Source organism: Streptomyces sp. NPDC001493, from assembly GCF_053597235.1.
The window spans coordinates 113,438-171,108 of the sequence record NZ_JBSFHV010000014.1 but is presented as its reverse complement, the minus strand read 5'-3'; the positions used below and the strand labels follow the sequence as shown (position 1 = coordinate 171,108).

Below are 57,671 nucleotides of genomic sequence, written 5' to 3'. Positions count from 1 at the left end.
CTGCAACGCGCCCAGGACCAGCAGCCACCACTGGTTCAGCCGGGCCCCCAGCTCCCGCTCGCCCGCCACCTCGTCCGTCAGGGTGTAGAGCCCGAAGAAGGAGCACACAAGGGTGGTGGCCGTGCCCGACGGGTCGATTCCGCCGGCGAGTTCACCTCTCGCCCGTGCCTCGGCGAGCAGCCGCGTCACCGCGGCGGTCCAGCCGGCGAACGGCGCGGGCACGGCCGCGTCGATGCTGCGGCGCTCGTTCCACAGGCGGGCGCCGGCGCGGGCTATGACGTCCTCGCGCAGGGTCTGGGCGACATCGAAGCTGAGGGCGACCAGCTTCTCCAGCGGAGGGATGCCCGGAGCGGTGTACCGGGCGTTCAGCTGCGGCCAGCTGGCGAACTGCGCGCGGACGACCGCCAGCGCCAGCTTCTCCTTGCTGGAGTAGTGGAAGTAGATCGCTCCGCTGGTCCGGCCCGAACGGTCACCGACCTCATTGATGCTGGTCCCCGCGTATCCCTGTTCGACAAATAGGTGTGCTGCGGATTCCAGGAGTACTTTCCTGGTTGCTTGCGCTCGGTCTTGCACGGGTGTTCTGCCTTCGCTCACATGTCCGACCGCGTGGGACGCAGGGTTGTTCCCTGGGGCCCGGTGTCGGAGATTCGACACGCGGAGATTTTATTATTCTTCGACTGTGCCCGCGTGTGGGCGGCATTGATTAATTCGTAAACCGGTTCGCAGCCGGGCCGATGGCCGCGCCTGCGCGCACCACCCCGCCCGTGTGGTTCCTGATCGTTCAACTTGCCTTGCATTGGGCGTGGTTGATGGTCGAGACGCCGCTCTTTCGATGGCGCGGTGCGGTGTTCTTCCGGGGGGTCGCGCCGGCCCCGATCGGCCGCCAAACACTCGAAGTAGTGATTGCGGGACGCAAGATCCCGAAATTAACGTAGTCCCTACGATGTTTTCGGGCTCACCTCGGACAAGGCGGAAATCCGTCCGTCGCGGCGTGCCCGGGAGGCGACATCATTCGCCTTCGCGTGTGTTCACCGAGATCGTTTCGTCATCGCGATCTCAGCAGTCGAGTGCGCCTTTCCCGCAGCTTTATGTCACTGCGCCCGCCGACCGGGCGGGGGCGGCGCGCTCTCCGAGAACGGCAGAGAAATGACAGCTCGTAGCATTTTCTCCTGGTCCCCGTCGGCGATCGTCTTCGATTGCGACGGAACCCTCATGGACACCGAAAGTCACTGGCAGGACGCCCGTCAGCGGGTCTTCAGCGAGTTCGGCCTCCGCCCCCCGGCCGGGTTCGCCGAACGGGCCAAGGGCGTTCACTACACCGAGTGCGGCGCCCTCATGGCCGAGGAGTGCGGAAAACCCGACTTCGTCGACGACATGACGGACAGCCTGCTCAGACACTTCACGGCACTGGTCGCCGACGACCCGGTCACCATGCCGGGCGCGACGGCGCTCGTACGGCTGGCCGCCCGCCACCTTCCGCTGGCGGTGGCGAGCAACTGCCCCCTGGACATGGTGGAGTCGAGCCTCGAACGGGCCGGCCTGCTCACCCACTTCGACCATGTGGTCGTCGCGGGCGACGGCGTACGGCCCAAACCGCATCCGGACGTGTACACGGTCGCCGCCGGACTCTGCGGGGTCTCCCCGCAGCAGGCGCTCGCCGTGGAGGACTCCGTCACCGGCATCGTCTCCGCGCGGAAGGCCGGTCTCCGCGTCCTCGGTACCGGACCGTTCCCCGACGGGCCGGGTGCGGAGCACGCGGACTCCTGGGTCGCGAACCTCGCCGACCCCGACCTGGTGGCCTGGGCGCAGACGCGCATCGCCGGGGAGGACTGACAACCCCGCGGACGAACGGCCCACCACAAGGTCCACCGTGCGGGTGCCGCCCCGGCAGAACGGGGCGGCACCCGTGTCGTTGCACCCGTCCCTCGGCGGGCCCTCGCCGAGGGACGGGACACCCTTCAGGGACAGGGATAGGGGCAGGTGAGCGGCAGAATGCGCTCCGCCACCCGGCCGGTGATGCAGGTGTCGGTGAGGGCGGCTTCGGCCAGCCAGTTCGTCGCCGACAACTTCTCCACCAGTGCGGGAAGTTCATCCCGGTCCACCGGGCACCAGTCGATGACGTCCTCCAGATCGACGCCCTCACCGGTGGCGCCGAAATGCCCGTCGAAGCTGGTCCGGGCGGCCAGCGTCACGGCCAGCATCCGGGTGGCAGGGGAGGACTTCGACTTGCGGAGCTTCTTGTCCGAGACGACTCGCTGCGCCCACCCGCTGAGCTTGGGGCGCATCTTCCTGCCGAACGTGAGCGGGCCCGTACCGTCCTCACGCGGTACCAGGGACGGGACGGTGACGGGGACGGGGTTCTCCGGCCGGGCGGCGAGGATGTCGCCGGCGGCGCCGGGCAGGGACAGCCAGCCGCACTCGGCCAACTCCGTGAGCAGGCCCTCCGGATCGGTCAGGTTCAACGCGTTGAGGTCCTGCCCGACGACATTGCCGCTGCCGGTGTGCGCGGTGCGCAGGGTCAGCATCAGAGTCAGGAGACGTGCCTCCGCGCCGGGCAGTGGGGCGTTGTCGGCCAGGTGCGCGAGGACCGAGCGCGCGTTGGTCCACTGCGTCGGGCCGATCAGGAACCGCTCCACCGTCGGCCCTTCACCGTCCGTGCTTGCGCCGGTGCGCTGCTGATGCTGGAGACGGGCGGCGGTGGCGGCGTGCGCGGCGCGCTGGGCCTCCAGCCGCAGGGTGACGTCCCCGGTGACGTCGGACCAGGTCAGGAAGGCCTGCGCCTTGCGCGTGTGGAGGTCCGCGAGCCGCGCCAAATCGGGTTCGGCGCTCTTCTGGTAGGCGCGGAACATGCGCCCGAGGTCGACGAGCTCGTCGCGCAGGGCGACCGGGCGCAGGTCGTGGGGGATGACCCGTTGGGCGATCTTCTCGTACCCCTGGGGGCGGCGGGGCGTGGGACGGGGCTTCGGTACCTTCCGGGGTACGGGCCGGGTCGCGGGTGCGGACGCGGAGTCCGGCGCGGGAGAGGAGCCGGACGCGGGGGTGTGGGAGAACTGCGCTGCCATCGAAGGGCGTTCACCCACGACGGCCTGCGGGACCGCCGCTGTCGAAGTAGCCGCCGTCGGGGCGGAGGCGGCAGCAGCGGTGGCCACGATCTTCGTACCGGGTGTGGCGGCGGCGCAGCGGGAGCAGCACTCCATCGCCCGCCACCAGCGGCCCTCCCGGTCGGCGACCACGGCCAGGACGACCGCGCCGCCGCACCGCCAGGACTGCGCGTGCTCGTACCGGCCGGCGGCGGGACGGATGTGCGCGCCGCACTCCTCGGACTTGCAGGCGCAGTACGCGTGGGCCCGGGGTCCACCGGCTGCCTTGAGGTGGGCCTTCAGATGCGCGACCGCCGCCGCGCGTCCCTCGGTCGTCGTCGGCAGCCGCTGCTCGGCGCAGGACGGCCGGCTGCAGGTGACCCGCACCGTCGTACCGCTGCAGCCGGCCGCGTCCAGGCGCACCGTCCACCTGCGTCCCACCACGCGCTCGTCCAGCCCGCCGGCCGCCTTCGTCATCCCGCTCTTTCCTTCCCCGCCGTTCCGACTGCCCGCCGCCGTACCCGCCACGACGGACGGGCACGACAACGGACCCACCGTACGTGGCAGTACGGCCCCGTGACCCGGGAACTCCTCCAGGTGCACGCGATCTTGGGCGCGCGAGGCCGGGCCGTCCGTGCCAGGCGCCGGTGGAAGCCAGCGCACGCGCGATGCTCGCTCATTCTTTCGAACGCGTGCTTCGCCCCAGCCGCCTTGACGAACAACCGCGGGCAACCACCGCGAACAGCGACCACGGTCGACCACGAACGGCCACCGCTGCACCGGGCCGGCCCCGGCGCGCCCGTCGGAGCGGTGCCGCATATTCCGGCCAAGGAGATCGTTTTACTGCCATTCACCGTCAATTCGTCCGCGCCGACTCCGGGCTCCGACTACACAGGGCGCGGGGCGGGTCTGCCGTCCCCGGGCGTCGGTCGTGTTCAGTGGGAGGTTCGGCGGTTGCTGACGATCAATGTGGCTGTGCTGCTCGCGGTCATCGTCCTGTTCCGGCTGCGGCGGCGTACGGAGGCCCGGAGCCGGCTCGACGAGAGGTTCACCGTGGTCATCGTCCTGGCGCTCGGGGTGCTGATCGCTCCGACCCCGGTGGGCAGGGGAATCCTGGACTTCCTGGGCGAACTCGTCGGCGGCTTCGGGGAGGCCGACCGATGAGCCTCCGCGCACGGAAGAGCCGGTCGGCGACCGGGCGCCCGCCGACGTGGCGAACCCCCCGCAGGCCCGGTCCTCGGCGGTCGGGTCCTCGGCGGTCGGGTGTCCGGAGGCCGGGCAGCGGGCGCCGGCGCACCGACCGGCTGACCGGATCCCTCGGAGGCGCGGTCCTCTGCGTCGCGCTGGTGGTGGCCGTGGTGAACTGGCTGCTGGCGCACGGCTGGGTGCTGGTCGTCCTCGGCGCGCTCGCGGGGTCGGCCGGCGGCGCCCTGCTCCACCGCAGGCGGCGGCGCTCGCGGTGGGAGGCGGTCCGACGGCGGGGGCTGCGGTACGGGCTTCCCCACCTGGACGCCCTGCACCACTCCCAGTTCGAGGACGCGGTACGGGACCTGATGCGGCGCGACGGCTGCCGGGAAGCGGTCCGGGTGGGAGGCGGCGGTGACCTGGGCGCCGACGTGAAGGCCACCGACCCCTACGGGCGGCGCTGGGTGATCCAGTGCAAGCACCGGCGCAGTGGTCTCGCCGGCTCCGCGGTGGGCACGCCCGACCTGCAGGTACTCAACGGCACCGCCCGGCAGGTGCACGGCGCCGACGTCGCCGTGATCGTGACCAACGGCCGGGTCACCGCGCCCGCCGTGGCCTTTGCCGCGCAACAGCGGCTGCACGTGGTCGACCGCCACACCCTCGCCGTGTGGGCGTCCGGCTCCCGCCCCCTGTGGGAGCTGTTGCGGGCCGTGCCGCCACCCCGCAAGCCGACCGCGCTCTCCTGAAGGCCGTCCGGCCGCCTCAGCCGGTGATCCGCAGATGGGGTCCCAGGGAGCGTATGGTCTCGGACGCCGAGGCGAAGAGCAGGGCGACGCCCACGGCTCCCGGATCGGGTATGCCGGACGCGCGCTCGCCGACGTAGCTGGCGCGGCCCATCCGCGCCCGGAGCGCGGCCGTCTCCCGCACGCCCTCCCAGGCGGCATCGGCGGCGAGGGCGAGCGCACGGTCCGGCGGGGTGCCGTCCGGAGCGTCGCGCAAGGCTTCGGCGGCCGGCGTCAGCGCGTCCACCAGCGTCTTGTCGCCGGGCTTCGCGTCACCCACCCGGCGTATCGCGGCGAGGCCGTTCTCCGTACCCGCGGCGAGACCGGCCGTGGTGAGGACCGGGCCCTCCGCCGCGACGGCCGCGCCGAGCGCCTGGAACAGCAGCCCGAAGAGCGGACCGCTGGTGCCTCCGATCTCGTCCAGGAAGGCGCTGGCCGTGCTCCCCAGGGGAGCCGAGGGATCGCCCTCGTCGGCGTTGCCGCCCTCGCTCCGCAGTCGCTGCGCGGCCCGTACTCCGGCGCTGAGGTTCACGCCGAAGTCGCCGTCGCCCACCTGCTGGTCGAGCGTGGTCAGCTCGGTCTCGGTGGCATGGGCCGAAGCCGCGAACCGGTCCATCCAGCCGCTCGTGAACGTACTGTCGAAAGCTGTCGCCATGGCGTTCTCCTCCAGTTCCACGCGTCCCGATCAACGGTCGACGACGGCCCGGTCACCGCTCACCAGCTCAGTGCCGCGGTCCGTACCGGTGCGTCGTAGTAGCCCAGCGTCCGGGAATCGGCCACCAGCAGAGTCAGGGAGAACCCCCGCATGTCCAGGGCCGTGACGTAGTCGCCGACGAGATGGCGGGCGAGGTGGACCCCTCGGCCGTCCAGCACCCGGCCCAGCTCGCCGAAGATGCCGTACAGCTCCAGCGGAGTGACGGCGCCCAGGCCGTTGACCAGCGCCACGACCGGTTCCTCCGGGCCCGGACGGATCGCGGCCAGCAGGGAGTCCGTCATCTCCTCCACCAGCGCGGAGACGGGTCCCTCCTTCCGGGTGCGGTTGGCGCGCTCGCCGTGGATGCCGACGCCGTACTCCAGCTCTCCGGCGGCCAGTTCGAACGCGGGGCGGCCGGTGGTGGGTGCGGTGTGCGCGGTGGACGCGACGGAGAGCGTCCGGCAGCGTCCGGCCAGCGCCGTCCCGAGCGCGGCCAGTTCGGCCAGGCCGAGGCCCGTGTCGGCGGCGCCGCCGAGGATCTTCTCGACCAGCACCGTGCCGCCCGTGCCCCGGCGCCCTGCGGCGATGTCCTCGGAGTCGGACGCGAGGTCGTCGTCGACGAGGACGCGTGCGCAGGGGACGTCCCGGTGCGCGAGGCGCTCGGCGGCGATACCGAAGTTGATCCGGTCGCCGGTGTAGTTCTTCACGATGTGCAGGACGCCCTCCGCGCGGGCCACCGCCAGCGACGCCTGGTACACCTGCCGGTTGTGGGGCGACGCGAACACCCGCCCCGGACAGGCGGCGTCCAGCATGCCCGCGCCCACGAACCCGGCGTGCATCGGCTCGTGCCCCGAGCCGCCGCCGGAGAGGAGTCCGACACGGCGGGACGGTGCGGTGTGGCGGGCGGCGAGGTAGCCGTTCTCCACGTCGTGGACGACGAGATCCGCATGGGCCCGGGCGAAGCCGGCCAGCGCGTTCGGAACCAGGTCGTCAGTGCTGTTCTCGAAGTACGCGGCCATACGTGGCGCCCTTTCGTCCCGGGGCCATACGCGGCCGGGTAAGACGACCCTCCAGACAGGTCACTTCATGCTGAAGGGAGGTGCCCGATGTGGCAACTCGCAGAGACAAACTCAGCCCATTACGTGACGGCGCACAGCAGCACGATCGATCACCCCTGTGCGCCGTGCGCCGGATCACGCCCCGGCGGACAGCCCGATCGACTCGGCGGCGTGCTTGTCCAGCGCCGCACGTACCAGGGCCGCGGCGAGTACCGCCGGTTCGGTGCCGCGGGCGAGGCGCAGCAGGGCGTCGGCGGAGGTGGGCAGGCCCAGGCGCTCCGAGCCCTGCAACGCCTTGGCGTCGATGTACGGACGGGTCTCCGGCCAGATGGCCTGCACCTCGCGTACGAAGATGCCCGCCCCGGTCGGCCCCAGCCCGGGCAGGCGCCGCAGTCCGGCGCGCAGCGCCGACGTGTCGCCGTCCGCCTCCCGGCGCAGCCTCCGCAGGTCACCGCCCCAGTCGTCGAGGATCAGCAGCGCTCCGTCGCCGAGCTGCGTCGCGGTCCGCTCGTCGTACCGCCGGTAGCCGCCCTCGCCCAGCGCGTCGACACGCTGCTGCCAGGTGGCGTCCGCCATCCGCCCGGGGGTGCGCATGCCGTCCGCGAACAGCGCCTTCGCAGCCGCCACCCCGACGGAGGCCCGGATGCGCGCGCTGAGCAGCAGGCTGAGGACCAGGAGCTGGTACAGGGGCTGAGGCGTGTCCCGCAGGCGGATGCCGGCCTCGTCGGCGTACGTCCGCCCGTACGTGTCGAGGAGGAGGCGCAGGGTCTCCTTGTCGCCCATGCGTCCACCGTCCCCCTGTCCGCGCGGGCACGCACGCGCGGACAAGCGGGACGGAGCTCGGGCGGGCAGGCACGGAGCCCGTGCGGCAGGGGCCGGCCCACCGCGCGGCGGCAGGGGGCCTGCCCGCGCGCGGTGCGACGGGCAGGCCCCCTGCCCTGCTCAGCCCCGCCGCTGCTTCAGGTACTCGGCACGCAGGGCGTCGAGTATCCGCGCGGCCTCGGCCAGCCCCGCCTTGCGGCAGCGCGCCGCCGCCGCCGTCAGCCGGCTGATCGCCTCCTCGTGCCGGTCGAGCCCCTTCCCCTCGATGAGCGCCGCGATGCGGACCGCCTCGGCGCGCGGCACCTCGCCGTCCTCCCCGCCCCGGTCGTAGGCGGTGATGGCGGCCTCGACGGCGGCGAGCGCCTCGGGGAAGCGCTCGGCGTCCGCGAGGACCCGGCCGCGGCGGTAGTGCACCGCGCCGTCCTCGTACCAGAGGGCGAAGGAGTCGGCGGCCTCGGGCCCGACGGGCAGGACGGTCTCGGCCCGTGCCAGGTGGCCCAGCGCCGTGTCCACTCCCTCGGGGCCCCGGAAGATCATGGCCAGCCGGGCGAACTCGCACATCATGTGCCGGACGAGGGACGGGTTGGGCGCCTCGGCGTGCGCGGCGAGCGCGCGCTCGTACGCCGTGTCCGCCGCCTCCCAGCGGTCGGCCATGGCCAGCGTGATCGCGGCCTCGGCGGCCACCAGGGTGTGGGTCTCCCGGTCGTCCTCCCAGGCCGCCACGGTGTCCGCGAGGCGCAGGAACTCCTCCGCGGCGGGCAGGAACTCCTCCAGCTCCCGCATACCGCGAGCCAGCAGCAACCGGGCCTGGGCGACCATGCGTTCGTCGAGCGAGGACAGCGCTTCCTGCGAGAGCACCGATTCCAGCACGGCGACGGCGTCCGCCTGCTGCCCGGAACGCGCCAGGACGTCGGCGAGCTGGAGACGTACCCCGGTGGCCTGCTCGAACTCCTCCTCCTGGTCGTACCGGGCGGCGGCCTCCGAGAGGTGGCGCACCGCGTCGGCGGTGTTCCCGAGATGCGTGGCGGCGTGACCGAGCAGGGCGTACGCGCCGGCCAGCTGGAAGTCGGTGTCGTCGTATCGGGCCACGTCGGAGATCACCCGGTGCAGGAGCTCCGAGGCCTCCGCCGGCTGCTCCCGTGCGAGGAGGAGCTGGGCGAGCAGGGCACGGGGACGGGAACCGCGCCACGGCCGCCCGGACGCCTCCACGTCCCGGAGCGCCTCGCGCAACTCCGCCTCGGCGAGGGCGTTGTCGCCCCGACGGCCGGCCAGGTCGGCGGTGAACTGCCGTACGTTGGCCACCTGATGGGGAACGGAGAGGCGCTCCGCCTCGGACCGCAGCCGGTGCGCGGCCTCCTCGAACCGCTTCAGGGCATCGCCCGACCCGTCGGTCCCCAGCCGCGCTTCCTGATAGGCGGCGAAGGCGACGGAGAACAGGACGGAGAGGTACGAGAGCGCGCGCTCCGACTCCAGGCCCTCGCCCGACGCGGCTTCGGCGGCACCGAGGGGCTCCGACGCGAACGGGACCTCGGCCAGGAGGCGTTCCGCTTCGCGCAGGGCCTCGTCGAGCCCGGCCCGGACGGCGTCGTCGTCCGGCCGGCCGGTGCCGGTCCCGGAGCCGTCCTGAGCCGTGTGGCCCAGGTCCTCCTCGGCGGCGGTCGCCCACGCGAACACCCGGCAGCGGGCGGAGAGCGCGTGCCAGGGCATGTCCAGCTCCGCGAAGAGCTCCGCGGCCTCCCGGAGTCCGGCGTAGCTCTCCGGGTCGTGCGTCTTGTACGAGAACCGGTCGACGGCGAGGTGCTCGGTGACCTCCGCCCTCAGCAGCGCCTGGGGACCGAGGGTGTCGTCGTGGGGGGCGCCGTCCGCCAGACGCTCCGCCACCCGGGTCCAGAGCCGGTCGGCCCCGGGATGCCCCAGGGACTCCAGACGCCGGGCCTCCCGCACCAGGGCGGCGAAGTCCTCGGGCACCTCCAGCGCCGGCGCGGGCTCGGCGACCGCGGGCGCGGCGGACCGGGCGGAGGGCGTCCGCAGGCCCAGGGGGAGCGGCGCGTCGAGCAGCGGGCGCCGGGAGAGGCGCTCGCGGCGGTGGTCGCCCACCGCCGAGGTGCCGTTGCGCGCGTCGAAGGCGGCGGCGAGCAGGTCCGCGTCCGAGCGGACCCGGGCGAGGAGCTCGCCCGCCGTCCAGTTCCGTCCGGGCGGCCCGGCTACGGCCGTGTCCGGGTGGCCGGCCTCGGCCAGGGCGGCGAGCAGCACCTCGACACCGGTGAGGAAGTCCAGACGGGACGACGGGGCGCCCGTGGCCTCGAAGAACGGACGGTTCTCGGCGAGGATCTCCAGCCCGCGGCCCTCGTTGCGCGAGAGGGCGCAGAACTCCAGGTGGAGACCGACCTCCGTCAGCATGCCGGTGTTGCCGCGGACCTTTCGGTACCCCGTCAGGTGATGGGAGCGGGCCTCGTCGGTCCGGCCGAGGCGCAGCAGCGGCAGCAGCGCCTGGGCCTGGCTCATCTGCGGCTCGTCCGTGCAGCTGGTGCTTCCCCGGAGGACCGGGCTCCAGGTCTCCAGCGCCGCGTCGTCGTCGCCCGCCGCCACGTGGTGGAGGGCGAGGTGCCGGACCTCGCAGGCCTCGCAGTCGCTCAGCTCGCTGCGGGGCCGGGTGGCCCACAGGTCGTACGCGTCGGCGACGCCCACGCCGGTGTGGGACGCGATGTGGTGGCGCATCGCCGCCACCGGCTGGAGGGAGTGGCCGGCCGCCTCGTACCGGCGGCGCATCTCGTCGGTCCAGCGGTGGACGGAGGCCAGGGGCACCTCGGGCACCTGCAGCAAGGAGGTCGTCACCCACTTGAACCGCCAGAAGACCTGGTGGGCCTCCCACTCGCTGAAGGACTCGGGGACCGTGTCCCAGAGCTTGAGCAGCCGCGCGAAGGCGACCGGCGACTTGGCGTGCTCGCCGATGTGTTCGTACGACGACATCAGCTCCAGCAGCGCCGTCACCAGGACGTCGGGCTTCTCGAAGACCTCCGCCGCCTCGACGAGTTCCTCGGCGACCACCGTGCGCGCCAGTCCGTGGGGGCGGTCGAAGTTCTCGCGGAGCGCCTCGACCACGGCTTCGGGAGTGTCCAGCATCTACAGTTCCTTCCCTTGGCCGGAGCCGGGTTCCGCCGTGCCGGTCTGGTGCATGGCATGGGTGAGCAGGCCGATGAAGGCCCGGTTGAGCAGCGCGCTCTCGCTCGCCCGCAGCGGGCGGCGGCTGAGCAGCAGGGCCTGACCGTAGAGCGCCTCGGCCGCCGTGACCGCGAGGCCCCGTTCGGTGATCGTGATGGCCTGGCGGACCAGCGGGTTGAGGTGGTTCAGGACGAGCTGGGCGCGCGGGGCCTCCTGGCGCAGCGACCCGAGGATGTCCGCCCAGAGGCCGTCGCTGTCGGCGGCCAGGCTCGACCTGGTCCGTTCGTGCCGCGCCTCCCGGTTGTCGAGGAGCAGCGCCGGGGCGGTGACGGGCTGGAAGTCGCGCAGGACGACGTCGCAGTCGTGGACGCCGATCGTCTCCCGCGCGATGGCGAGGAAGGCCGCCGCGCGCAGTTCCGCGGAGGGGTCCACGGCGTCGAGGTGGGCGGTGACGGTGGCCGGGTCCAGGTCCGCGACGGCCGTGCCGGGCCGGATCTCCGGCAGCCGGTGCACGAGGTCGCGGTCGTAGGTGTAGCCGCCGTTGACGACGCCGAGTCCGGCGGCCGAGGCGATCGGGGCGACCTGGCGGAACTCCTCGACGCTGCGGGTGACCAGCAGCGTCGGGTGCGTACGCGCGAACTCCTCCAGCGTCACGTTGCCGTCGGAGGTCTCGAACGGCAGCCACGGCAGCACGATGCGCAGCAGCTCGTCGTCGTACCGGGCGAGCGCCTTGACCGCGAGGTGGTGGGTGTCGATGAAGCGGTGCAGCAGGGAGGGATCGCTCGCGGCGAGGCCGGTGAGCCAGTCGCGGATCCGCTCGCCCAGGGCGTCCCGTACGGCGGAGAGCGTGCCGTCCTCGTACAGTGCCTCCCGGGACGCGGTCGGCCGCAGGCTGGTGGTGTCGACGACACACCGCACGAAGAACGCCCACTCGGGGAGCAGCTCCGGTGCCTGGTCGGTGAGGAGCATCCCCTTGAGGTGGACGCGGTGGCCCGCCTTCTGGGCCGGGCTGAGCGCGGTGGGAAGGACGTACGCGACCCCGCGCAGCCCGGCGGCCGGCAGGTCGAGCTCGATGGTGTCGAGCGGGGTGAAGTCGAAGAGGGTGCGGCAGTACGCCGTGAACGCCTCGCGCCTGGCGAGCGGCGAGCGGTGCGTCCGCTCCCACGGGGGCGTCTCGTTGACGCGGTGGCTCTCGCCCCGGGGACCGGCCACGACGACCTCGTGACGCAGCAGGCCACCGTAGTGCCGTGCCAGGGCGACGACCTGCTCCGGCTCGGTCCACTCGGCGCTGTCGGCACGAGGGGTGAGGCGCACGGTGGTGCCCGGCTCGGGAACGGCGGAGGCGGGCAGCGTACGGATGGTGTACCGGCCGTCGGAGTGGCCGCGCCATTCGACGGCGGGCGCCGCCGGATCGGCCGCGGTGCGGCTGGTCACGATGATCTCGTCGGCCACGACGAAGCAGGCGAGCAGCCCGATTCCGAACTGGCCGATGAACTCGCCGCGGGCCGCGTCGAGCCCGGCCCCGTCCAGGGCGCCGTCCAAGGTCCGCTTGGAGCTGCGGCCGATGGTGGCGAGGAACCGGTGGACGTCGGCCTCGGTCAGACCGACACCGGTGTCCGTGACGGTGAGGGTGTCGCCGGTGCGCACCGTGATACGGCCCGGCGCGCCGGGGTCCAGGGCCTGACGGGCCGTGATGGCGTCCACCGCGTTCTGCAGCAGCTCACGCAAATAGACACGGGGGGACGAGTAGAGGTGGTGGGAGAGCAGGTCGACCAGGCCGCGCAGGTCGACCTGGAAGGTGTGGGTCTCGGAAGGAGGCACCTTGCGCTGACTTTCGTGGTGGGCGCGTGCTCGTCGCGCGGAGCGCTGGACGAGGACGCGGACGGGTTGGTCCGGTGGGGTGGTGCGGGAGGACGAACGGCGGATCAGCGTCCGGCGGCCGCGCGGTGCTTCCGGTAGGCGGCAGCGGGGTCGCGGTGGTTCACGTACGTCCAGGGGGACTCGGTGACGCGGCCCTCCGTGGCCCGGAAGCATTCCCGCGCCGCGTCGCGGTCGCCCACCAACGAGAAGGCCAGGGCAAAGGAGTTGAGGAGCTGGATCCAGGAGCCCCGGCGGACGAAGTCCGGGTGCCGGTAGGAGTGTTCGGCGGCCTTCCGCAGGGACTGGGCCACTTCCGGGCGGTGCATGTACGCGGCGTCGTCGCCCCGGTCGAGGGCGAGCCACTGCTCGATGTGCGCGTCGGCGACGAGCCGGCCCAGCGGCGTGCCGCCGGGAGCGCCGAAGGCGGACGACCGGGCGAAGGCGTGCATCTCCTCGTGCGAGCCGCCCCACTTGTCGCAGAGCTGCTGCAACTGCTGGGCGTGGGCGCCGACATGGAACGGGTCGCGCCGGACCGTGGCCTCGAACCGGCGCCGGGCGACGGCCGGGCCGACCTGGAGGCCGCGGCCGGTGGTCTGCAGGCCGTACCAGGGGGAGGTCCACCCCGGCTCGCGCTCCGCCGCTTCGTACAGCCACCGCTCGGCCGTGCGCAGCCGGTCGTGGAACACCTCGAACTGCTCGCGCGAGACGTGGGTCGCCCGCGCCTCCGTACGGGCTTCCCAGCCCCAGCTGAGGTAACGCATACCGGCCACGACCCGGGGCAGAGCCGCTTCCGGCTCGGCCTCGGCCACCTCGGTGATCCACCGCTCCACCTTCGGCGTGTCACCGACGGTCCAGAGCAGCTCCGTGCGGTCTTCGCTCTCGGGCCGCGCCTCGAGTATTCCGCGCACGGTGTCCCAGTCCGCGGCGGCCGCGGCCGACCTGATACGCGCGACCTCCGGGTCTCCGGAGTCCTTCTGCAGCTGCGTGCCGGGCCTCCCCACCAGTCTCCCCAGCGCGAGCGTCCCCTCGCGGAGCAACGCCATGTCCCCACCCCTTGGCCTGTGTCGAACGGGGAGGTCCATGATCCTTCCTCCCCACCGCCTAGTGAGTATCACGACCCACTGACAATCGCACACGGTTTCGGGTGGACCTCGGGTGCGTACGCGAAAGCCCGGCGCGCAGGGGTGAACCCTCCGCACCGGGCAACAGGCCCGTCCGGGCGCCTTTCAGGACGCGGTGGTCGCGGGCAGCGCGGCGACGGACCGCTCGTCGCGCCGGGCGCGGTGCGACATCCAGGCCGCCACCAGAGCGCCCGAGATGTTGTGCCACACGGAGAAGACGGCCGCGGGGAGCGCGGCCAGCGGGCTGAAGTGGGCCGTCGCCAGCGACGCGGCGAGACCGGAGTTCTGCATGCCGACCTCGAAGGCCATGGCACGGCTGGCGGGCGGGCCGAGGCGGGTGAGCTTGCCCGCGCCGTAACCCAGGGCCAGGCCGAGGCCGTTGTGCAGGACGACGGCGATCAGCACGGTGGCGGCCGCCGACTTGATCGCACCCGCGCTTCCCGAGACCACCGCGCAGACGATCGCGGCGATGGCGAGCGAGGACAGCCAGGGCATGGCGCCCAGCACCCGGTCGACGAGCTTGCCCGCGACGAGCCGTACCACCAGTCCGCCGATCACCGGGAGCAGCACGGTCTTGAGGATGTCGGTCACCATGGAGCCGGCGTCCACGGGCAGGTAGGCGCCGGCCAGCAGCAGGGTCAGCGGGGGCGTCACCAGCGGGGCGAGCACGGTGGAGACGGTGGCCACGGAGACCGAGAGCGCCACGTCGCCGCGGGCCAGGAAGGTCACCACGTTCGAAGCGGTGCCGCTGGGCGCGCAGCCCACCAGGATGACGCCCGCGGCCAGTTGCGGGGGGAGCCCCAGCAGATGGGCGATGATCCAGCCGAGGCCCGGCATGATCACGTAGTGCGCGACCAGCCCGATGGCCACCGCCCAGGGGCGCTTCGCCACGCCCTTGAAGTCGTGGGGCGTCATCGTCAGGCCCATGCAGAACATGACGACGCCGAGCAGGTACGGCACCGCCTTCGTCCAGCCCTCGAAGGTCCCGGGCGTGAGGAGGCCGGCCGCGCCCGCCAGGAGGACGAGGACGGGGAAGACCGTGACGGCGCGCCTCGCCGCCTTGCTGTCGGAGCCCGTGCCGTCGATGCCCGTGCCGTCGGTGCCTGTGCCGTCGGTGCCTGTGTGATCCGGTGTCGTCTGTTCGCTTCGCACAGCCGCGATAAGACTCTTTTTCCGTGTGCTGCCGCAAACCTGTCTCGATATGTGGGCACTGCATCCATCATGTGTCGCACCGGGGGCCGGGACCCGGCGCGGGCGGGGGCCGTCGGCCGGTGCGCCCGGAAGGCGTACCGGCCGACGGCCGCAGAGGGCCGGTGTCGCTACCGGCCGGACGCCGCGGCGGTGTTGGCTGCGCCGTTGATGACGAACTGCGATCCGGGTTCGATCAGCACGTCGCCCTGGGCCGAGCCGCTGATCGTCACGTTCGTCAGGGTGGCGCTGCCCCTGGCCCCTCCGTGCGCGAGGATGCCCGAGCCGTTGCGCGAGTCGGTGATCCGGACGTTCGAGATCTGCGCTCCGGGAACGGAGCCCCCGCCCGTCTTGAACTGGATGCCGTCGTAGGTCGAGTCCTGGATGTCGGTGTCCCTGATCGTGACGCCGGGAATGTCGGGACCGGCCGCGAAGAGGGTGATGGCGCCGAACTCCTGCGCCTCGCCCCAGAAGGCTCCGCCCGTGCGGTACAGGGCGTTGTTGGCGATCAGGGTCTGCCCGGAGAAGGGCAGCGGGTCGTGGTCGGTCGCCAGCATGATGCCGGGGTAGTTCATCGTGTCGGAGACGATGTTGTTCTCGATGGTGTTGCCGTAACCGCCGTAGACCGCGATGCCGTTGGCCCGCCAGGGCAGGGCGATCGTGTTGTTGCGGAAGTGGTTGTCGTGGCCGATGTCCACCGACTGGTTCTTCACGTACTTGTTCGACCAGACGGCGAGCGAGTCGTCGCCGGTGTTCCGGAAGGAGGAGTTGAAGACCGTCGAATTGCGGGTTCCGTTGGAGAGGTTGATGCCATCCGCATATGTGTTGCGAATGCGCATTCCGGTGAATTCGACACCGTCTCCGGGGCCCCAGAGCTCAGGGATGTTGTCGTAGTCGCGACCCACCCACACCCCGACGTTGGAGTGCTCCAGCCAGACATTCGTGATCTTGGTGTTGGTGCCGAAGCGCCCGTTGAGGCCGACGCCGCCCTCGGCGTTGCCGTCACCGCCCCGGATGGTGCCGGAGCCGAAGATCGCGATGTCGGAGATGGTGGTGTTGTCGTCGATGTCGAAGCCGAAGTTCCCCTCGTGCGGGTGGTTGATGCCGCCCGCGTTCTGCGGCTGGATGAGGGAGTACAGCTGGGAGTGCCACATGCCCGCGCCGCGGATCGTGACATTCCTGATGCCCACCTGGTTGTACTGACCCCGGTTGAGCGGGTCGTCGGTCAGGATCTTCTGCTCCTGCCGCCACTGCCCGGCCGGAATCCACACGCAGCCGATCTCGCCGTTCTGGTCGGCCGTCACCGCCCGCTGGATGGCGTCGGTGTCGTCGATGCCGTCGTTGGGCACGGCCCCGTAGGTGGTGATCGAGACGCAGCCGGCGGGCTGCGCCGTCGGTGCCGCCACCTGCTCCAGGTCCACCAGGTCGATGATGTAGAAGGACGCGGTGTCGCCCGCGTCGCGCTGGAGGCGGAACTTCGTGCCGACCGGGTAGGTCTGGCCGAGCAGGGCGTTCGACTCGTCGAAGAGCCTGCGGGCGTCCGCCTGCGGTGCGTTGGTCAGGCCCTCCGGGCTGTCCGTGTCGCCGTACAGCCAGCTGTGCTTGGAGGAGAGCGTCAGCTTCCGGGCGAAGGTGTTGTTGACGTAGAGGCTGATCGTGGCTTCCGTACCGCCGCCGCCGGGTGCGTCGGGGATGGAGTTGCGGACCACGAGGGAGTTGGTGGGCACGGTCGAGGTGATCTCGACGTACTGGCCGGTGGAGTTGAGCCGTACCGACTGCCGGCCCGAGGACTCGGTGGCGAAGTTGGTGTGCCCGAAGGTGCGCTTCTGGTCGGCGGTGAGCAAGGTGCCCTGGTAGGTGCCCTGTTCCGCCTCGTACTCGGTGTACGGCACCGCCGCCCCGCGTCCCACCACGATGGCGCGGGAGAAGACGTTGTTGTTCTCGTTGGTCTCGGTGAGGACACCGGTCGCGTCAGCGGTGGCGGTCAGATTGGCCCCACCGCTCTTCGCGGTCCAGGTACCGCTGATCGGCACGGTGACCGTGCCCCCGGCGGGAATGGCCCCGGTGGTTCCGTTCAGGGTGGTGCTCTCCACCTGGAGGCGGGTCACCGTGGAGGAACTCACCGCTGTGGTACCCCGGTTGTTCACCGATACGGTGAAGGTGACGGCGGCACCGACCGCAGGGCTGGACGGGCTGGACGAGATGCCGGTGACCTGGAGGTCGGGTCCGGGGCTCTGCGCGACCACCAGCTTGGAAGCGGCGGTGCGGCTGTTGTTGCTGTTGTCCAGCTCGACGACGGTGTCGGTCGGGTCGACCACCGCCGAGACGGAGTACGTACCCATCGGGCGCTTGCCGACGCTCACCTGCACGGTGGCGGAGGCACCGGCCGCGAGGGCGTTCACCGAGGCGCTGCCGACGACCTGGCCTTCCAGGCTGACGTCGACCGTCGTCGCGGGCGCGGCGGCCGAACCCGTGTTGCGCACCGTGGCGTTCACGGTCACCGCGTCGCTCTCGGACGGGGCGGAGGGGGACCAGGTCAGGTCGGAGAGGGTCAGGTCCGGGTTGGGCGCGGCCGTGCCGACCACCTGGACCTCGGCGACCTGGGCGCCGGGAGCACCGGTGTTGGAGAAGAACTTCAGCTGCACGTCGGCGTACCGCCCGCTGACCGGAACCGTCACCGTGTTTCCGTTGCCGGAAGGCGAGAACGCATAGTCGGCCTGGCTCTTCAGCGAGGTGAACCCGGTGGCGGACTGCGCCCGCCCCAGCACCTGGAGGCTCTGCGTCCGGGCTCCCCACGCCGCGTCCGGCGAGAGCTTGACGACGACGGCGGAGAGGTCGGCGTCGGAGCCGAGCTTCACCGTCAGCGTGGCGGGATAGCCGTTCGACTCCCAGTAGGTGTCGCGCCGGTCGTCATTGGCGTTGGTGCCGACGTAGGTCTGCGCGTACGAGGACGCCTCGATCGGCTTGTTCAGCGCCAGGTTGGTGCCGGTGGGCGGTGTGCCGGGGTCCGTGCCGCCCGCCGCCTCCCCGTAGACCTCCAGCTGGGAGAGTTGCGCGGCGTTCCAGCCGGTGTTGGCGGTCACCAGTACGCGTACGTACCGCACCTGGGTGGCGGTGAAATCGACGGTGACGGTGTTGTTCGCCGCCGGGGTGAACGACCGGGCGGCCGAGGCGGACAGGGTGCTGAAACCGGAGCCGTCCGTGCTGCCCTGGACGGCGAGTGTCTGGGTGCGCGCCTCCCAGGTGTTCGGGAGCTTCAGTACCACCTGGTCGACGCCGGACGTGGTGCCCAGATCGACCTGGACCCACTGCGGGAACGTTCCGGGGCTCTCCCAGTAAGTCTGCTGACTGCCGTCGGTGACGTTCGACGCCGGGTAGGCGCCGAGCGAACCGCCGGCCGACGCCGGCCTGCCGAGCGCCAGGTCGGTGGTCCGTCCGGCCGCCGAGGCGGTGGCGGCCGGCAGTAGTCCGACGGTCATCAGCGCGGCTGTCACCGCACCGATGACGAACCGCCGCCATCCGCGTTGCTTCCCTCTCATGCTGTCCTCAGTTCCGTGGGCCTGCGGCGCCGGCCGGACACGGGGAGCGCATGCGCCGGCCGTCCGACGCGCGGCGTCGTACGCCCGGCGACGGCCGCGTGCGGGCTGCCGGTACGCCGGTGGGGAGTCGATCGGGACATCGGCAGGAGCGAGGAGCAGGTCGCCTGCCGCGAACTCGCGTTCCTTGATTGGTAATTTGAGAGTTCTAGTTGATTTTTTGCGGTGCCGAGGTGACAGGTTTCTAGCAGGCGTCACTTTTGTCAACGGTTCTCGCACCGGTGCGACGGTCGGCGGTGTGTTCGCGCAGCTCGGCGGTGCAGGCGGGCGGACCGCGGGCTGATCCCGATCAGCGCGGAGGGCGCGCGGAGAGCGGTGCGGAAGTTGCGCGGGCGGCGCGGCGAAGGGGCCCCGGCGGTGTTCGATGCGCGCCCCCGGGAAACCCGGCGGGCCGCGCGTTCCCCGGCGTCGGCTCAGAGGGGGCGGCCGGGTGGGCGCACGCCCGTGTGCGCCGTCACCGAAGAGGCCCCCGGCGGTCCGGGGGCAGCTCTTCGGGTGGTCGCGGCCCCCGGCGGGACCGCCCGGCGCGGCAGCTCTCCGCTGCCGCGCTCCGTCCGCCGCCGCGGCCCAGGTGGATGGTGAGCCCTGGGCGAGGTCAGGTGGTGTCCGGCCATGATCCGCCGGACACCGCCGAGCGCCGGTATCCGTCTACCGGTCGCCCTCGCGCGCGGCAGGCCGCGCCCCGTGCCGGCGCGCCGTGCTGGCCCGCACGATGAGTTCGGGTGCGACGGTCAGGTGCTCGATGCCCGTGGCCGTCCCTTCGATGTGCTCCAGCAGCAGCGCGATGCTGTTGCGGCCGAGCGCGGCGAAGTCCTGGCGGACCGTGGTGAGCGGCGGAGGGAAGAACTCCGCCTCCGGGATGTCGTCGAACCCGGCCACCGCCACGTCCTCGGGAGTCTGGAATCCCGCCTCCCGCAGGGCGCGCAGCACCCCCAGCGCCATCTGGTCGTTGGCCACGAAGACCGCCGTGAGCCCGGGACCCTGGGGCGACGAGGCGACCCGCCCGGCGAGTTGTTGCCCGGCCCGGTACCCGGACATGGGGCTCCAGTCGCCGCGCAACGGCGTCGGGATCTCGGCCCCCGCCGCGCGGAGCGCGCCCTCCCACCCGGCGGTCCGGGCCTCGCTCTCCAGCCAGTCGCGGGGGCCGGCGACGTGCCAGACGGTGGAGTGGCCGGAGGCGAGCAGATGCTCGGTGATCATGCGCGCCCCGAGCTCCTGGTCGAGGGAGACTCCCGGCAGGTCGAGGTCGTGCCCGCCCTCCACGGTCACCACGGGACACGGAGCCTGGAGCGTGGTGAGCGCGCGCACCGCGTCGCGCTGCGGCGTGATGGCGATGATCCCCTCCACGCCCCACGCGCTGAGGTGCTCCATCGCCTCGGTCAGGGCTGCCCGGCTGGCCACCCGCAGGGTGACGGCCGAGACGAGGTACCCCCGGTCGCGCGCCGCCTCCTGGACCCCCGCGAGGGTGCTCGCCGGTCCGTGGAGCGTCGTGTTGACGGCGATGACGCCGAGCGTGTGGGTGCGCCGGGTCGCGAGCGCCCGGGCCGCCGAGTTGCGGCGGTAGCCGAGCCGCTCGATGGCTTCGGTCACCTGGGCGCGGGTCTTCACGCTCACGTTCGGGTGGTCGCTGAGGACCCGCGAGACGGTCTGGTGCGACACGCCTGCCACGCGTGCCACGTCCGCCATCGTGGGTGCCCTCGCGGCGTCTGCGGGCCGGGGCAAATCCGTTCCTCTCTGTGGAGTCCGGAGCGTCGGAAGTAGTTCGACCTCAAGGTACCTGTCCTGTGCAGGTGTACGAAGGTCGCTGCCGTAGAGCGCTCGTCCCGGGAGAGTGCACGCTCACATCGTGGCCTCGTCCACTCGCCTGGTTGCTCGTCAGTTACCGCGTGGGGCTTGAGTTCGTGTCATGTTAGCGCTCACAATCTAGCTGCGTCAGTACGTGTGACGTCGCGGCGTGCGGCCGACCCGTGCGTCCGGGGCGGCGCGCGGCGAGCCGCGGGACATGCGGGCCCTATGGGGTGTGCGTGGTGTGTGGGACGTACGTGACGCCTGGTCCGGGATCACCCGTCGGCGGTCCCGGGGAGCATCTGCTGTTGTCCTTGCCAGAGAGACGGTCCAGAGAGACGGTGAACGTGTCATGAGCGAGACCACACTCCGCGAACTGCGCAGTGAGGTGCTGGCCGCCAACCTGCGGATTCCGCAGGCCGGCCTGGCGACGCTGACCTGGGGAAACGTCAGCGCGGTGGACCGTGAATCGGGTGTCTTCGTCATCAAGCCGTCCGGCGTCTCCTACGCCGAACTCACCGAGAAGGACCTCGTGGTGGTCTCGCTCGCGGACGGCAGCGTGGTGGAGGGGCGGCTGCGGCCGTCCACCGACACCGAGACCCACCGCTGTCTCTACCGGGCGTTCCCGTCCGTCGGCGGGGTGACCCACACCCACTCCGAGCACGCCGTCGCCTTCGCCCAGGCCCGCGTGCCCATACCCGTACTCGGCACGACCCACGCCGACACCTTCAACGGCCCCGTCCCCGTCACCGCCGACCTCACCGCCGAACAGTGCGCCAGGGACTACGAGTACAACACCGGCCAGGTCATCGTCTCCCTGCTGGAGGGCGACGACCGCCGCGCCCGCGAGGTGCCGGGCGCGCTCGTCTCGCGCCACGGCCCGTTCACCTGGGGAGCCACCGCGACCGAGTCGCTGGAGAACGCGATCATCTGCGAGGCGGTGGCCAGGATGGCGCTGCACACCCAGGCCCTCCGGCCGGGCGGAACCGGTGCGACACCTCCGCCGCAGCATCTGCTGGACCGCCACTTCACCCGCAAGCACGGGCCGGACGCCTACTACGGCAACCCCTGATCCCGGGTCGGCGGGCACGGTGCCGGTCCGGCGGATGCCGCCGGCCCGGCACCGGCCCGTCACACGAAGCGCCACAGGTGGTCGTCCGTGCCGTTGTCGTCCCACTGCACGAGTTGCGCGCCCTGGGCGGTCGACGCGTCGAGCACCCCCAGAACCCGGCCGCCGTTGGCGTTCCTGATGCGGAAGTAGCCGGCCGAACCGTGCCGCAGCTGCCACAGGTGGTCGGTGGTCCCGTTGTCGTCCCACTGGAGCACCCGGGCCCCCGCCGCCTGGGAGGACCCCTCGACCCCCAGGACCTTGCCACTGTGCAGGTTGCGCAGCCGGAACCGCCCGGCGGTGTCCCGTACGGCCAGCCAGAGGTGGTCGTCGGTGCCGCTGTCGCCCCACTGGACCGCGAGGCCGCCGTTCGCGGTGGACATGTTGCTGATGCCCAGCAGGAGCCCGCTGCGCAGGTTCTGGATGCGGTGGTATCCGCTGGGGACGAACCACCAGGCGTTGTCCGCACCGCCGTTGTCGCTGTCCTGGACGGCCCGCGCCCCCGCGGCGGTGGAACTCGCCCTGATCCCCAGGACCTTGCCGCTGTTGGTGTTGCGGAGACGGTGCGTACCGTCCCCGGAGTCGAGCGGGGTCCAGAGGTGGTCGGCCGTGCCGGTGTCGCTCCACTGCAGCACGTCCGCGTCGTCGGCGGTGGACATGTCCCGTACGCCCAGCACCTTGCCGCTGTTGGCGTTGCGGAGCTTGAGCGCCCCGCCGTCCGCGACGAGCTGCCAGTCGTGGTCGGCGGTGCCGCTGTCGTCCCACTGGAGCGCCACGCCGCCGTCGGCCGTCGACATGTCCTGGATGCCCAGGACGAGGCCGCTCTGCGCGTTGACGAGCCGGAAACCGGAGACACCGGCCTTGCCGTCCGCGTCCCAGTAGACACTGGCGTTCTGATGGTGGTTGTCGTAGAAGGGGATGAGGCTCACCGGCGCGCCGTTCGCCTGCGCGGTGAACGTCAGGGGCGTCGCCGTCGCGGCGATCGACGAGGTCGTGAGCAGGGGGAGTACGCCGCCGAGCGCGGTGGAGCCGAACGCGCCGCTGAGGACCACCGGGCCGTAGGAGACCGCCTGCACCTGGGGCCGGTCGGGGGTGCCGTTCAGCGCGAGCCGCATCGGGAACCGCAGGGTGACGGTGTCCCCGGAGGCCCAGGTGCGGTCGAGCGTGACGTAACTGCCCGGCGTCAGCGTCAGGTTCTGGGCGGTGCCGTTGACGGCGACCGAGGCACCCGACGTCCAGCCCGGGACGCGCACCCGCAGCGACCACCGGCCCGCGGTGCCGGTCACCTTCAGCACGGTGGTGTCCGACGCGGGGAACGTGGTGGTCTGCGTGACCGTGACACCGCGTTCGGCCCAGGTCAGGACCGAGGGGACGAAGAGGTTCACCCAGAGCCCCGCGGAGTCGGAGAAGTACACCGAGTCCATCAGCTTGGTGTGGGTCTCCAGGCCCGTGCCCTGGCAGCAGGTGAAGGTGTCGTAATCCCTGCTGTACGTGCGCCGGCCACCCGGGTCGAGCGGCGTGAAGTAGCAGACGTGACCGTGCGGATCGGCGGGATCCTGCTGCCCTACGAGCTGGTTGGTCAGCGCCCGCTCGTAATAGTCGGCGTACGCGGCCCGGTTGGGATCGAGGGTGAACAACTCACGGGTGAGCTTCAGCATGTTGTACGTGTTGCAGCTCTCGCAGGTGTTGTCGGTGAGGTGCTGGCCGATGGCCCCGGGAGCCTTGAAGAACTCGCCCACGCTGTTGCCGCCGATCGCGTAGGTGTGGTTCGTCGTGACGATGTTCCAGAAGTTGACGGCGATGTCCCGGTAGCGGGTGGCCCCGGTCGCCTTGTACTCCCGCGCGCTGCCCACGATCTTGGGGATCTGCGTGTTGGCGTGCAGCCCGTCCAGGCTGTCGGTGCCCGCCGCCAGCGGGTCGATGACCGCCGCGTGGTCGAAGCGCTGCGCCACGGTCAGCCAGCGGCTGTCGCCCGTCTGCTGGTACAGGTCGGTGAGGACCGCGTTCATGCCGCCGAACTCGATCTTCATCGTGGTCTGCATCTGCGCGGTGGTGAGCCGCGCCGTGCGTACGTCCACCCAGCCGGCGAGCGCGAGCAGCACGTCCCGCGCCTGGGTGAGCCCGGCCAGCCGCCAGGCGTCCAGCAGACCCGCCAGCGTCTTGTGGACGCAGTAGTAGGGCACGCCCTTGCGCACGCCCGTCTCGACGGTGTCGAAGTCCGACTCCGGGAACCCGGAGAGATATCCGGTGCGGTAACCCTTGGGTGCCGCCTGGCACTTGGCGAGCTCGGCGACCATGTAGACGAGCCGGTCCAGGAAGACGCTCTCCTTGGTGACCGTGTACGCCTGCGCCCACGCGCTGAGGAAGTGCCCCTGGCTGTGGGTGCGGAACTCGAAGTCCGGGGCCTCCCAGCCGTAGCACTGCTCGGCGCCCTTGGTCGAAAGCCCGTGATTGGCACGGAAGTTGTACAGTAGCCGGTCGGGGTCGACGAAGCGCAGATAGGCGAGGGTGCGGTCCATGTTCTCCCGCCAGCGGCCCGCCGTGAGCTGGACGCTGCCCAGCGGGAAGGGCTGCACCAGGGCGCCGGTCTCGGCGCGCACCGGGGCGGCCGCGTCGGCGGTCGCGGCGGCCGCCACTGCCGGGGAAGCGGCGAGCGCCGGGGCGAGCGCGGCGAGGGCCGCCCCTCCCGAGGCGGAGAAGAAGAGTCGGCGGTTCAAGGCGGTCATGGGTGGTCGTCCTTCCGAGGGGGAGTGGGCGCAGCAGCAAGGGATCTGCCTTGCCCGCCCCGCGCGCGACGCGTCGCGCGCGGGGCGGACCGGGCGGGCTCAACTGGTGACCAGGAAGGTCGCGTTCCGCCGGTCGGTCGCCGGAGAGGACGCGGTCACTCCTCCGCGACGGAGAAGCGCAGCACGGTGCGGGAGCGGTACACCTCACCGGGCCCGAGCAGGGTGCTGGGGTCGTCGGCGCGGTTCGGGGAGTCCGGGAAGTGCTGGGTCTCCAGGGCCACCCCCGCGTGCGGACCGTAGGGGTGTCCGCCCTTGCCGGTGATCTCGCCGGCGAGGAGGTTGCCGGTGTACACCTGTATCCCCGGCTCGGTGGTGTGCACCTCCAGGCGGCGCCCCGAGGTGGGTGCGCAGAGCACGGCGGCGCTGCGCAGCGCCGCGTCCGGCGCGTCGCCGAGCACCCAGTTGTGGTCGAAACCGCCACCTCCCAGGCGCAGTTGTTCGTCGTCCCGGGCGAACACCGCGGAGAGGCGGCGGGGGAGGCGCAGATCGAACGGGGTCCCCTCGACCGGCCGGTGCGGGCCGTCCGGGATCAGCGCAGCGTCGACGGGGGTCCAGCGCGGTGCGTGGATCTGGAGCTCGTGGCCGAGCACGTCACCGCTGCCCTCTCCCTCCAGGTTCCAGTAGGCGTGGTTGGTGAGGTTGACGACCGTCGGCGCGTCGCTCACCGCGTGGTAGTCGAACGTCAGGGCGCCGTCCCGGTCCAGCGTGCAGGTGAGCCGGGCGTCCAGGGTGCCGGGAAAGCCCTGGTCACCGTCGGGGCTGCGCAGGAAGAGCCGTACGCCGGTGCGGTCGGAGGTGTGGACGGGTTCGGCGCGCCACACGCGGCGGTCGAAGCCGTCAGGTCCGCCGTGCAGGGTGTGGCCGGTGTCCTGGGTGTCCAGCTGCCGGACCGCGCCGTCCACCACGAGCCGGCCGCCGGCGATCCGGTTGGCGTAACGGCCCACCGTCGCACCGAAGTAGGAGGCCGGCCCGCGCACCGCGGGTGCCTCGGACGCCGCGAGGACCACGTCGGCGAAGCGGCCCCACCGGTCCGGGAGGAGCAGCGAGTGCAGCCGGGCGCCGAGGGTGTGGACCTCGGCGCGGGCCTGCCCGGGGAAGCCGAACACCCAGCGGTCGCCCGTACCGGTGTCGGGCAGCCGGTACGGGCGGCCCGTCGGGTCCGGACGCGCGTCGGGCGCCGACGGCGGGGCGGCCGGTGACTCGGGCGGGTGGTGCATGTGTGTGTCCCTCGGTGTTCGGTGTCGGTTCGACGGTCCGGGCGGTGGAGTGGGGTGGGCCGACGGATCGGCGTCCGGGTCAGCCCGTGGGTTTCCGGTTTCCGCCCAGGACCCGCTGGAGCACGATGAAGACGAAGAGCAGCGCGCCGATGACGATCCGGGTCCACCAGGAGCTCAGCGTGCCCTGGAAGTTGATGACCGTCTGGATCATCCCGAGGACCAGGACGCCGAGCGCGGTGCCGAGGACGAAGCCGGAGCCACCGGTGAGCAGGGTGCCGCCGATCACCGTCGCGGCGATGGCGTCGAGCTCCATGCCGACCGCGTGCAGCGCGTAGCCGGAGAGCATGTAGAACGTCAGCAGCACACCGCCGAGCGCGGAGCACAGCCCGCTCACCGCGTACACGGCCACCTTGGTGGAGCCGACCGGCAGCCCCATCAGCCGGGCGGAGGTCTCGTTGCCGCCGAGGGCGTGGACGTTGCGGCCGAACCGGGTGTGGTGGAGCGCCACGAAGGCCACGGCGAGCACGACCAGCGCGATGACCACGGCGGGCGAGACGAACAGCCCGCCGGGCATCACCAGCCGGGTCTGCGCGAGGGTGACCGTCGTCGGGTCGCTGATGGAGATGGACTCGGTGCTGATCGTGTAGCAGAGGCCGCGCGCCAGGAACATGCCGGCCAGCGTCACGATGAAGGGCTGGATCTCGAAGGTGTGAATGACCCACCCCATCAGGGCGCCACCGCCCGCGCCCACCAGCAGGACCAGCGGGATGACGGCGAAGAGCGGCCAGCCCTGCCGCTCCACCAGCCAGGCGGTGAGCATGGTCGACAGCGCCACCACCGAACCCACCGACAGGTCGATGCCGCCGGTCAGGATGACGAAGGTGACACCGATGGCGACCACCAGCAGGAAGCTGTTGTCGATCAGCAGGTTCAGCAGGACCTGGGCGGAGAAGAACCCGTCGTAACGCGCCGAACCGACGGCGAACATCGCCACCAGGAGGACCGCGGTCACCACCAGCGGGACGCGGGTGCGGGCGCGGGGGGAGAGGGGGGCGCGGAACGGCCGCGCGAGGGTGCCGGCGACACCCGCGATGCCGGTGCTCATGTACGTACCTCCTGCGGGAGCGGGCTGTCGTCCGCCTCGGCGTGCTGTCGGGAGGGTGCCGGTCCGCGGCGGCTCAGCACCTTCGCCCGGAACACGGGCGACTGGATGAGGCAGACCGCGATCACCACGAACGCCTTGAAGACCAGCGTCGTCTCGGGCGGGACACCCAGGGTGTAGACCGTCGTGGAGAGGGTCTGGATGATCAGGGCGCCGAGCACCGTCCCGCCGAGGGAGAACCGGCCGCCGGTCAGCGCGGTGCCGCCGATGACCACGGCGAGGATGGCGTCGAGTTCGATCCAGAGCCCCGCGTTGTTCCCGTCCGCGCTGGACACGTTGGAACTGATCATCAGACCGGCGACGGCGGCGCACAGGGCGCAGAAGACGTACACCACGGTGAGCAGCCCGGCCGCCCGGATGCCCACCAGCCGGCTGGCGGCCGGGTTGCCGCCCACCGACTCGATCAGGAGCCCCAGCGCGCTGCGCCGGGTCACCAGCGAGGTGAGGACCACGATCACCGCCGCCAGCAGGACGGCGAAGGGGAACATCAGCCAGTAGCCGCCGCCGATCATCTTGTACGGGCCGCTGGTGACGGTGATGATCTGGCCGTCCGAGACCAGCTGGGCGATGCCCCGGCCCGCGACCATGAGGATCAGGGTCGCCACGATGGGCTGGACGCCCAGCCGGGAGACCAGCGTGCCGTTGACCAGGCCGAGCACCACCGCGCCGCCCAGCGCGATCGCGACCGCCCCGAGCACGGTGGAGACGCTGCCGGGGCTCGCCGAGCCGGCGATGTGCTCGCAGGCCAGCGCGCCGGCGATGGCGACCGTCGAGCCGACCGAGAGATCGATCCCGCGGGTCGCGATGACCAGCGTCATGCCGAGCGACACCAGGACGAGCGGGGCGCCGAACTGGAGGATGTCGATCAGGCTGCCGTAGAGGTGGTCGCCCCGGACGTGGACGGCGAAGAAGTCGTGGGTGAAGGCGAGATTGCCGAGCAGCAGGGCGGCCAGGACGGCCGAGGGCCAGAACAGCCGGTGGCGCAGCAGCCGTTGCCCGACGCCGCCGGCCGACGGGCCCTTGGCGGGGTGCGGTGTCATGAGTCCTCTCCGGTGGCGATGGTGGCCAGGATGCGTTCGGGCGTGACGGTGTCGTCGTTGGTCAGGGTGGCGACCACGCGGTGGTCCCGCAGCACGCCGATACGGTGGCTCAGCCGCAGGACCTCGTCGAGCTCCGCCGAGATGAACAGCACCGCGGTGCCCTCCGCGGAGAGCCGCGCGACCAGCTTCTGGATCTCGGCCTTGGCGCCGATGTCGATGCCCCGCGTCGGTTCGTCCAGGATCAGCAGCTTGGGATCGGTCAGCAGCCAGCGGGCGAGCAGCACCTTCTGCTGGTTGCCGCCGCTGAGGTGGCGCACCTGCGCCTCGGGATCGGCGGGGCGGATGTCCAGCGCGGAGATCCACCGCCGCGTCAGCTCCTCCTGCCTGGTCCGGGAGATCGGCCTCGTCCAGCCGCGCGCCGCCTGCATCGCCAGCACGATGTTCTCGCGCACCGTGAGCTCGCCCACCAGCCCCTCGGACTTGCGGTTCTCGGAGCAGAAGGCGATTTTGCGGGCGATGGCGGCCCGGGGGGTGCGCAGCGAGACCGTCTCGCCCTGGACGCGCAGCTCTCCGGTGTCCGCGCTGTCGGCGCCGAAGAGCAGCCGCGCCGCTTCCGTACGGCCCGAGCCCAGGAGCCCCGCCAGCCCGATGACCTCGCCGGGCCGGATGTCGAGGTCGTACGGCTCGATGAAGCCGGTCCGGCCCAACTGCCTTGCCTCGATGAAGGGTTCTTCGGCCGCACGCTCTTCGGCCTCCTCGTGCGCCGCCTCCGAGAGCTCGTCCAGGGTGGCCAGTTCGCCACCGATCATGCGCTGCACCAGGGAGACATGGGTGAGCTCCCCGATGGGGTACTCGCCTTCGAGCCGGCCGTTGCGCAGGATCGTCACCCGGTCGCAGATCTCGAAGACCTGGTCCAGGAAGTGGGTCACGAAGAGGATGGCCACCCCGCGGTCGCGCAGCCGTCGCACCAGGGTGAAGAGCTGGGCGACCTCCTCGCGGTCGAGGCTGGAGGTGGGCTCGTCCAGCACGAGCACCTTCGCCGAGACGTCCACCGCCCGGACGATGGCCACCAGTTGCTGGACCGCGAGGGAGTGCGAGTCCAGCGGACCGGTGACGTCGAGATCGAGCTCCAGCTCCGCCAGCAGCTCGCCGGCCCGGCGCCGCAGCGCGGACCAGTGGATCAGGCCGAATCTGCGCGGTTCGCGTCCGATGAGGATGTTCTCCGCCACCGAGAGGTTGGAGCAGAGGTTGACCTCCTGGTAGACGGTGCTGATCCCGGCGTTCTGCGCCTGGAGCGGATCGCCGAACGCGCGGGCCTCGCCGTCGACCAGGATGGTGCCGCCGTCCGCCGGATGCACTCCGGTGAGCACCTTGATCAAGGTGGACTTGCCGGCGCCGTTCTCCCCCATCAGGGCATGGACCTCGCCCGGGAAGAGCCGCAGGCCGACCCCGTCCAGGGCCAGCACACCGGGGAACTCCTTCCGGATGCCGTGGGCTTCGAGAACCGGTATCGGGCGGTCGGCGGGGTTGGTCTCAAGGGTGGGTGGGGCTGCCATCCGCCCTCCTCTCGTCGGGTGTGGCCGGTGGAGGCGACGAGGCCGGGGCCCCGTCGCGTCTGCTCCGCCGGCTCGGTCCGGTGGGCCGGGGGTGCGGCCGGTCGACGCCGGTGCACCGGGGGGAAGTCCGCACGCGCGAGCCGGCAGCTCTTGCGGCTGCCCGCACTCGCGGTCCGTCGGTACGCGCGGTTCGTCAGTACTTGCGGGTGGGGAGGGCCGCCGCGGCCTTGTCCTGGGGGAAGACGCCTTCCACGGTCTCGACGCGTGCCGGGACGCTCTCGCCGGCCGCGACCTTCTTCGTCAGCTCCATCAGCTGGTCGCCGAGGAGGGGGTTGCACTCCACGACGACATTGATCTTGCCTTCGGTCATGGCGGTGAAGGCGTCCTTGATGCCGTCCACCGAGATGATCTTGATGTCCTTGCCCGGCTTCTTGCCCGCCTCCTCGATGGCCTGGATCGCACCCAGGGCCATGTCGTCGTTGTGGGCGTACAGCACGTCGATGTCCTTCTGGGACTTGAGGAAGGCCTGCATGACCTCCTTGCCCTTGGCGCGGGTGAAGTCGCCGGTCTGGGAGGCGACGATCTTGAACTTCGGGTCGGTCTTGATGACCTCGCCGAAGCCGGCCTTGCGGTCGTTGGCCGGGGCCGACCCGGTGGTCCCCTGGAGCTCGACGATGTTCACGGGGCCCGTCTCGTTCTTGTACTCCGCGGTCAGCCACTCGCCCGCGGACTTCCCCTCCTTGATGAAGTCCGAGCCGAGGAAGGTCTTGTAGAGCGAGGTGTCCTGCGAGTCCACGGCCCGGTCGGTCAGGATCACCGGGATGCCGGCGTCCTTCGCCTCCTTGAGCACGGTGTCCCAGCCGGACTCCACCACCGGGGAGAAGGCGATGACGTCCACCCGCTGCTGGATGAAGGTGCGGATCGCCTTGATCTGGTTCTCCTGCTTCTGCTGCGCGTCGGAGAACTTCAGGGTGATCCCGGCCTTCTTGGCCGCCTCCTGGACCGACTTGGTGTTGGCGGTGCGCCAACCGCTCTCCGCGCCCACCTGGGCGAAACCGAGGACGAGCTTGCCGTCGGACTTGTCGCCTCCGGCGCCGCCGCCGGAGGGGGTCGTCTCGGCGGAGCATGCGGTCATCGTCGACGCGGCGAGGATGCCGACGGCGAGGGCGTAGGCGATTCTGCGGGCCATGGTGGTGTGTCCTCTCGGAGGGATGTCTTCGGTGCCGAGGTGGTGCGATCCGGTACGCCGCACGTGGAGTGGGCCCGGCCGGAGACAGTGCGGGGCTCCGGCGAGGCCGGAAGCCCGGGTGGTGACGGCGGGAGGTTCATGGGGTGCGCCGCGAGCAGTGTGAGCGCTAACACTGCGCTATCTCAAGCCCTGTGCGCGAGTTACCTATTTGTGACATGAGGGTGCGTGGTGGACGCGGGAGTGAAGGTGTCCGTGCGCCCTCGGCGCGCTGCGGGTTCCGGGAGGCGGGCGGTCAAGTCGCGTCCCGGTATGCGGAGTTGTGGATCGATGGGTGATCTCCTCGGGGTGTGCGGCGCCCGCCCCCACCCCGGGCGGGCGGTGCGCAACCGCGGCGTGCGGCGCCGTCGCGCACCGCGCGCCGTGCGTACTGCTCCGAAGGGGTTGACGCGGAACACGAAAGGCGAAGCGGCTGCACCGCTCTTGATTTCGCAATTGTTAGCGTTCACACTTTCGGCTGTCGGCGGTCCCGCTCATCCGGCTCCGCACATCGCTGCCGCTGGTGGGCCGTCTGTCGGCCACCTTTCCCGAAGGGCAACCCTGGTGACTTTCCAACCGTCCCGCACGCCTTATGACCCGTCAGGTCCGGCCGGTGCCGAGCAGTACACCGTGGGCGTCGACTTCGGCACCCTGTCCGGACGTGCCGTCGTCGTCCGGGTGCGCGACGGCGAGGAACTCGCCTCCGCCGTGCACGAGTACCCGCACGGAGTGATGGAACGTCAACTGCCCGACGGATCGACGTCACTCCCGCCGGACTGGGCCCTGCAGCATCCCGAGGACTGGTGCGAGGTACTCCGCCGGGCCGTGCCCGCCGCGGTGGAGGCGGCCGGCGTCGACCCCCGCGACATCGTCGGGATCGCCACCGACTTCACCGCCTGCACCGTGCTCCCGACGCTGGCCGACGGCACCCCGCTCGCCGCGACGGAACTCTCCGGCAGGCCCCATGCCTGGCCGAAACTCTGGAAGCACCACGCCGCACAGGACCAGGCCGACCGGATCAACGCACTCGCCCACGAGCGGGGCGAGAAGTGGATCGCCCGCTACGGCGGAAAGATCTCCGCGGAGTGGCAGTTCGCCAAGGCGCTCCAGGTGCTGGAGGAGGACCCCGAGGTCTACGCCCGGTGCGCCCGCTGGATCGAGGCCTCCGACTGGATCGTGTGGCAGCTCACCGGCAGCGAGTCCCGCAACGCGTGCGCCGCCGGATACAAGGGCATCCATCAGGACGGCTCCTACCCCACCGAGGAGTACCTCGCCGCCCTGCACCCGGACTTCGCGGACTTCGCCCGCACCCGCCTGGAGTTCCCCCTGTCGGCCCTCGGCTCACGCGTCGGCTCGCTGACCGCCCGGGCGGCGGAGTGGACCGGTCTCCCCGAGGGGATCGCCGTCGCAGCGGGCAACGTCGACGCACATGTCGCCGCGGCCGCCGCCCAGGCGGTGGAGAACGGCCGGCTGCTGGCCATCATGGGCACCTCCAGCTGCCACGTGGTGAACGGTCCGGCCCTCGCCGACGTACCCGGCATCTGCGGAGTCGTCAACGGCGGAATCGTCGAGGGCGCGTACGGCTACGAGGCCGGCCAGAGCGCGGTCGGCGACATCTTCGGCTGGGCCATCGGCCAGGGCGTCCCCGCCGGCTACGCGGCCGAGGCCGCCTCCCGCGGCGAGGACCTGCACACCCTGCTGACCCGCAAGGCCGCGGCCCAGCCGGTGGGCGGCCACGGGCTGGTGGCCCTGGACTGGATGAACGGCAACCGGTCCGTGCTGGTGGACCATCACCTCTCGGGTGTGATCGTCGGCCTCACCCTGGCCACCCGCCCCGAGGACGTCTACCGGGCCCTGCTCGAAGCCACCGCCTTCGGCACCCGAGTCATCGTGGAGACGCTGGAAACCGGCGGGGTACCGGTGCACGAGTTCATCGTCACCGGAGGGCTCAAGAAGAACGCCCTGCTCATGCAGATCTACGCCGACGTCCTGCGCCGCCCCGTCTCCCTCGCCGCCTCCGAGCAGGGCTCGGCCCTCGGCTCCGCCATCCACGCCGCCGTCGCCGCCGGAGCCCACCCCGACGTCCGCACCGCGACCGCCGCCATGGGCAGGCTCCACCGGGACGTCTACGTCCCCGACCCCTCCCGCGCCGACGCCTACGACGCGCTCTTCGCCGAATACCGCCTCCTCCACGAGGAGTTCGGCGTCCGGGACGGGCTCCTCCACCGGCTGCGCCGCATCCGCAACCACGCACTCACCAGCACCCCGGCCGACTGACCCGCCGGACACCCCGCCACCTCGCCCGCCACACTTCACCCACCGGGAGTCCCCGTGCCCAGCCAGGCCCCCTCCGTCCGCGAAATATGGTTCCTCACCGGCAGCCAAGGCCTCTACGGAGAGGAGACGCTCCGGCAGGTGGCCGAACAGTCCGGCACCATCGCGGCCACCCTCGCCGACTCCGCGGCGCTGCCCGCCCGGATCGTCTGGAAACCCGTACTGACGGACTCCGCCGCGATCCGCGCGATCTGCCTGGAAGCCAACACCGACGAGCGGTGCATTGGTCTGATCGCCTGGATGCACACCTTCTCACCGGCGAAGATGTGGATCTCCGGGCTGGACGCGCTGCGCAAGCCGCTGCTGCACCTGCACACCCAGTCGAACGTCGCCCTGCCCTGGGCCACCATCGACATGGACTTCATGAACCTCAACCAAGCGGCGCACGGAGACCGGGAGTTCGGATACATCCAGTCCCGCATCGGCGTCGCGCGCAAAACCGTTGCGGGCCACGTCACCGACCCGGCCACCCGCGCGCGGATCGCCGCCTGGGCGCGCGCCGCGGCCGGACGCGCCGAACTCGCCACGCTCAAGGTCGCCCGCTTCGGCGACAACATGCGCGACGTCGCCGTCACCGAAGGCGACAAGGTCGACGCCCAGCTCCGCTTCGGGGTCTCCGTCAACACCTACGGAGTCAACGACCTCGTCGCCCACGTCGACGCCGCCACCGACGCGGAGGTCGGCGAACTCGTCAAGGAGTACGAGGACACCTACCGGCTCGCCGCCCCGCTGAGGGCCGGCGGCGAACGCCACGAGGCACTGCGGTACGCGGCACGCATCGAAGCCGGCCTGCGCACCTTCCTCACCGACGGCGGATTCGGCGCCTTCACCACCAACTTCGAGGACCTCGGCGGACTCCGGCAGCTCCCGGGCATCGCCGTCCAGCGGCTCATGGCCCAGGGGTACGGCTTCGGCGGCGAGGGCGACTGGAAGACCGCCGTCCTGCTGCGCACCCTCAAGACGGCGGCCGACGGCCTGCCCGGCGGCACCTCCTTCATGGAGGACTACACCTACGACCTCACGCCCGGCAACGAACTCATCCTCGGCGCCCACATGCTGGAGGTCTGCCCGTCCCTCGCGGACGAGGTCCCGAGCTGCGAGATCCACCCGCTCGGCATCGGCGGCCGGGAGGACCCGGTCCGCCTGGTCTTCGACGCCGCGGCGGGCCCGGCGGTCGTCGTCGGGCTCACCGACCTCGGCGACCGGTTCCGGCTCGTCGCCAACGAGATCGACGTGGTCGCCCCCACCGAGCCGCTGCCCGCACTGCCCGTGGCCCGCGCCGTGTGGCGGCCCCGGCCGAACCTGCGCACCTCCACCGAGACCTGGCTCACCGCCGGAGGCCCGCACCACACGGTGCTCACCACCGCCCTGGGGGCCGAACACCTGGACGACCTGGCCGAGATGCTGCGTACCGAACTCGTCCTCATCGACGCGTCCACCACACCGAGGCAGTTCGCCCGTGAACTGCGCTGGAACCAGGCTTACCACCGGCTCGCCGGTGGTCTGTGACCCCACCGTGCGGACCCGGAATCCGAAGAGTGGCCCGGCCCGGGCGGGGAGGGCCGGGCACTCCTCGGTTCCTCTCAGCGCTGAGGCGTCAACCCGTCCACGAGAGCGCGGAGTTCCCGCATCAGCCAGGTGGCCTGCTCGCGGCTGCGGGCGAGGCACAGGGCCCCGAACTTCCCGAACTCGGTGACCGGGCTCATCAGATGCAGCACCACGCCCGTTCTGCGCACGGGGTCGTAGCCGATGGGTGATCCGGTGACGGCCTCGATGAGCTGGGCCGGGCGCAGCCCCCGGTAGCGGCGGTCCATGATGACGTCCGACGCCTCGTAGACGTACTCGACGCCGTCCACCACGAAGCGTCCGTCCGGCGTCGGCTCCTCCCCGAGCAGGCCCGACGCCATGGTGAAGGGGTGCTTGGTGGCGGTGGCGCGGAGGTTGATCTCGCAGCCCAGCAGACGCCATCCGTCGCCGGACCGGGTGGCGAGGAAGTCCACCCCGTAGTCACCGCTGCCGACGCCGCGTTCCCGGAGCACCTCGCCCACCCGCAGGCCGTGGCGGATGAGCAGTTGCCGGTAGCCGGAGGCGGCGGGGAAGGTGCAGCCGTGATAGGTCTGTCCGTCGTCGGCGAGGACCTGGTCGTGCGTGGACACGGCCTCGACGGTGCCCCGTTCGGTGATGCGCCCCTGGAAACTCGGGCTGATCAGGGGCACTTCGGAGATCATCTCCTCGACGATCACCCCGTCGTCCGCCATCAGGGTGACGTAATCCTGCCAGGTGAGCTTCCGGTCCATGAGCGCCGCCCCGGGCAACGCCCGCGCGACCCGCCTCTCGACGGTGTCGCCGCCCGGCGCGGTGATGCCGTCGTCGAGCGTGAGCAGGGCGTTGCCGAGACCCCCGCCGAACGCCGTGCTGTCCAGCTTCAGCACCAGCTCGCGCAGCCCGGCCGCGGCGAGGCCGGCGACCGCCGAGGCGAGTGTCCCGGGGTCGTGGCACACCCCGCTGCCCGCCGGTACCGGGATCCCCGCGGCGGCGAAGATCTCCCGGCCGGAGTGCTTGGTCCCCAGCGGGATATGGGCCGAAGAGGGCTGGGTAGCGGGCAGGTCCAGCTCGCGGGCCAGCTCTTCGAGCGGCTCGGACGGCTCGAAGTAGCTCAGCCGTACGTCCGCTCCGGAGCTCCGGTGAAGATCGGCGAACTCCCGCAATTCGGAGCGCACTTCGGCCGCACGTGGGCTGACGGGGTCGAGCACCTTGGTGCTGAGCCAGCGGGTGGTGGCGTCGTCGATCGGCAGGACGCGTACGAGTTCGCGCAGGTGCCGCACGCTCTCCCGGTCCGTGGCGGGCGTACCGCCGAGGAGGAGCCCGAGGTAGTAGTCGACCTGTTCCTCGCCGTCGATCACACTCGGCGCCGTCACGTAGAGAAGATGGCCACCGGCACGGCAGACCGTGGTGACGATCGCGGGGCCCAGCAGCCGTTCGGGGAAGTACGTCGCGCCGGTCAGTCGCTCCAGCACCTCGGGGCCGCATTCCCGGCTCTCGATGTGGATTCGGGCCGTGGGGCGTCGATGCGTTTCAGTCACAGCGTCCTCGAAGCTACGGGTGCCGGATGGGACTGCGTAAGGCGACAACTCGGTTGGTCGCCTGCGGGTCACGGTTTCCCGCCGTGGAGCGGACGTGGTGGCGGCCGGAGGGTTTCTCGTGCGTGAGTGCCTGGTCGAAGAGGCGCGTGTCCACAGGGCGAGAAACCTCCACGGAATTCTTCACCGGACGCATGCTCCGACCGGTGAAATCGGCGATGCATTACTCGGGTTCGATGATGGAATGTCCGAGTGATCCAATGTCCGGATGTCCGGATGCAATTCTCGGCGGACACCGGAAAATCCGACTCGAGGACCGAGGCGGAGGACCGGAACGAGAACGTGGGCGATGGTTCCGTAATTTTTCTGTCCCTTCCGTGAAACGGAGAGAACAACCACTCAACTTTGCCTCAGGGTTCCGGCGTGTACAAGACTGCTTTTCGCCGACTCTTTTCCCAGGGCTCTCGGAGGAACACAAAGGAAACAGGGCCGGCAGACGTGCTGCCGACCCTGTCCGGATCTGTTCGAGTGCGCCCGGGGCCTCAGGAACCTTCAGGGCCCCGGGAGCTCAGGGAGCCCAGGGAGCTCAGGAGGAGCGATCGCCCCGCCTCCTCAGCAGGCGCCGAGGTCCACCCAAACGCCCCACTGTCCCGTGGTGCCGGGCACCTCGCCCTGGGTCCACCACTGGGCCTTCCAGGTGTGGCCCTGGTACGAGACCGTCTGGCCGCCGGTGTAGATCGACGCCGCGGCCCACGGGGTGGCCGTGCACTGGGTCGTCGCGCCGCCGGTGACCTTGAGGGAGTAGGTCGCGGTGTGGCTCCCGGACGCGCCGGTGCCGGTCACGGTGATCGTGTACGTACCCGAGGCCGCGGCCGACGTCGTCGCCAGGGTCAGCGTGGAACTGCCGCCCGCCGTGACGGAGGCGGGGCTGAGCGAGGCGGTGACACCCGCCGGGGCGCCGGTGACCTTGAGGGCGACCGTCTGTGCCGAACCCGCGGTCACCGCCGTCTTCACCGAGCTGGTGACCGAGCCGCCCGCGGCCACCGAACCGGAGGCCGGGGTGGCGCTGAGCGAGAAGTCGTTGGCCGGGGTCGTGGTGGTGCCGCCGGTGAAGGGCGCGAAGATGTGCGAGAAGTCCCAGGTGTTCTGCTGGATTCCGGAGCAGCCGTCCGCGGCGGCGCCGCCGGGGCAGCTTCCGTTGTCACGCTGGAGCGCCCAGAAGGACAGGAAGTTGATGCCCTTCGAGACGGCCCAGTTGTAGACCTGGGTGGCGTTGGCGAGGGTGAAGGTCTCCGCCGGGCCGAAGTCGTCGACGCCGGGCATCTCCGTGATGCCGACCATGTTCCACAGCTGGGCCGAGGTCTTGGTGGGGTAGAGGACCGCGAGCTGGTTGACGAGTCCCTGGGCCGCGGTCTGGGTGTCGTTCGCCATGTTGTGCGTGGCGTTGTCGTAGTAGTCGAACGTCATGAGGTTCGCGACGTCGACGCGCGCCCCGTTCTTGACCGCGTTCTGCAGTACGGCGAGCGCGTTGGATTCCAGGCCCGAGGTGGTGGTGGGCAGGGTGTAGGAGATCTCGACCTTGCGCCCGTTGGCGGCGGCCCAGTCCTGGAGGACCTTGATGGCCTTGTTGCGGCGGTCGATGCCCGCGGTGTTGCTCAGCGAGTCGACCTCGACGTCCATGTCGAGGCGGGTCACGTCGTACGTGGTGATGACCTTCTCGTAGGCCGCCGCGATCTGGTTGACGTCGGTGCAGCTCTCCGCGATCTCGGTACCCGTGGTGTCGGCCGCGTACCCGCCGAACGACGGGATGACGTCACCGCCGTTGGCCTGAATGGTCTTGATGTCGCTGCCGAAGGAGGACGCGGCGATCGGCATCCCGGTGTCGCCGCTCCAGTACGGCGTACACGAACCGGGCGTGGCGGTCTGCAGGAACGCCATGGTGAGGTGCTTGGTGCCCGACTGCGCCGCCAGGGCGGCGGGGCTGTCGCCGGTCCACGTCTCGAAGAACGGGGCGAAGACGTGGGAGGGGAGAGGCGTCGCCGCCTGGGCGGGCCCCCCGATCAGCGTGAGGCCGGCGGCGGCCACTGCCGTGACCGTGGCGGTGACGACCGTGCGGAGCGAGCGCGTGAGTCTCATGGGTGTCCCAGCTGTGAGGAGGGGCAAGAGCCGCCGACGGCCTTCCGGTAGCGGCATGGTGCATGGAATCGGCGGTGGCAGATGCACGTCAATGGTCTGGACCAAGCCGGGAGTGGACCAATTCCCCACGGGTCGATCTTTTCGCTGGTGGGAGATGCGCAGTGGACTGGACCACTCGACCGCGTTTTTACCGGCATTTGGCCAACTTGGCCCCCGCGGAGGCTGATTCATGGCTCGCGCGCGCGTTCCGGCCACGGCGGGCGGCGGTGCCCGGAGAGCGTGGTGGGACGGGAGGAGAGACGAGCGACGGGAGACCGGCGGCGATCGGCCGGAAAGGGCGGCGCACGCGGTGGACCGCGGTGGGGGAGGGGCTCCCGGGGCCACCGGGGCGGATGCGGGGATGCCCGGAACGGCTGACGCGGCAAGGCTGCGGCGGACCGTTCTTCTGGCACCTTGAGCGCCGGGCTCCGAACGGGTGACGCCCCGTCCGCTCGCCGGCGGGTGCGGAACCATGCCGCGTTCGCGGCGACGCGCCGGCGTACGCCCGACCCGAGCCACAGCACGGACCGCGCAGGCAGCACCGACCTCACCCACAGGGGGTACGCCCATGCACGTCCGCACCGCAGCACCGACGAACAGACGCGTTCGAGCCGTCCTGCTCATCATGGGGATGCTGGCCGCCCTGCTGGCGGCAGCCCTTCCCACCGCCGGAACCGCACAGGCCGCCGTCCCCGACCGCTGGGGGTTCGCCTACCTGGACAACCCGACGCCGCCCTCCGGCTACGTCCCCGACCCCACCCGCCAGTGGGGCAGCTGGACCACCCCGTCGGCCAACCCCGTCAAGGTCGACCAGCTCGGCCTCGGCTCGTACGTGGCGCACTTCCCGCTGATCGGAGGCGCGGGCGGGATCGCCCACGCCACCGCGGTCAACAGCGCCGCCCACTGGTGCCAGATCGCCGCCTGGAAGCAGGTGGGCAGCGGCGAGGACGTGTTCGTGAACTGCTATCTACCGAGCGGCGCACCCGACAACTCCACCTTCACCGTCCTGTACACCGCCAGCAGCGGATCTCCCGCCACGCCGAGCGGGTCGTACGGCTACATCTACTCCGACACCAGCGGCACGGTACTCACCCAGTACAACTCCACCTCCGCCGTGAACACGGTGAGCAAGGGCTCGACCGGCATCTGGAAGGCGTGGCTCCCCGGACTCGGACTGTCCAGCTACGCGGGCGACTTCCAGGTCACCGCGGTCGACCCGCAGCAGGGGGCGCACTGCAAGGTGTCCGACTGGGCGCCGGGCGCCACCGGACAGACGGCGGTGGTCGCCTGCTACGACGCGTCGGACGCCCCGTACGACGCCAAGTGGACGCTGAGCTACTCCTACCTGCGGGCGGTCCACGGGCCGGCCTTCCCGCCGAAGTCGTTCGGCTACCTCTGGTACAACGGTTCGCTGCCCGCGCTCACCAACTACAACTCCACCGGCGCCACCAACACCCTCGGCGGCTCGGGAGCGCCCTTCGTCGTCACCCTCCCGTCGGTCGCCGTCCCCTCCGACACCGCGCACGCCACCGCCTACGGCAGCGGGCCCGGGTACTGCGGCCTGTACGCCCCCTGGGTCCGGTCGAGCGGGACCGTACAGCTCCCCGTCAACTGCTTCGGCCCCGGCGGGGCTCCGGTGAAGGCGCCGTTCTTCGCCGCGTACACCTCGGCGTTCTGACGCCGTAGCCACCACGTCGGTCCCGGGAGCGGTCGGGCTCCCGGGACCGACGTCGTGTGCGTGCGTGTGAGCCCGTCGGCACCGGAGGCGGTGACGGTGCCGGCCGGGTCCGGTGAGGCCGTCGACGACGGCGGCGCGAGCGGGCCGTTCGCGGGGTGCGCGCTTTCCATGAGCCGGGGCGGTCGGGCGGATCGCACGCCCCGCGCCCGGCGTTCCGGGCGGTGATCGGCGCTTCCCTCGTGCGTGCCGAGGGAAATTTTCCCGGGAGGCCGGGATCGTCGGGTGACTGGTTTCGAGGGCGCTCCCATGCGTCCAGCGGGCGGTGCGGAGGCTCTGGTTCCGGCCGCCGGGTGCGGTGTGCATCCCTGCGGGCGGAGCGTTCCGGGCACCGTTTTGAGCTGCGGCTATGCCGTTCTTCGTCCTCCCGGGGGAGATCGGTCGCGACCGTGCGCGCGTTCAGGGGTGTGAACCCGGTTCGAGGTTCGGGACGATCTCGCGCGGTCCCGCCGGGCGGGCCGGCTGCGGTCGCCGGTCGCGGTGGCGCTCATTCCGTACGCGTCCAGAACCTTGCCAGCCTCGCGACGGCCGCCCTATCCTCACGTTCAGAAAGCGCTTTCCCCCTCCAGGGCCCCGCACCGGTGAACGTGAAGTCGTCTCATCCGCAGGCGACTTCACCGGCGAGCCGCCACCGATCCGGAACGGTGCCGCATCCAGGACGTCGCCGCGCCACGGAGTGAAGGGTGTACGCCATGATCCACGCTCGTCACGCCGTCCGTCACGGTGTGGAAGGCGACGGCTTCCTGTAGCGGATGGCCGGTCACGCCGCCGGATTTCCCGGCGGTGGTCCACCGGGCGGTGTTCCCGCCCCCGGTGCGGCGCGACCGGCGGGAGTGGGCGGTGGTGCGGACACGGAGACCCCGTGGCCGGCGCCGCCGACAGTGCAGGCTTGTGGGTCGCGGCAGAACGGCCGACTCGATCCGACCGGCGCGAACGAGCCCGCGCCAGGGGTGGTCGGAACGTAACCGGTGTGTATCGGCGGGCTCGGTACGACTTCATGAATGGCATGAACATGCCATTGCTCAACCCCGTATTCGAAGACGAACAGGGAGAGACGAGCATGAGGAAAGCAGTCGCACTGCGACTCTCCGCGGCAGTGGCCACGGCGGCCCTGGCGGCGGCGACCGGCGTCATCGTGTCGATGCCCTCGGCATCGGCCGCGACCGGCGGCGTCACCGGCTACGCGACCCAGAACGGCGGTACCACCGGCGGGGCCGGCGGGCAGGTCGTGAAAGCGACGACCGGTACCGAGATCCACCAGGCCCTGTGTGGTCGCGCCACCAGCAGCACCCCGATCACCATCCAGGTGGAGGGGACGATCAACCACGCCAACACCGCCAAGGTGTCGGGCGACAGCTGCAACACCGCGGCCGGTGTGATCGAGCTCAAGCAGATCAGCAACGTCACGCTCGTCGGTGTCGGAAGCGGCGCGGTCTTCGATCAACTGGGCATCCACATACGCGAGTCCAGCAACATCATCATCCAGAACGTGACGGTCAAGAACGTCAAGAAGTCCGGCTCGCCCACCTCCAACGGCGGCGACGCCATCGGCATGGAGAGCGACGTCCGCAACATCTGGGTCGACCACTCCACCCTGGAGGCATCGGGCGGCGAGGCCGAAGGGTTCGACGGCCTCTTCGACATGAAGGACAACACGCAGTACGTGACGCTGTCCTACAGCATCCTGCGCAACTCCGGGCGAGGCGGCCTCATCGGGTCCAGCGAGACCGAACTCTCCAACGGCTTCATCACCTTCCACCACAACCTGTACCAGAACCTCGACTCCCGTACCCCGTTGCTGCGTGGCGGCATCGCGCACATCTACAACAACTACTACGTCAACCTCAACGAGTCGGGCATCAACTCCCGCGCCGGGGCCAAGGCCAAGGTCGACAACAACTACTTCAAGGACTCCAAGGACGTCCTGGGCACCTTCTACACCGACGCGGCCGGCTACTGGCAGGTGAGCGGCAACACCTTCGACAACGTGACCTGGTCCGCCCACGCCTCCGACAACAACCCGGCCGGGCCCAACCCCACGTCGAACACCACGGTCAGCATCCCGTACTCCTACAGCCTCGACGCCGCCAGCTGCGTGCCGAACATCGTGACCCAGACGGCAGGCGCCAACAAGGGCCTCCAGGTCTCGGACGGCAACTGCACGCCGACCACCCCCACCGGCAACCCCACCACGCCCACGCCGAGCCCCACCACGGCCACGCCGTCGCCGACCACCGGACCGACGCAGCCCAGTGGCACCAACCTCAGCCTCTCCGGGGGCGCCGACGGCTCCAGCAAGGCCAGCGGAACCAGCTACGGCAACGTCAAGGACGGCAACCTGAGCACCTACTGGTCGCCCTCCGGCTCGACGGGCTCCGTCTCGGTCAAGTGGGACGCCGCGACCTCGGTCTCCTCGGTCAACATCCGAGAGGCGTCCGGTTCCAGCATCGGCTCGTGGCGGGTCCTCAACGGTGACACCGGCGCGGTCCTGAAGTCCGGCAGCGGCGCGGGCACCATCTCGTTCGCCACGACCTCACTGCGCAAGGTCACCTTCGAGATCACCAGCTCCAGCGGAACCCCGAAGATCGCCGAGTTCGAGACGTACGCCTGACAGAGGTACCGGTGGGGGCCGGGACCGTCGAACACGACGGTCCCGGCCCCCACCGGCGTTCCCCCCCCGGTGATGCCGGTGATGCCGGTGAACCCGGGGGAGGCGCGGCTCAGCCCTGCGACGGGACCGTACGCGCGTCGGCGGACACGCCGTCGTCCTCCGGCAGCCCGAGCTGCCGCAGCCAGTCGTCGTCGAAGACCTTGGAGAGGTAGTTGCGGCCGGAGTCCGGCAGCAGCACCACGACCAGGTCGTCCGGGCCCAGACCGGCCGCCACCCGCAGTGCGCCGGCCACCGCCGTACCGGCGGAACCGCCGACCAGCAGCCCCTCCTCACGCGCCAGACGCCGGGCGGTCAGCAGCGAGTCCCGGTCGCTGATCCGCTCGTAGCGGTCGACCACCGAGGGGTGGAAGGACTCGGGCCAGCTGTCGTCCACCGTCTCCGGGTGACGGAAGTAGCCGATGCTCTCCACGTGGTACGGGCCGCCGTCGCCGCCCGAGTAGACCGATGCCTCGGGGTCGGCGCCCACGACCGTCACTCGCCCGCCACTGACCTCCTTGAGGTACTCGCCGGTCCCCGTGATGGTGCCGCCGGTGCCGACCCCGGACACCAGATGGGTGATCCGGCCCTCCGTCTGCCGCCAGATCTCCGGTCCGGTCGTGCGGTAATGGGCCTGCGGATTCGCCGGGTTGTCGTACTGGTTGGCGAGCCAGCCGCCCGGAGTCTCGGCAGCGATGCGGACGGCCGTGGCATGCACGTGCTCGGGATGCTCGCGCGGTACGTTGCCCGGGCAGACGACGACCTCGGCGCCGTACGCGCGCAGTACCGCGACCTTCTCCGCGCTGCTCTTGTCCGGGATCGCGAACACGCACCGGTAGCCCCGCTGTGCGGCGACCATGGCCAGGCCGACCCCGGTATTGCCCGACGTGCCCTCGACGATGGTCCCGCCGGGCGCCAACAGCCCCTGCTTCTCCGCCGCTTCGACCATGGAGAGCGCGATGCGGTCCTTCACGCTCCCGCCGGGATTGACGTACTCCAGTTTCGCGTAGACCGGTGCGAGAGCCGTGCCGGTGACGCGGTTGAGGCGTACCAGCGGAGTGTTGCCGACCGCGTCGGCCAGTGAGGCGTGAACGTCCATGTGCGGTGCTCCTTGCGTCTGCTGAAGCTGATGCCACCGGATGATCCGGGAAGGCGCGGACGGCGGACGGACGCCGCGCCGGGCTTCCCGCGCCGTGCCGGGCGCGCGAGGGCCTGGGCGGTGAACGGCCGGGGACGGGCCGCGCGTCGACAGGCCGGGACAGCGGTGCGCACGCTCCGTACGGGAGCGCGGTACGCGGACACGGACCGTGACGCGGGGGAGCCGGGCGGGAACGCCGGGCCGGGGGAAGGGACGGGCCGACGAGCAGGTCAGCCCGGACAGAGGGCGCTGGACGAGCGGCGCAGGACTATGTGCAGCCGGGCGTGCGGTTCGCTGCGCGGCCCGGCGTGCGCTCGGGTCTGCGGCCGGGTCTGCGGCCCGGCGTGCGTCCGGGAGCCGGGGTGCCGGCCGGGAGATGCCGTGCGATGCGTACCGGCGACGCGGCTCCGGGGCTCGGCCCCGGTGGAGCTCCGCTGGTACGGCATGAGTGGCGCGGTCCCTTCGCACACGGGGGCGTCACCCGTCGGCGACGCCCCCGAACGTACCAGCTCGGACGCCGCGACGAGAAGGAGACCTCGGCGGGTCGGGCGGGACATCAGGCGGCCGGTCCGCCGCGTTCCAGGGGAATGCGCTCGCCGGCCTCGACCGCGACCGGGAGACGGTTCTCCTTGGGCGGCAGCGGGCAGGTCGCCAGGTCGGTGTAGGCGCAGGGAAGGTTGGCGGCGCGGTTGAAATCGATGCGGACGGCGCCCTGTTCGTCGGGAGCCCCGATCTGGAGGGAGCGGTTCGCCGCATAGGTCGTCACACCGGAGGTGCGGTCCGTGAACAGCGCCATCAGCGCGCCGGGACGCTTGCCGTTGAACGTCGTGAGCCGGTGCGTCTCGCCGCCCAGCTCGAACTCGACCTGGCCGGGGGAGTCGTAGACGTGCTCCAGACCCTCGACCGCCGCACCGACCGTCACCGGACGCGGCTCCTCGAAGGGGATGAACGTGCCGGTGCGGACCCACTGCTCGGCAGGGGCGTAGGCGGGGGTGCCGGTGAACGCGGTGCGCAGGGCGTTCTCGGGGTGTCGGGGGCGCACGATGTCGTGCCCGCCGCGCTTGGCGACCTCGATCACCGCATCGCCGTACGCCGGGTACAGGCTGTCGCGTTCAGCGATGACCCCGAAGGAGTGACGGCCCGTCACCGTAACGCCGTCGATGGTCAGTTCCTCGCCGTCGGCCAGCTCCACCACCACTCCCTCGGCCGAGGTGGACCAGGCGCCCGGAGCGTCCTCGAAGCGCTCCGGTTCGGCGCTCAGCCAGCGCAGGCTCGTGATCGCGAGGAACCCGTGGGGTCCGGCGAGCTGTTCCTCCTTCTCGCGGTGCCACAGTTCCCACTCCTTGGCGAACGTCTCCGGGTCGGTCTGCGGGACGGTCATGTGCGCTCCCTCGTGCTGTGCGGCGGGCAGGGCCCGCGGGGCGGCTGTGCGGTTCTCCAGAGCGCAACTCCTCCCGGCGCGTGCTTCATTCCCGGATTCTGCGAACGGCGTATGAACGGATTCCGCGAACCGGTGCGGCGCTCCGGGGCGGCATTGTCCGGCGAGTCACCAGGGGTTAGCCTGCAGGGAGATCACCAGCGTGCCCACGTGGTGATCCTGCGTATCGGCGGCCGGACCGGACCGCCGACCGACCCGAAGAGTGCGAGGTGACCGGCGTGCGGGCGCGACTCTTCAGCGATCACGGCAGCCGTCTTCCGCACCACGGCGGGTCGTTCGCGTGCCGCGTCGTCCGGCGCCACGTCGATCTGCTCAGGGTGAGCAGCGCGCTGTGTACGGACCCCGCCCCGCACAACTGAGCGCGCGCACTCCGCCCCCGCCCATGGCGCTTGCGCGCGACGCGCGTCCGCTCCTCGTCCGTCCGACGGGCGTGAGGTCCCGGGCCGAGGGCTGAACTCCCTCCGCGTCCGCCGGCGCTCCTGCGCGACTTCCCCACTTTCATGACGCTCCGTCACATCCATGCGTGATCACGCGAGAGCGCGACCGCCGCGCCCGGCTTCCCGCGCGCCCCGAACGAGAGGATCATGGTGCTCAAGAACACCGCACGAACAGGGGTGTTCACCGCGCTGCGTGTCCGCGACTACCGGATCTACTGGAGTACCGGCCTGGTCTCCAACATCGGCTCCGCGATGCAGGGTGTGGCCCTGGACTGGTTCGTCTTCGACCTCACGCACAGCGGAACGGCGGTCGGCTGGGCGGCCGGTCTCCAGTTCGCCCCGGTCCTGCTGTTCGGTCTGTGGGGAGGGGTGCTCGCCGACCGGTACGACCGTCGCACCCTCCTGCTGTGGGCGCAGTCCCTGTACGCGGTCCAGGCGGTACTCCTCACGGTCGCCGTGCTGACCGGTCACGCGCCTCTCTGGTCGGTCTACCTGCTGTCGTTCGGCCTCGGCTGCGTGTTCACCGTGGAGAACCCCGCACGGCTCTCCTTCGTCACGGAGCTGGTCGGCCCCTCGCTGATACCGAACGCGGCCGGGCTCAACATCCTGTCGCTCAACGCCGCGCGGCTGATCGGACCCGCGATCGCCGGAGTGCTGATCGGACTCATCGGCCCGGGCGGGGTGTTCGCGGTGAACGCCGTCTCCTTTGTGGCCGTGACCCTGGGCCTGCTGACGATCCGCCCCCGCACCACACCCACGCCCGGCACTTCCGGGGCCGGAGCGTCGAGTGGGCCGGGGCCCGTGAGCGAGCAGGGGCCCGTGAAGCGCGCGCGATGGGCGGGCGCGGGCGCCGAGGGCCTGCGGTACGTCGCCGCCCGGCCCGAACTCGCCGGGGTGCTGGCCCTCTTCGGCCTGGTGGCCACCTTCGCGGTGAACTTCCCCACGACCCTCACCCTGTTCGCCGGGCGGGTCTTCGACGTCGGCTCCAGCGGCCTCGGCTTCATGTCGACCGCACTGTCCGTGGGCACCGTCGCCGGGACGCTCGCCGCGACCCGCCGCGCGGCGCCCCGGGTGCGGACCGTGGTCGTCGGCGCCGTCCTGTTCGGTGTGAGCGAGGCGGTGGCCGCGCTCATGCCCTCCTACACCACCTTCCTGATCCTGCTGCTGCCCACCGGCTTCGCCCTGATGACCCTCAACACCGCGGTCAGCGCCTTCGTCCAGTCGGAGGTCACCGACGCCATGCGCGGCCGGGTGATGGCCATCTACACCGTCGTCTCGATGGGCGGCGCCCCGCTCGGCGGCCCCACGATCGGCTGGGTCTCCCAGTACGCGGGGGTGCGGTGGGGGCTCGCCTCGGGAGCCACGGTCGCCGTGTTCTCCGCTCTCGCGGTGGCGCTCCTGCTCTCCCGGCGGCGCGGCACCACCGCCCCCGGCCCGGCCTCCCGGGTGTGGGTGGCGGCCGGTCCGGCGGTGGCTTCCCTCCGCGCCCGTACCCGAACCACCTTCCCGCCCCGGGAGCCGGCGCCGTCCCTCTCGTCGGCGCACGCCGACCCGTGCGTTCCCGGAACACCTTCGACCGGAGACAATCCTCATGACTGATCACGACACCGGGCCCCTCGGCCTGCACCTCGCCCTGGAAGCGGACGGCGACGGCGCCCACCCCGCGTCCTGGCGGTACTCGGGACGCCCGCCGGGCGCGGTCCTCGGCCCGCGGGCCCTGCGGGACGTGGTGACCGCGGCCGAGGACGCCGGCTTCGCCCTCGTCACCTTCGCGGACTCGCCGCTGCCGCCCGGCGCCCCGGGCGGACCGGCCGGCCGGGTGGAGGCCGGGACCCGGGCCGCGTACGTCTCGCCGCTGACCGACCGGATCGGCCTCGCGCCCACCCTGCACGTCACCACCACGGAACCGTTCCACCTCGCCACCCAGCTCGCCAGCCTGGACCATGCCTCGCACGGCCGGGGCGCCTGGGTCGTCGGCGCGGCGAACGGCGCGGACGCCGCCGCCACCGTCGGCGAGCCGGTACGTTCCGCCGCCGAGCTGGCCCGCGAGACCGCCGACGTCATCGACACCGCCCGGTCGCTGTGGGACTCCTGGGAGGACGACGCGGTCATCAAGGACCTGGCCACCGGGCGCTTCCTCGACGCGGACCGGGTGCACCCCATCGACTTCGAGGGCCCCTCCTTCTCGGTCAAGGGCCCCCTGATCACCCCGCGCCCCCCGCAGGGCGGACTCGTCGTGGTGGTCCCGGACGAGCTGGACGCGGACGCCCGCGCCGACGTCGTCCTCGTCGGCCGGCCCGGCCTCCCCGAGCTCGCGGAACGCGCCACCGCGGCCAAGGAGGCCGGAGCGCCGTTGGTGTTCGCCGAGGTGGAGGTGGTCCTCGACGCCGACGTCCCGGCGGCCGACCGGCTCGCCGCCCTGGAGGAGGCCGCCCCCTGGCCGGAGACCGGGCGGCTGCGCCACGTCGGCTCGCCCGAGTCCCTGGTCGCTCTGCTGCGCGAACTGGCCGGGCTGGTCGACGGGGTCAGGCTGCATCCGGCCGTGCTCGCCGTCGACCTTCCGGTCCTGACCGGGCGGGTGCTGCCGGCCCTGGCGGGGACCGGCGAGGGGCCCGTACCGCGCGCCGGCGACACCCTGCGCGACACGCTCGGCCTTCCCCGCCCCGCCAACCGGTTCGCCGCCGCCCCGGCGGCCACGAACGCCTGAGGTGACCGACATGACCGAACGAAACCCCCGACCCCAGCTCCACCTCGGCGTGTTCTACACCGGAGTCGGACCCCAGCTGATCTGGTCCGACCCCGACGCCCCCTCGCACACCGCGATCGAGACCTTCGTCGAGATCGCGCAGATCCTCGAACGCGGCCTGTTCGACGCGTTCTTCCTGGGGGAGGGGCTGCGCGTACGGGAGAACAGGGGCCGCGTCTTCGACCTGGACGTGGCCGGCCGGCCCGACGCGATCACCCAGCTCTCCGCGCTCGCCGCCGTCACGACCCGCATCGGACTGGTGGCCACCCAGAACACCACGTACAACTACCCGGCCGATCTGGCCCGCCGCCTGGCCGGTCTCGACCTGCTCTCCGAGGGCCGCGCCGGCTGGAACATCGTCACCACCGACAACGCCTGGACCGGAGCCAACTTCCGGCACGGCGGCTGGCTGGAGCACGAACGCCGCTACGAGCGCGCCGGGCAGTTCGTCGAGGCGGCCAAGGAGCTCTGGGCGTCCTGGGCGCCGGACGCGATCGCACGGGACGGGAGCGCCGCGCAGTGGGCGGCGCCCGGCGTCATCGGACCGGTCGAGCGCGCCACCGACCTCGTGAGGTTCCGGGCCACCGCCACCGTCCCGGGCAGCCGCCAGGGCCGGCCGGTCCTCTTCCAGGCCGGTGACTCACCCGGCGGCCGTGAACTCGCCGCCCGCCACGCCGACGTGGTGTTCTCCGCCAACACCGAGTTCGGCAAGGCCACCGCCTACGCCGCCGACCTCCGCGACCGGCTGGCCCGCCACGGCCGTACCCCCGACTCGCTGCGCATCCTGCCCGGCGCCAACGTCGTCATCGGTGACACCCCGGCCGACGCGGAGGAGAAGGCCCGCTGGGTACGCGGCGAACAGATCAACGGCCCCCGCTCGATCGCCTTCCTGGAGCAGTACTGGGGCACCGACCTGTCCGGCTACGACCCCGACGGCCCGCTGCCCGACATCGAACCGAGCGACCAGGAGCTCGACCCCTCCCGGGGAACCCTCGCCGTCGAGCAGCGCAGCGGCAAGCTCGCGACCATTCGCAAGTGGCGCGAGATCGCCGCCGAACGCGGCCTGTCCATACGCGAGTTGGTGACCGAGGTGTCACCGGGACACCCGTCCTTCGTCGGCACCCCCGCGTCGATCGCCGACGAGTGGAGCCGGTACGTGCGCGAGGGGGTGGCGGACGGCTTCAACCTCCTGCCGCACCTGCTTCCGGCCTCCGTCACGGACATCGTCGACAAGCTCGTCCCGGAACTCCAGGAACGGGGGGTCTACCGCAGCGAGTACCGGGGCACCACCCTGCGCGAGCACCTGGACCTGCCGCCGCTCCCCACGGTCGCCGGCTGACCGGGTGCGGTCCTGCCCGGCCCGTGAGGGCGCGGGGCTGGCAGGACCGCGTGTCGGCCCGTGCCCCCGCCCGATCCCGCCCGCCGGTCGTGGAGGTCACCAGCCGGTGCCGAACCTCGCCATCGGCTCGATCAGTTCGGCTTCCTCGTAGGCGAGATGGGAGAGGAGGGCATCCGTGAGCAGGTCCACCACGGCCTCCAGCTCCTTCCCGTCGGTCTGTCCCCCCGCATGGGCGACCAGTTCGCGGTCGAGGCGGTCGATCACCCCCTGGATGACGTGGTGTTCCTCGGCCAGCCGGTCCAGCACCGGTCCCAGGCGGGGATCGGCGCGCCGCAGGTGGGGGAAGAGGTCCTGGTCCTCGCGCGTGTGGTGCAGGGCGGTCACCCGGCAGTACGAGGCGCAGAACGCCCCGAGCGTCCACACGTTCTGACGCAGACTCAGCCTTTGGATCTCGGAGCGGACCTCTCCCGGGTCCCTCGCCTCGTCCCGCACGTCGCGCACGGCCTGCCTCAGCCGGTCGAGATCCGCGCGGAGCTGGTCGTGCGCGGCGACGAGGTTCCGCGCCGCCTCCGGCCCACCGGCCGCGTACCGCCGGTCCGGGCCGGCGGGCGGCGCCGAGGGGCGGGTCGTCTCGTCCCACGGGCGCTCGGCGGACCGCCGTTCCCCGGGGGGTGCGGTGGCCCGGACCGAGAGCCGGGTGCCGGAATCCCGCGGCGTCCCCGCCTCCGCGCCCGTACGGCTCTGGGCGGATGCGGCCTCCCGCCCGGGGTCGGGTGCCCCTGCCGGGCCGGAACGCGCGGCGGCCACCAGCTCCCGGGTCGCGGGCGCCACCTCGGCGGCGAACCTCTCGATCAGCCCCCGCTCCCGTACGGGCAGGAGGAAGGCGCTCGTTCCGTGTTCGAGGGTCAGCGCGGCCAGCTGCTCGGGCCAGGACCCGGGCGGTCCCGCCGGGAAGCCGTCCCGGCCCGGGGAGAGGTTGTAGAGGCGGCGCACCGCTCCCGGATCGCGGCCCGCCCGCTCCGCCGCCTCGTCGACGGCGCGGTGACCCGCCGCGAGCCGGGCCGGGGGGACATGGGGGACGCTCGGCAGCCACCCGTCCGCCGCCGTACCCACCAGATCCAGCATCCGGGGGCCGATCGCCCCGACCCAGATGTCCATCGGGTGCGCGGGTGCGGGGCCGGAGGCGGCGCCGTCGAGTCCGTAGTGGGTGCCTTCGAGGTGGACCCGTCTGCCCGGTGTCCAGAGCGCCCGGATCACCTCGATCGCCTCCCGGGTGGCCCGGAGCGCTTCCCCCGGGGTGCGGCGGGGGCCGCCGTCGGCGGCGACGGACTCCCAGTAGGCCCCCGCGCCCAGCCCCAGTTCGACCCGGCCGCCGGTGAGGAGGTCCAGGGCGGCGGCGGTGCGGGCCAGCATCGCGGGAGGACGCAGCGGCAGGTTGGCGACATTGGGGAAGACCCGCACCCTGGCGGTGGAGGCGGCGATGACCGCGAGCGTCGCCCAGGCGTCGAGCAGGTCCGGGCGGTAGGGGTGGTCCGGGACGCTGACCAGATCCAGCCCGGCCAGGTCGGCCGTCCGGGCCAGCTCGACCGCGTCCTCGGGGTGTTCGGACACCGGCACCAGGATGGTGCCGAAGAGCAGGTCGTGTCCGTAGTCGGGCATGGGAAGACTCCGTTGCGATGGTCGGTCCGGCCGGACACGGCCGGGTGGGTGCGGGGACTGCGGTCGCGTCAGGTGCCGGACACTTCCCCCGCGGGGGACGCTTCCCCGGCGGCGGGCTTTCCACCGGCGGCGCCGCGCCGCAGTCTCCCCGGACCGGAGAGCGCCGCGACCGCGGCCACCGCCAGTGCGATCGCCGACATCACGAACGCGGTCGTGTAGCCGGACTCTGCGGGCAGTCGGCTGCCGGGCACCGCATGGGAGGCCACCAGGGACGCGGCGATCTGCGCCCCGAGCGACCCGCCGATGGTGCGCATGATGGTGTTGATGCCGGTCGCCTCCCCGGTCCGGCCGCGGTCGACCGCGCTGACGACGAGGTTGGCGAGCGCCGCGAAGGCGAAGCCGACGCCGACGCCGAGCACCGCCGAACCCGCGTACATCGCCGCCGCGTCGGCATGGGCGGTCGCGTAGACGACGAAGCCCGCCATGCCGACGAGGCAGGCCAGCACCAGCGGCAGCTTCCACCCCGCGGCCGCACCGATCCGTCCGGCGAGCGGGCCGGCGATCAGCATGGTCGCCGCCATCGGCACCATGAACAGCCCCGACCCGGTGACGGAGGCGCCGAAACCGTACCCGGCCGAGGAGGGGGTCTGGGCGAGCATCGGAACCAGGGTGAAGGCCCCGTACATCCCGAACCCGATGACGAGAGCCGTGAGATGGCTGGTCAGCACCGCCGGCCGGCGCAGCAGTTCGAGGTCGATCAGCGGCTCGCGCACCCTCGATTCGACGTACGCGAACACCGCGAGGAGCGCGATCGCGGCGACGAACAGGCCGACGATCCGGCCCGACGCCCACCCCCAGGACCTGCCCTGGCTGATGGCGGTCAGCAGGGCCACGATCCCGGCGCTCAGAAGGACGACTCCGGACCAGTCGATGCGGCCGGGGGAGCGGACCGGGGACTCCCGGACGAACGCCACGACGCCCGCGACGCCCGCCACGACGACGACCAGTCCGGTCCAGAAGATCCAGTGCCAGTCCAGTGCGTCGACGATGGGGCCCGGGACGACGAGCCCGACGCCGAAGCCGATACCGAAGGTGGACGAGATCAGACCGATCGCGACGGGCACCCGCTCGCGCGGGAACTGGTCGCGGACGATGCCGAACGCGAGCGGGAAGGCGGCCGATCCGACGCCCTGGACGGCCCGGGCCACGATCAGCAGAGCGAGCGAGCCGGAGAGCGCGGCCAGCAGCGTACCGACGGCGAAGACCGCGAGGCTGGCGACGAGCACACGGCGTTTGCCGAACATGTCTCCCACCCGGCCCAGCAGCGCGGTGGCGACGGAGGCGGTGAGCAGGAAGGAGCTGAGAACCCAGGACACGGACGTCGTGGAGGCCCCGAACTCCCGCTGGAGTTCAGGGAGTACCGGCACGACCATCGTCTGCATCAGCGAGAAGGAGAGCACGGCGAGGAGCAGGGCCGCGAAGGGCGCCGCAGTGCCGTGGGGCGGGGCGTAGGCGGGAGCCTCGGACGCCGGGGCGGGGATGTCGCTCATCGAGCCTCCCCCGGGCGGACCGGGCGGACCGGGCGGACCGGGCGGACCGGAGGTGCCGGGAGCGGGGCGGGGCTGAGGCCGGGCAGGCGAGTTAATATCACCGAGGAATCATTACATGATGTCATTCTTACGTCCAGCAACTGCCCCTGTATCGTGGACACATGAGCGAACAACCCGCGTGCGGGACCGGTGGGGACTCCCCGGAGAAGAGCGCGGCACCCCTGTCCCGGCCGCCCGGCCTCCTCGCGCTGCCCTCCTATCTCGCCAGTCACGTGGCACGCCTCGGGCATGAGGCGCTGGTGGATGCGGTGGGCCAACACGGCCTGCGGCTCCCGCACTTCGCCACCCTCACGGCGCTCGCCGACTTCGGCCCGCTGCCCCAGCACGTGCTGGCGGAACGGCTCGGATTCCAGCGCAGTCATCTGGGGGGCTACCTCGACGCCGTCGAGGAGCGCGGGCTGGTGCGCCGCGAGCGGGACCGGGCCGACCGCCGCCGTCAGCTCGTCGCGCTGACCGGGGAAGGGGCGGACCTCCAGCGCCGGGTGCGGCTCGTCGCCGAGGCGTCCCAGGACGCTTTCCTCGCCGGCCTCACCCCGGACGAACGGGAGACCCTCACCACGCTGCTCCGGCGCGTGCTGGACACCTCGGAGCAGAGCTCGTGAGAGGCGGTACGGCGCTGGGCGCCGGCCGTACGGGCTCCGCGAGCGCGGCCGGTTCGCGCCGCCCCGGTGGGCGTGGCGGGCGGCGCGCGGGGCGCGGGCGGCTCTGGGCGCTCGCGGCCTGCGGGCTCGTGCTCGCCGTACCCGCCGCGTTGCTCGCCGTACGGCTGACGGGACGGGACGCGGGTACGTACCTCGCCGTCCCGATGGTGTTGTTCCCCCACACGGCCGTCCTGGCGCTGCTGGTGCTGGTCCTCACGACCACCGTTCGCGCGTTGCGGTCCTGGGCCGTGGCGGCCGTGGCGCTGCTCCTGATCGTGGCCCAAGTCTGGCTGGTGGCGCCGAGGTTCGTCTCCGACTCCGTCGCCGTCCCGCCGTCGGCCGCCCGCTTGCGGGTGGCGACCCTCAACACCGACGAGGGGGCGGTCGACCTGGCGGCGGTGGTGGAGATGGTCCGAGCCGAGCGGATCGACGTACTCGCCGTGGAGCAGACACCGGCGCGAGGGCTCGACGCGCTCGACCGGGCGGGCCTCGGTGCCCTGCTGCCGTACCACGCGCTGCACCCCGAGTACGACTCCTCGATCTACTCCCGCACCCCGCTGACCGGTGCGGACACCACGGACATCGACACCGTGTGGCCGCAGACCACCGCCGGGGTCACCGTCGGCGGACGCACCGTGCGGCTCGTCGCCGTCCACACCTACTACCCGCTCGGGAATCCCGGGCGGTGGAGCAGGGACATGTACTCCCTCGCCGTTCTGGCACAGGACGACGGACCCGACGCCGTGTTCCTCGGTGACTTCAACGCCACCCTGGACCACGCCCCGATGCGCTCCCTGCTGGCCGCCGGACTCACCGACACCCACGCCGAACTCGGCGAGGGCTGGGCGCCGACCTGGCCCGTCGGCGCGGGGATCGCGCCTCCCCTCGTCCAGCTGGACCACGTGCTGCACGGCTCCGGGCTCGCGGGGGTCTCCGTCCGCGAACGCACCCTGCCGGGGACGGACCACCGGGCCGTCGTCGCGGAGCTCGCGGTCCTCCCGGAACAGGCGGCCGCCCTGCTGACGGGCTGACCCGCCGGATCGCCCCGCCCCGGACCGCCCCACCCGGGGTAGCGCGGGCGGGGCCGCGGCGGTTCACCGGGGAGCCAGGACCCGAACCTGCGATCCGGACAGCTTGGTCCACCAGTGGCGGTAGCGGCTGTAGGCCAGGGGGTCGCGGTCCGCCAGCAGGGTGCTCAGGGAGCGGGCCTCCTCGGCGAGCCCCTCCCAGGCGGCCGGAGTCAGATCGCGGAAAGCCGTCACCTCGACACCGCCGTCGACCGGACGCCACACCCCCGCGACGTAACCGTCGACCAGCACCGTCGGCAGCACGTCACCGTTGATACGGATCACCTCGCGCCGGTACTCCTCGGGGATCACCCGGCTGCGGTCGGCGTACGCCAGCAGAACGCTGTCCCACATCGCCATCAGCCGGGGCGGTGCCGGGACTCCGGCCTCCGGACGGCCAGCCCCGACGACGTCGAACACCACCGTCCCCTCCGGCCCTTCGAGCTGCTCGACGACACCGTCGAGAGCCCGCAGCGCCTCGCGCACCGGCCCCCGCCGCACCATGGCGAACTGCGCCACGTCCGCCACCGACGCGGGCCCGAACGCCTTCAGGAAGCGCAGCACGAGATGGCGCATGGCATCCGGCACGTGTTCCGGTCCCGCCACCGTCGGGCGGGACGGCGCCGCCACGTACGACGCCCTGGCGCCGAACGACCACGGCCCGCCTGCCGGTACGTGCAGCAGGGGAGCGTACGCCCGCAGCCCCCACAACGCCCCGTCCTTCTTCTCCGCACCCACTCGCTCTTCAAGCCACGATTCCAACTCGGCCTTCGTGCGACCCCGTTCCGCGAACTTCAGCAGGTCCGGCACCAGCCGGCCGGCGTCCTGCGGGGTGAGACCCGCCGCCGCGAAGCGGAACCCGAGCCGGGAGGCGTAGAACGTCTGCTGCATCGCCTCGCGCAGGACCCGGTAGTCCTCGGTGTGGACGGCGTGGAGGGTGATCCGCATCAGCGTCGCCTTCACCACACTGCCTTCGTCGAACGCGGCGTCCAGCTCCGCCGGATCGAAGTCCGTGAGCCGGTTCCACAGTGCGACGTACGGTGAGGCGGGCTGCTGCGCCTGGAGGGCGAGCACCCGGCGTACCCCGTTCGCGGCACCCAAGGGCTCCCGTCGCAGCAGCAGTTGGCGGTCCAGGGTCGCCCGGTTCAGTTCGCGCGCGGTGATCTTCATGGCGGGAATTGTGCCGGGTTCCTTCCTCCGGTGCGGGTCACACGGGGCAGATCGACGGTTCGAGGGGCCCGTCGGAGCCCCGGATCGTCACCTGGGAGCCGCCCTGGGCGCCGCCGGATTCCGCGTCGCCCAGGTGCGCCGCCGTGCAGGCGAGCTGAAGGCGGGCGAGGGTGGAGATCTTGGTGACGGAGAAGCCGAGTCGTATCCGGACCTTCGGTCCATCGACGTTCACGCTCAACGCTTCAGCTCCGTCCGGAAGTTCGGACCACATGCCCGCATCCTTCTCCGCCTCGGTCGGTCCGCCGAAGAGCATCGCCAGCGTCTTGTCCGGGCCGGGGCGGCTCACCTGCCCGCCCACGACGGCCACCCGCCGCGTCACCGGCAGTACCGTGGGCGGGGAAGCCGGGCCGATGAAGTACAGCACGGTCACCGGGGAGCCTGCCGGGGCGAGCCGGACGGTCGCCGGATCGCCGACCTCGACCACGTCGGTGGGGCGGATGCCGCATCCCGTGGCCAGGGCGGCGAGGGCCGCGGATACGGCCAAGGCCCCCAGCGGACCCCTCATCGCGCCCCCCTCGGCAGTTCCACGGTGAACACGGCACCCCCGTCGGGCCCGTTGGCGCCTTCGACGGTGCCGCCGTGCAACCGTACGTTCTCCCGCGTGATGGCCAGGCCCAGACCACTGCCCCTGGACCGGGTCCGAGCCGCGTCGGCCTTGTAGAACCGGTCGAAGATGTGGGGAAGGACCTCGGGCGCGATGCCCGCACCGCCGTCCGCCACCTCCAGCACCAGCAACGGCGTGCCGTCCCGTTCTTCCGGACGCAATCGCACGGTGACCGGTTCCCCGCCGTGCCGAAGGGCGTTGCCCACGAGGTTGGCGACGATCACGTCGAAGCGGCGAGGATCCAGCACCGCCCGCATGCCATCCGGGAGTTCGGTGGCGACGCGATCCTCCCAACGTCGTACCTGCAAGGTCTTGCGGACGGCCTCGGCGACGTCCAGCTCGTCGGTGTGCAGGTCCGCCGCACCTGCGTCGAAGCGTGAGATCTCCATCAAGTCATCGACCAGGGTGGCGAGTTTGCCGGTCTCCGTGCTGATCAGCCGGACCGCCGCCGCGGTGTCCGCGTTCAGCTGCGCGGCCTCCTCATCCAGGATCTCGGTGACGGCCAGCATCCCCGCGAGCGGGGTGCGCAGCTCGTGGGAGACGTCGGACGCGAAGCGCCGGGCCCGCTCCTCGGCCTGCCGGAGCTCGGTGACCGAGCTCTGGAGCTGGGTGGCGGACTCGTTGAAAGTCCTTGCCAGTTGCGCGAGTTCGTCGGATCCCTGCACGACGATACGGGTGCCGAGTTCGCCCCGCCCGATGCCCGCGGCCGCCCGGCGCAGATCGCGTACGGGGCGTACCACGCTGCGGGCCGCAAGCAGCGCCGGGACCACCGCCACGAGGAGGGCGGGCAGGGCACCGTTGCGGGCGGCCGTGACCATGGCCGCGATGTTGGCCTCCTCCGGCGCCAGCGGCATCACCGCGTACATCACGAGCCCGGTGCGGTGGCGACCGTCGCCCGTGTCGAACATGACGGGCATGCCTATGGTCAGCCACGCGCGGTCGTCGCGGACCACCCGCTGGAACGAGGCGTGCGCGTTCTCCCGGGCGGCCTCGCGCAGCCCGTCGGTGAGGATCTGCGAGGTGGGCCGGTCGGAGGAGGAGACCCGCAGGTCCGCGTACTCGGCGAAGACGATCCAGGTGTGCGGCTTGCCCTCCCTGGCGAGGGTCTCGCAGAGTGAGCGCAGCCGCTGGGCGTTCAGCGGGAGCGCCGGATCGAGCGCCGCCACCCGGTCGCGGAACTGCCCGACCGCCGTGTCCTGGGCCTGCTCCAGCACCGCCGAGCGCGCCTCCCGATAGGTGAGGGCCGCGGTCGCGGCCGCGCTGATCGCGGCCACCAGCAGGAACGCGGCGACCAGGCGGGTGCGCAGGCCGAGATGGGGACTCAGCAGTCTCACGAGAGCGGCCCGAAACGATAGCCGAAGCCG

The 57,671-nt window shown here is 71.8% G+C and carries 40 protein-coding genes and 1 pseudogene (2 of these 41 running past the window's edge); 13 read left to right on the top strand and 28 right to left on the bottom strand.

The window, feature by feature from the left end; genetic code table 11:
* Positions 1 to 573: the 5' portion of a ScbR family autoregulator-binding transcription factor gene (locus ACWCWD_RS21070; protein WP_450774426.1), read on the bottom strand. The gene continues 114 nt to the left of window position 1, outside the view; only the first 573 of its 687 coding nucleotides appear in the window; its start codon is at positions 571 to 573; its stop codon lies beyond the left edge, outside the window.
* 573 nt (positions 574 to 1,146) lie between these two features.
* Here ACWCWD_RS21070 and ACWCWD_RS21065 point away from each other — a divergent pair.
* On the top strand, positions 1,147 to 1,833 hold the full coding sequence (locus tag ACWCWD_RS21065; RefSeq protein WP_450774424.1) for an HAD family hydrolase: 687 nt from the start codon (positions 1,147 to 1,149) through the stop codon (positions 1,831 to 1,833).
* Positions 1,834 to 1,958: 125 nt separating this feature from the next.
* Here ACWCWD_RS21065 and ACWCWD_RS21060 read toward each other — a convergent pair whose 3' ends face one another.
* A complete protein-coding gene (locus ACWCWD_RS21060; RefSeq protein ID WP_450774422.1) occupies positions 1,959 to 3,557 on the bottom strand; it encodes a hypothetical protein in 1,599 nt (532 codons plus the stop codon).
* A 477-nt stretch (positions 3,558 to 4,034) separates the two neighbouring features.
* Between ACWCWD_RS21060 and ACWCWD_RS21055 the strand changes: the two genes are divergently transcribed.
* Positions 4,035 to 4,244, top strand: a complete 210-nt coding sequence (locus ACWCWD_RS21055; RefSeq protein WP_450774420.1) for a hypothetical protein — start codon at positions 4,035 to 4,037, stop codon at positions 4,242 to 4,244.
* Between the two features lie 140 nt (positions 4,245 to 4,384).
* Entirely contained in the window at positions 4,385 to 5,011 is a 627-nt protein-coding gene (locus tag ACWCWD_RS21050; RefSeq protein WP_450774530.1) for a restriction endonuclease, read from the top strand.
* Between the two features lie 16 nt (positions 5,012 to 5,027).
* Here the strand turns inward: ACWCWD_RS21050 and dhaL are convergent, their stop codons facing one another.
* The 9 genes from dhaL to ACWCWD_RS21005 all read right to left on the bottom strand — a co-directional run bounded on the left by dhaL (position 5,028) and on the right by ACWCWD_RS21005 (position 20,234).
* The gene (gene dhaL, locus ACWCWD_RS21045; protein WP_450774418.1) at positions 5,028 to 5,702 is read right to left on the bottom strand and encodes a dihydroxyacetone kinase subunit DhaL; all 675 of its coding nucleotides are present in this window, start codon (positions 5,700 to 5,702) and stop codon (positions 5,028 to 5,030) included.
* A 59-nt stretch (positions 5,703 to 5,761) separates the two neighbouring features.
* Entirely contained in the window at positions 5,762 to 6,760 is a 999-nt protein-coding gene (locus ACWCWD_RS21040) for a dihydroxyacetone kinase subunit DhaK (RefSeq protein WP_450774416.1), read from the bottom strand.
* Between the two features lie 174 nt (positions 6,761 to 6,934).
* Entirely contained in the window at positions 6,935 to 7,582 is a 648-nt protein-coding gene (locus tag ACWCWD_RS21035) for an endonuclease (RefSeq protein ID WP_450774414.1), read from the bottom strand.
* Between the two features lie 159 nt (positions 7,583 to 7,741).
* Positions 7,742 to 10,744 (bottom strand): hypothetical protein, encoded by a 3,003-nt coding sequence (locus ACWCWD_RS21030; protein ID WP_450774412.1) that lies wholly within the window; start codon positions 10,742 to 10,744, stop codon positions 7,742 to 7,744.
* Positions 10,745 to 12,604 (bottom strand): HSP90 family protein, encoded by a 1,860-nt coding sequence (locus tag ACWCWD_RS21025; RefSeq protein WP_450774410.1) that lies wholly within the window; start codon positions 12,602 to 12,604, stop codon positions 10,745 to 10,747.
* A gap of 104 nt (positions 12,605 to 12,708) precedes the next feature.
* Positions 12,709 to 13,686 carry a hypothetical protein gene (locus tag ACWCWD_RS21020; protein ID WP_450774409.1) on the bottom strand — a complete coding sequence of 326 codons (978 nt, stop codon included), beginning with the start codon at positions 13,684 to 13,686 and terminating at the stop codon, positions 12,709 to 12,711.
* Positions 13,687 to 13,869: 183 nt separating this feature from the next.
* On the bottom strand, positions 13,870 to 14,850 hold the full coding sequence (locus tag ACWCWD_RS21015) for a bile acid:sodium symporter family protein (RefSeq protein ID WP_450774528.1): 981 nt from the start codon (positions 14,848 to 14,850) through the stop codon (positions 13,870 to 13,872).
* Between the two features lie 233 nt (positions 14,851 to 15,083).
* Positions 15,084 to 18,491: a CARDB domain-containing protein gene (locus tag ACWCWD_RS21010; protein ID WP_450774407.1), complete on the bottom strand. Its 3,408-nt coding sequence runs from the start codon at positions 18,489 to 18,491 to the stop codon at positions 15,084 to 15,086.
* A gap of 705 nt (positions 18,492 to 19,196) precedes the next feature.
* On the bottom strand, positions 19,197 to 20,234 hold the full coding sequence (locus ACWCWD_RS21005; protein ID WP_450774405.1) for a LacI family DNA-binding transcriptional regulator: 1,038 nt from the start codon (positions 20,232 to 20,234) through the stop codon (positions 19,197 to 19,199).
* Between the two features lie 451 nt (positions 20,235 to 20,685).
* Here ACWCWD_RS21005 and araD point away from each other — a divergent pair, with 451 nt between their 5' ends.
* Entirely contained in the window at positions 20,686 to 21,405 is a 720-nt protein-coding gene (gene araD, locus ACWCWD_RS21000) for an L-ribulose-5-phosphate 4-epimerase AraD (RefSeq protein WP_450774403.1), read from the top strand.
* A gap of 59 nt (positions 21,406 to 21,464) precedes the next feature.
* On the opposite strand, the gene ACWCWD_RS20995 is transcribed toward araD, so the two are convergent.
* The 7 genes and pseudogenes from ACWCWD_RS20995 to ACWCWD_RS20965 all read right to left on the bottom strand — a co-directional run bounded on the left by ACWCWD_RS20995 (position 21,465) and on the right by ACWCWD_RS20965 (position 30,391).
* Positions 21,465 to 21,659, bottom strand: coding sequence for an RICIN domain-containing protein (locus tag ACWCWD_RS20995; protein ID WP_450774526.1), 195 nt, complete (start codon positions 21,657 to 21,659; stop codon positions 21,465 to 21,467).
* A pseudogene (locus ACWCWD_RS20990) lies at positions 21,660 to 24,167 on the bottom strand (beta-L-arabinofuranosidase domain-containing protein); the annotation flags it as partial.
* A gap of 155 nt (positions 24,168 to 24,322) precedes the next feature.
* Entirely contained in the window at positions 24,323 to 25,444 is a 1,122-nt protein-coding gene (locus ACWCWD_RS20985) for an aldose epimerase family protein (RefSeq protein ID WP_450774401.1), read from the bottom strand.
* 79 nt (positions 25,445 to 25,523) lie between these two features.
* On the bottom strand, positions 25,524 to 26,549 hold the full coding sequence (gene yjfF, locus ACWCWD_RS20980) for a galactofuranose ABC transporter, permease protein YjfF (RefSeq protein WP_450774399.1): 1,026 nt from the start codon (positions 26,547 to 26,549) through the stop codon (positions 25,524 to 25,526).
* On the bottom strand, positions 26,546 to 27,646 hold the full coding sequence (locus ACWCWD_RS20975; protein ID WP_450774397.1) for an ABC transporter permease: 1,101 nt from the start codon (positions 27,644 to 27,646) through the stop codon (positions 26,546 to 26,548). The genes yjfF and ACWCWD_RS20975 overlap by 4 nt, the downstream gene beginning before the upstream one ends.
* Complete coding sequence (locus ACWCWD_RS20970; RefSeq protein ID WP_450774395.1) at positions 27,643 to 29,202, bottom strand: sugar ABC transporter ATP-binding protein; 1,560 nt, start codon at positions 29,200 to 29,202, stop codon at positions 27,643 to 27,645. The genes ACWCWD_RS20975 and ACWCWD_RS20970 overlap by 4 nt, the downstream gene beginning before the upstream one ends.
* 193 nt (positions 29,203 to 29,395) lie before the next feature.
* Complete coding sequence (locus tag ACWCWD_RS20965) at positions 29,396 to 30,391, bottom strand: ABC transporter substrate-binding protein (RefSeq protein ID WP_450774393.1); 996 nt, start codon at positions 30,389 to 30,391, stop codon at positions 29,396 to 29,398.
* 666 nt (positions 30,392 to 31,057) lie between these two features.
* Here ACWCWD_RS20965 and ACWCWD_RS20960 point away from each other — a divergent pair.
* Both ACWCWD_RS20960 and araA read left to right on the top strand, forming a co-directional pair.
* Positions 31,058 to 32,704: a ribulokinase gene (locus ACWCWD_RS20960; RefSeq protein WP_450774524.1), complete on the top strand. Its 1,647-nt coding sequence runs from the start codon at positions 31,058 to 31,060 to the stop codon at positions 32,702 to 32,704.
* Between the two features lie 54 nt (positions 32,705 to 32,758).
* Positions 32,759 to 34,270: an L-arabinose isomerase gene (gene araA, locus ACWCWD_RS20955; protein ID WP_450774391.1), complete on the top strand. Its 1,512-nt coding sequence runs from the start codon at positions 32,759 to 32,761 to the stop codon at positions 34,268 to 34,270.
* A gap of 74 nt (positions 34,271 to 34,344) precedes the next feature.
* On the opposite strand, the gene ACWCWD_RS20950 is transcribed toward araA, so the two are convergent.
* Positions 34,345 to 35,844, bottom strand: a complete 1,500-nt coding sequence (locus tag ACWCWD_RS20950; RefSeq protein ID WP_450774389.1) for a peptide ligase PGM1-related protein — start codon at positions 35,842 to 35,844, stop codon at positions 34,345 to 34,347.
* A gap of 609 nt (positions 35,845 to 36,453) precedes the next feature.
* Entirely contained in the window at positions 36,454 to 37,977 is a 1,524-nt protein-coding gene (locus ACWCWD_RS20945) for a glycosyl hydrolase family 18 protein (RefSeq protein ID WP_450774387.1), read from the bottom strand.
* Positions 37,978 to 38,584: 607 nt separating this feature from the next.
* On the opposite strand from ACWCWD_RS20945, the gene ACWCWD_RS20940 reads away from it, so the two are divergent.
* Together ACWCWD_RS20940 and ACWCWD_RS20935 are read left to right on the top strand one after the other, a co-directional pair.
* The gene (locus tag ACWCWD_RS20940; protein WP_450774385.1) at positions 38,585 to 39,694 is read left to right on the top strand and encodes a hypothetical protein; all 1,110 of its coding nucleotides are present in this window, start codon (positions 38,585 to 38,587) and stop codon (positions 39,692 to 39,694) included.
* 1,117 nt (positions 39,695 to 40,811) lie between these two features.
* Positions 40,812 to 42,362 (top strand): pectate lyase family protein, encoded by a 1,551-nt coding sequence (locus ACWCWD_RS20935; protein ID WP_450774383.1) that lies wholly within the window; start codon positions 40,812 to 40,814, stop codon positions 42,360 to 42,362.
* A gap of 109 nt (positions 42,363 to 42,471) precedes the next feature.
* Here the strand turns inward: ACWCWD_RS20935 and ACWCWD_RS20930 are convergent, their stop codons facing one another.
* Positions 42,472 to 43,497, bottom strand: a complete 1,026-nt coding sequence (locus tag ACWCWD_RS20930) for a PLP-dependent cysteine synthase family protein (protein WP_450774381.1) — start codon at positions 43,495 to 43,497, stop codon at positions 42,472 to 42,474.
* Positions 43,498 to 44,092: 595 nt separating this feature from the next.
* Positions 44,093 to 44,917 (bottom strand): DUF1684 domain-containing protein, encoded by an 825-nt coding sequence (locus ACWCWD_RS20925; protein ID WP_450774379.1) that lies wholly within the window; start codon positions 44,915 to 44,917, stop codon positions 44,093 to 44,095.
* A 641-nt stretch (positions 44,918 to 45,558) separates the two neighbouring features.
* On the opposite strand from ACWCWD_RS20925, the gene ACWCWD_RS20920 reads away from it, so the two are divergent.
* From ACWCWD_RS20920 to ACWCWD_RS20910, 3 genes are read left to right on the top strand one after another with little or no spacing between them, the layout of a single operon-like run.
* On the top strand, positions 45,559 to 47,010 hold the full coding sequence (locus tag ACWCWD_RS20920) for an MFS transporter (RefSeq protein WP_450774377.1): 1,452 nt from the start codon (positions 45,559 to 45,561) through the stop codon (positions 47,008 to 47,010).
* Positions 47,003 to 48,118, top strand: a complete 1,116-nt coding sequence (locus tag ACWCWD_RS20915) for an LLM class flavin-dependent oxidoreductase (RefSeq protein ID WP_450774375.1) — start codon at positions 47,003 to 47,005, stop codon at positions 48,116 to 48,118. The genes ACWCWD_RS20920 and ACWCWD_RS20915 overlap by 8 nt, the downstream gene beginning before the upstream one ends.
* A 10-nt stretch (positions 48,119 to 48,128) precedes the next feature.
* The gene (locus tag ACWCWD_RS20910; RefSeq protein ID WP_450774373.1) at positions 48,129 to 49,496 is read left to right on the top strand and encodes an NtaA/DmoA family FMN-dependent monooxygenase; all 1,368 of its coding nucleotides are present in this window, start codon (positions 48,129 to 48,131) and stop codon (positions 49,494 to 49,496) included.
* A gap of 96 nt (positions 49,497 to 49,592) precedes the next feature.
* Here ACWCWD_RS20910 and ACWCWD_RS20905 read toward each other — a convergent pair whose 3' ends face one another.
* Both ACWCWD_RS20905 and ACWCWD_RS20900 read right to left on the bottom strand, forming a co-directional pair.
* Positions 49,593 to 51,155, bottom strand: coding sequence for an LLM class flavin-dependent oxidoreductase (locus ACWCWD_RS20905; RefSeq protein ID WP_450774371.1), 1,563 nt, complete (start codon positions 51,153 to 51,155; stop codon positions 49,593 to 49,595).
* 68 nt (positions 51,156 to 51,223) lie between these two features.
* Positions 51,224 to 52,705, bottom strand: coding sequence for an MFS transporter (locus ACWCWD_RS20900; RefSeq protein ID WP_450774369.1), 1,482 nt, complete (start codon positions 52,703 to 52,705; stop codon positions 51,224 to 51,226).
* 161 nt (positions 52,706 to 52,866) lie between these two features.
* Between ACWCWD_RS20900 and ACWCWD_RS20895 the strand changes: the two genes are divergently transcribed.
* Positions 52,867 to 53,367: a MarR family winged helix-turn-helix transcriptional regulator gene (locus ACWCWD_RS20895; protein WP_450774367.1), complete on the top strand. Its 501-nt coding sequence runs from the start codon at positions 52,867 to 52,869 to the stop codon at positions 53,365 to 53,367.
* Positions 53,364 to 54,437 (top strand): endonuclease/exonuclease/phosphatase family protein, encoded by a 1,074-nt coding sequence (locus tag ACWCWD_RS20890; protein WP_450774365.1) that lies wholly within the window; start codon positions 53,364 to 53,366, stop codon positions 54,435 to 54,437. The genes ACWCWD_RS20895 and ACWCWD_RS20890 overlap by 4 nt, the downstream gene beginning before the upstream one ends.
* 63 nt (positions 54,438 to 54,500) lie before the next feature.
* Here the strand turns inward: ACWCWD_RS20890 and ACWCWD_RS20885 are convergent, their stop codons facing one another.
* The 4 genes in view from ACWCWD_RS20885 to ACWCWD_RS20870 are tightly spaced (at most 37 nt apart) and all read right to left on the bottom strand, a layout consistent with a single transcriptional unit that may run on beyond the window.
* Positions 54,501 to 55,643: a winged helix DNA-binding domain-containing protein gene (locus ACWCWD_RS20885; protein WP_450774363.1), complete on the bottom strand. Its 1,143-nt coding sequence runs from the start codon at positions 55,641 to 55,643 to the stop codon at positions 54,501 to 54,503.
* Between the two features lie 37 nt (positions 55,644 to 55,680).
* Complete coding sequence (locus ACWCWD_RS20880; RefSeq protein WP_450774362.1) at positions 55,681 to 56,187, bottom strand: hypothetical protein; 507 nt, start codon at positions 56,185 to 56,187, stop codon at positions 55,681 to 55,683.
* Positions 56,188 to 56,204: 17 nt separating this feature from the next.
* A complete protein-coding gene (locus ACWCWD_RS20875; protein ID WP_450774360.1) occupies positions 56,205 to 57,641 on the bottom strand; it encodes an ATP-binding protein in 1,437 nt (478 codons plus the stop codon).
* A protein-coding gene (locus tag ACWCWD_RS20870; protein WP_450774358.1) for a response regulator crosses the window boundary here: on the bottom strand, positions 57,638 to 57,671 show its end. The gene runs 650 nt beyond the window's last position; only the last 34 of its 684 coding nucleotides appear in the window; its start codon lies off the right edge, out of view; it ends in the stop codon at positions 57,638 to 57,640. The genes ACWCWD_RS20875 and ACWCWD_RS20870 overlap by 4 nt, the downstream gene beginning before the upstream one ends.

Bases quoted from the DNA above. Each gene is read 5' to 3' on its own strand.
- ACWCWD_RS20985 (WP_450774401.1), bottom strand. From the start codon at position 25,444: ATGCACCACCCGCCCGAGTCACCGGCCGCCCCGCCGTCGGCGCCCGAC.
- ACWCWD_RS20975 (WP_450774397.1), bottom strand. From the start codon at position 27,646: ATGACACCGCACCCCGCCAAGGGCCCGTCGGCCGGCGGCGTCGGGCAA.
- ACWCWD_RS20900 (WP_450774369.1), bottom strand. From the start codon at position 52,705: ATGAGCGACATCCCCGCCCCGGCGTCCGAGGCTCCCGCCTACGCCCCG.
- ACWCWD_RS20930 (WP_450774381.1), bottom strand. From the start codon at position 43,497: ATGGACGTTCACGCCTCACTGGCCGACGCGGTCGGCAACACTCCGCTG.
- ACWCWD_RS20945 (WP_450774387.1), bottom strand. From the start codon at position 37,977: ATGAGACTCACGCGCTCGCTCCGCACGGTCGTCACCGCCACGGTCACG.
- ACWCWD_RS21065 (WP_450774424.1), top strand. From the start codon at position 1,147: ATGACAGCTCGTAGCATTTTCTCCTGGTCCCCGTCGGCGATCGTCTTC.
- ACWCWD_RS20940 (WP_450774385.1), top strand. From the start codon at position 38,585: ATGCACGTCCGCACCGCAGCACCGACGAACAGACGCGTTCGAGCCGTC.
- ACWCWD_RS21035 (WP_450774414.1), bottom strand. From the start codon at position 7,582: ATGGGCGACAAGGAGACCCTGCGCCTCCTCCTCGACACGTACGGGCGG.
- ACWCWD_RS20970 (WP_450774395.1), bottom strand. From the start codon at position 29,202: ATGGCAGCCCCACCCACCCTTGAGACCAACCCCGCCGACCGCCCGATA.
- ACWCWD_RS20935 (WP_450774383.1), top strand. From the start codon at position 40,812: ATGAGGAAAGCAGTCGCACTGCGACTCTCCGCGGCAGTGGCCACGGCG.
- ACWCWD_RS20925 (WP_450774379.1), bottom strand. From the start codon at position 44,917: ATGACCGTCCCGCAGACCGACCCGGAGACGTTCGCCAAGGAGTGGGAA.
- ACWCWD_RS20920 (WP_450774377.1), top strand. From the start codon at position 45,559: ATGGTGCTCAAGAACACCGCACGAACAGGGGTGTTCACCGCGCTGCGT.
- ACWCWD_RS21005 (WP_450774405.1), bottom strand. From the start codon at position 20,234: ATGGCGGACGTGGCACGCGTGGCAGGCGTGTCGCACCAGACCGTCTCG.
- ACWCWD_RS20915 (WP_450774375.1), top strand. From the start codon at position 47,003: ATGACTGATCACGACACCGGGCCCCTCGGCCTGCACCTCGCCCTGGAA.
- ACWCWD_RS21030 (WP_450774412.1), bottom strand. From the start codon at position 10,744: ATGCTGGACACTCCCGAAGCCGTGGTCGAGGCGCTCCGCGAGAACTTC.
- ACWCWD_RS20965 (WP_450774393.1), bottom strand. From the start codon at position 30,391: ATGGCCCGCAGAATCGCCTACGCCCTCGCCGTCGGCATCCTCGCCGCG.
- ACWCWD_RS21040 (WP_450774416.1), bottom strand. From the start codon at position 6,760: ATGGCCGCGTACTTCGAGAACAGCACTGACGACCTGGTTCCGAACGCG.
- araD (WP_450774403.1), top strand. From the start codon at position 20,686: ATGAGCGAGACCACACTCCGCGAACTGCGCAGTGAGGTGCTGGCCGCC.
- ACWCWD_RS20885 (WP_450774363.1), bottom strand. From the start codon at position 55,643: ATGAAGATCACCGCGCGCGAACTGAACCGGGCGACCCTGGACCGCCAA.
- ACWCWD_RS21010 (WP_450774407.1), bottom strand. From the start codon at position 18,491: ATGAGAGGGAAGCAACGCGGATGGCGGCGGTTCGTCATCGGTGCGGTG.
- ACWCWD_RS20895 (WP_450774367.1), top strand. From the start codon at position 52,867: ATGAGCGAACAACCCGCGTGCGGGACCGGTGGGGACTCCCCGGAGAAG.
- ACWCWD_RS21020 (WP_450774409.1), bottom strand. From the start codon at position 13,686: ATGGCGTTGCTCCGCGAGGGGACGCTCGCGCTGGGGAGACTGGTGGGG.
- yjfF (WP_450774399.1), bottom strand. From the start codon at position 26,549: ATGAGCACCGGCATCGCGGGTGTCGCCGGCACCCTCGCGCGGCCGTTC.
- ACWCWD_RS20910 (WP_450774373.1), top strand. From the start codon at position 48,129: ATGACCGAACGAAACCCCCGACCCCAGCTCCACCTCGGCGTGTTCTAC.
- ACWCWD_RS20905 (WP_450774371.1), bottom strand. From the start codon at position 51,155: ATGCCCGACTACGGACACGACCTGCTCTTCGGCACCATCCTGGTGCCG.
- dhaL (WP_450774418.1), bottom strand. From the start codon at position 5,702: ATGGCGACAGCTTTCGACAGTACGTTCACGAGCGGCTGGATGGACCGG.
- ACWCWD_RS21060 (WP_450774422.1), bottom strand. From the start codon at position 3,557: ATGACGAAGGCGGCCGGCGGGCTGGACGAGCGCGTGGTGGGACGCAGG.